This window comes from Sinorhizobium sp. B11, assembly GCA_039725955.1.
Lineage (GTDB): Bacteria > Pseudomonadota > Alphaproteobacteria > Rhizobiales > Rhizobiaceae > Rhizobium.
On record CP091035.1, the window covers coordinates 454,469 to 510,745 of the forward strand.

Sequence of the window (56,277 nt, forward strand, 5' to 3'; positions counted from 1 at the left end):
AGCTGCTAGGCGAGCCGGGACGGATTATTCGAGCAGCGATCAACATACTTTGATACCCGGATCGCGGGCTTTGGCGGGAAGGATACACGCTTCTCATCCGCAAGGTCGACGAAGCGCGCATGTAGACCGTCAAAGCCACCGGGGCCGCGCGCTCGCTGTTTGCGCGGTCGGAGTGGGAAACGCCCGTCAACCGAGATGAGCCCGTCATCGATCATACCAGTCCCCTTGCCGGCGAGTTCGGCAGCGAGCCTAAGCTGGAACCGGTGTTCGACGTCGTGGTGGAACGGCGGCAATGGGATGTCGAGGAGAACGGCTCGCGCTTCGAAGTCGTTGTCGATCAAGGTGAGGTAGTCGCCGACGACCGTCGCTTCCCGATCTACGAGGTTGAGGTCGAGCTCAAAGACGGAAATCCGAGCGACCTTTTCGTCTTCCCGCGAAGGATCGACGCTGTCACGGGCTTCCGGTTCGGCGTGCGCTCGAAGGCTGAGCGAGGCTTCGCGCTCGTCGAAGTTCAGAAAGTGGTCTTTAAATCAGAACCTATCCATCTCGACCCGGACATGAATGCGGCTGCTGCATTCCAGGCGATCGCCGTTTCTTGTGTCCGGCAATTCCGATTGAATGAGGACGTGCTCTTCCAGAAGCGAAACGCGGAGGCGCTGCATAAGGCCCGCGTCGCGCTTCGGCGGCTGCGGTCGGCTTTCTCACTTTTCAAGGAGGTCATCCCGAACGACGAAGCGCTCAGGCTCAAGGAAGACCTGCGATGGATCGCCGCCGCGCTCGACGAGGCGCGAAACGTCGACGTTCTGCTCGCGAAGGCAGAGGATGCCGACCTTGTCGTCAAGCTCAAGTCAGCCAGGGACGTCGTCTACCGGGATGCGATTAAAGCATTGAATTCACCGAGGTCGCGAGCCCTGATGCTTGGCCTGATTGGGTGGCTCTGGCGCGGGGAGTATCTTTCCGGAGACATACCTGGCGCTCGTGATTTTGCAGCGCGCGCGCTCGACAAGCTGCGCAAACGGATAAAGAAGGGCGGGCAGGCACTGGCGAGGATGGACGACGAGCACCGTCACGAGGTTCGCAAGGACGCGAAGAAGTTTCGGTATGCGGCGGAATTCTTCACATCGCTGTTCGACGACAGACGAGGCGCCCGTCGACACAGGAAATTCCTCGCTGCCATGGAACTGCTTCAGGACGATCTCGGCAGCTTGAACGATCTTGCGACCGGCCCGGATGTACTGCAGAAGCACGGTCTATCAGACCCGGCGAAAGATTCGGTCCTTTCCCACGCAGACAAGGAGGCATTGATCCATAGGGCGCAAGCGTCGGTCGATGAGGTACTCGATACGAAGCGATTTTGGAGATAGCACTCGCACGTCAAAAGCGGTGCTTCGTTCTCGTCATCTAGTAAGGTGCCATCACATATATTGGAATTGTCGGCCAGATCATGCCCCTCAAACTCCTCGGCGAAACAGCGCTCGCTGGAGGGCCGATTCTGGCGGCAGATGAAGTGATCTCTTTCGCGGATCCTCGAGAGCGATCTCGCTCTTCAGGGTAGGTGGGCTGGCTACGCCAGCAGATATCGCTCATGGACAATCGAGAAGAAGCAAAGAGAGCCGGTGTCGCGCGAGCCGACGCTGTTCGGTGAACATTTCTGACGCTCAGTTGGCGCCGCATCGGCAGTCAAGGCAAGCGCTTGTGCGTGTCTACCAAACCGGGCCGTAAGCGGTTGATCTGTTCCTCGAACTTGTTCGCATCAAGCGATGCCGCGATGGGCGAGCGCCCAGGGTCTGCGTTACAAGCCGCCATTGTCACTCGTCCTACCGAAAGCCAGGACTATGCCCAAGTCAGGGCTGCACGGATTCGGCGCGACGCCTGATCCTGATCTCGATGCGACGCCGTTCCTTGACGTTTCCGGCCCGTCCGCTGGTGAGCGTGTCGCCGGGAATGACCAGCTGGGCAGCCGACATCGGCAAGACGGTCACGTCCTTCAGCTTCGGATTTGCCTTCAGAATATTTGCAACGGCGATCGCCCGCGCGAGACCGAGCCCGGCGTTGTCGGCTGGCTGAAGCGTCTCGACCGAAAGCGCGCCGTCGATCACTTCGATCGATGCGTCGTCGAGATTGGACATGCTCCTGGAAACGCGCTGTTCGTCCGTGTGTCCGATCACCTCGATCACATCGACCTTGTAGCGCTCAAGATTGTCGGCGATCTGATCGGCGATCGATGTCTCAAGCCTGTCTTCGAATTCCGGTGTCAATGCGGCGCTGCCTGATGTGAAAAAATAGCCGCCGGCTTCCGAGAGGTTGATGATCGGCGGCCACTCATGAGGTTCGATCTGCCCGTGTAAGAGCTGTTCGAGCCGGTCAGGAGCCTGGTCGATCGGGATATTATTCGCCACCAGCACCTTTCCGACCGCCGCGAGCTTGGCAAGATCAGCGGGGCTTGCATCATTCATTTTCAGCCTGTCTATGATCTGTCGGGCAGATACGAGCTCGCGCCATTCGCTCTCGAATTTGACCCGATCGGCTGCCGACATGTTCGCGCCGAGCTTGGATTGTGCTTCGACAAGCTGGGCGGAAAGTTCCTTGTTCTGCTGTTCCAGCTGAGCGAGCCGTTGCTCGGCGTCCATCCGTTGCCTGCGTTCGGCCGTGATCATGGCGGCCGCGACCAGCAGCAGGCAGAAGACCAGCAGAAGCATGGATTCTGCCATCGTCAGCCCCAGAATGAGGCCGCGGTTATAGCCCTTGTGTTCCAGCTTTGGACCTGCGCTTGCCCGTGTCACCATTTGAACAACCGTCGTTTTGGCTCGCCCGGCGCTGGATTGGCCTTCGTCCTTTCAGGAGCCACCGACACCGGTTCTGTATTCACGGTCTTGCCCTCGCCCGCCACTATATCCTCGACAACCTCTGGGATTCTCGCAAGGCTGGACGACGACGAACCGCTCCTGTCACGCTCGAGAGCTTCGGCAATGCGATCAAGTTTGCTGTCGATGCTGCTCAGGGGCCTGAGCGCGTCGTCCACCGTAACAGTCTGCAAGCGCGTCTGCGCCATCACCTCCTCCATCCGCCGCAGATGGGCATCGGTCATGTCCCTGATGGCATCAATCGTGGGGGTCAACTCGAACCGGATGACATCTTCGGGCGGCCTGATCTCCCCAAGACGGGTCCCGACGCCCTCAACCGCAACCCCGAACCGGTCGATGATCGTCGAAAGTCTATCCGTGGTTTCGTTGAGTTTGCGACTTGCTTCCGCGGCTTGATCAGTCACCGAGCGATTGTGATCCCCGATGATCGATGAAAGCCTGGCCGCGGCTTCCTGGATCGGGATGATCGCCTCCTTGGTGATCGATTCGATCACCTTGCGGATTTCCTCGCCGTTTTTTTCCGCCTGACGACCGATCTCCTCGAAGCCCTCCGTCAACATCTGGTTGCTGACCCTGCGGTAGTTGGAGAACTCGCGGGCGGACGTGTCGAGCTCGGTTCGCACCCGCCGCGTCATTTCCGCAAGCTCGTGGCGGGCGCTGCGTTCGATGTCGATTGGGTCGCGGCGCATCTGGTTGAACAGGATGCGGAGTGTGACGCCGGCGATCGTCGATGTGACTGCGATCCCGAAGTTGCGCACGATCGTCTCGATCGACGTCTCGCCAGCAAACAGGTAGAGCGATACGCCAAGGCTCGAGAGGGTGAACAGAAACCCCATGTAATAGAGGTTGTCGCCGGCCTGCTCGTTGTGCAGGCGGAAACCGGCAAGCGCGATCGATGCCAGGAAATAGACCGCCATCAGCACCAGGGGCACGGCGGTCACAACAAGGGTCGACCAAGCCGCGAGCTTCGCCGTCCAGATGAAGATCATTCCCCCGATCGTCACCACTGCAAACAGCACAACTGGCGCCCAATCGCGAAATGCGGTTCTTCCTTTCTCATTCGACGCCATCACTCCAGTCCCTCCAGACGGGTGAAACCTGCGAACTCTCCGTTGTTCTTCTCCACCCAGGATTTCCAGAATGCCGCCAGGTCCTCCATCTTGAACTTTTGGCCCGGCCGCTGGAACGCCAGGATCCTGACCTGCACCCCATCCAACGAGGTCCTGAATTTCTCGCGCGCAGCACTGCTGTCGAATTTGGCGATCGAAACGCCGTCGCGATAGCTGGAAAACGCCGCAGTATGTTCGACCATGTCCGAGGCAATGTACAAGGTTTTCGGAATGCCAGCAGGCAAAGGCTGGAAGGCTTCGAGGTTGATGCGCTGAATGCCGGCCATGATCGGCGAAAACTCGCCTGAAGCGCCAGACCCGAGTTTTCCCGCGATATCGTCGAGCGGCTTCTGGAAACCTTTCTCCCAGCGCTGCTGCACGAGCTTCGGATTGCTGGTCCACTCGTTGGCGAGATCACCGCTGCCCGGATTGCAGCCGTGGAAGGTCCTTTGAAGCTCGCCTTCCTTTTCGGTCAGCGCATAGACGTCGATCGCACCGTTGACGGGGACGCCAGACACAAGCCGCTGGAACTGGTTCTTCAAATCGAGGGACGTGGTGCCGGAGATTGGATCCGTGACATCGAGAAGGATGGCGGTCTCGCTCTTAGGACCCGTCGTCGGGCAGAGCGAGGCCTTGTCGAGCGAGACGGTGGACATCGCCTGATACTTCAGCCACCCAAAAGCGCCGATCATGGCCAGTGCCACTGCCGACAATGCAATCGTCGCCACCACAGCACCCGTCGAAAAGCCGCCTTTCCTTGAACGACTGTTACGCCGCCTTTTCCGCGCCAACGCCCGCCTCCGGGAATAGATTGTCCAGTCTGTGATACTGCTCGACGGCGACCTCGAAGGCAGAGCCGATTTTCCTGATCTGATCGCTGAGTTCGGCCTGGGCGACCTGGACGCGTTCCGACAGAACGCGATCGTCCCATTCCCCGCTGATTTTGAGGACCGGTACAATCCGCTCCAGCGTGTAGGCGCTCGTGAAGTACGAAGGCTCCGGTTCGCTTCTCGCGGCCCGGTTCGCCTCACGATAAGCCGTCAAAACTGCATTCGCCGTGCGCTCGAGATGACCCTGGTACTCGGCAAACAGACCGGCAGTGCGGGTTCGGTGGGCGATGATCGCGGCCGACTCCTGCCGGCGCGTGCTCAGGTCCCTGACGATCTCCTCGATCTTGTCGTTGTGGTCGTCGCGAATTTCACGAAGGTTGTCGATCAGATCAAGCTTTCCGGAAATGTAGTTTCGCCGCGCCTCGTTCAGCCGACGTTGGACGCCAGCAAAACCCGGATACGGGTCTGTGAGCATGCAGCCGTCAATGAACGCCAAGATCGAGAAAAAAATGCCGATCGCAAACAGCATCCAGGAATTCAATTCGCTCAAACCAAGCGGGTTCTCGCGGATCCGGCGGATGACTTCGGTCCCGGCCCCGTCGAGGATAGTGGCCGATACTTCGCGATAATGGGCGAGCGCAATATTCACGGCAAGCGCAACGACAATATAGCCGACCAGCCCGAACAATCCGCCGAGCTTCATGAGCCAGGACCGGTGCACAAGATTGCGAACGCAGAAGAAAGCGAATAGCAGCGCAGCGCCAATGTTGAGGACGGCAAAGACGACCGCCTCGGTTATGCCGCCGATGATGCCCTGTTCGCTGCCCTTGGCCAGAAAGTTGCCGTTCATGACGATCTCGATGAGGACGAGAACGATGAGCAGCGCGATCTTGACGCTCGTTGCGCCCGCACTCGGGACCTTTGCCGCGCGATCCAGCCGATGCTGCCTCTTGAAAGACGTCATTTCGTCCTCGGCAATCTTGAGATCGCGGCGCAAACCGTGGAGTTCGTCGACGCCGCTGGCGATCTCGGCCTTGAAATCCGAAAGGCTGGAGGCGTTTGCCTGCCGGATCAGCCCGAACTGTCCCTCGAAATCAAGATTGCGCAACCGCCCGTCGAAGGTCTGGAACTGATCCTCAAGCAGTTGATAGGCGGACGCTTTTTCCTGCTCGATGCGACCGACGATCCGCTGTTCGACCTCATCGAGGAACTGGGCCGATGATGCCGGTCGATTGGCCCTGCCGTTCTCGTCTCCCTTTTCGCGCACCTCCAGGGTCTGGGTAAGCTTGTCCGTATCGAGTGACGGGAAAATCTCGGTCGATGCCCGGAAGTCGTGGCTGGATTCGCGAACGCTGGTCCAGAGCTTGTTCAGTGCGTCAAACGGCAATGCATCCTCGTCGGAAACATGATTGCGAAAATCCTAACATGCAATGCGTAGCGTAGTGGTTGTGATCGGTCCAGCAGCAGCATCCGCTTAGAGGGTTTAATTGCGGACCACGGTTAATCTGTGTCGTGTCGGCTACCCTGTCGGTTTATTTCCCTCGAATCTCACGGCGCCATCGGATGGCGCCCGCGAAGCGACCATCTACAACAGAGTCCGCCCGGGCTCGACCTGACGTGCAACGGTGGGAATGTCCACGCAGCAGATATTTCCACAGTCGAGCGTGTTTGGACCCCGATTATCCCGTGCCAACTCCTTCAGCGTGTCCGATTTCCGCTGGATGGCTTAGCATGCTCTTTGCTTTTAATTCCGCCGTGGCGGGATGATAAAGGCCTGATCGGGCCTCAAGGAGATGGTGGATAATCGCTGCCGCTCGTCCCCAAACAAACAACGCTCGGCCTAGTCCTGCCACCTGCGCAGATCCGTCTGGTCGTGATAGCCCATACGGTCGGGCGTGGTGATAAATTCCATCGTCGTGCCCCATGGCATGCGGCAGTAGCAGACCTTGTTTCCAGGACCTTTTTCGGTTGCGTAGGGTATAGCGCGCGGCGCGGTAAGAGAGGTGCCTCCAGCTTTTTCAAAGCGTTCTACCGACGCGTCGATGTCGTCGGTGTAGACACCGAAGTGAGTAATCCCAAAGTCGCTCGCTCGAACCGGCTTGGCTTGTGCGGGGCCATGCATTTCAAAGAGCTCGATGTCAGGTCCGGTACCGATCTTGACCATCGCCTGTGCGCGGACGACCGTTCCGGGGAAAGCACCGGTGGCCCGTTCGAAGTCGGGTCCCTGACGCGGCGCATCCTGCGGCCCGAAGGACTGGTAGATCACCTGACCGCCGAAAGCTTCCACCAAGAACGATTTTGCTGCTTCGATGTCGGGCACTGTGATGCCAATATGATTGACGCCGCGAATGACAGGTGCGGTCATGACAGTTTCCTTCTTATTTAATCGATCGAATGCGGTAGGTGCGGGCGCAACTTACGCGCAGTGTCGCGATCCGCCCCGCGACGGGGCGGCCGCAGAGTTTCAACTGGCCTTGAGGAAATCGATGAGAGCGGCCGCCACCTCTGCCGGTCGCTCGTCCGCCACATAGTGGCTGCACCGCTCAATCGAGCCGCCCGTCACATTGCTGGCGAACTCCTTCAGCATCGGGACCATATGCGCACCGAAGCGCTGATCCCCGCCGAGACCTAGTACTGGTATCTCGAGCGGTCGCTTCTTGTACTCCAGCGCGGCCGCATGATCGCCGGCGAGGGTACGATACCATTCCATGCCGGCGCGCGTGCGGCCAGGAAGTGCCATCGCTTTCGCGTAGATCTCGATGTCCGCCGGGTTGAAGGTGCTGTGATCGTAGAACCGCTCAGCCATGAAGGTCGAAACATAGTCATATTCACGGCCATGGATCAGGCGCTCGGGTAGATCCCGGTTCATATGGAAGCTGAAGTGCCAGAGCCTTGCGATCGTCGCCTCCCATTGCGTCCAGCCGGGAAGCGGAACGTCGAGCACGGCCAGGTGGGTGACAGCCTCCCGATAGATGGCGGCCTGCGTTAACGCCACCATTCCGCCAATGTCATGACCGCACACGGCATAGCGTTCATGCCCAAGGGCAAGCATGACCTCATGCGCGTCGCGCGCCATCGTCGCTTTGTCATAGCCGTCAAGTGGGCAGTCGGAAAAACCCGCGCCCCGCAGATCCATGGCTACCACGCTCAAATGCTCGGCCAGCAGCGGCATCACATGGTGCCATTCCCACCAGGTTTCCGGCCAACCGTGCAGGAGAAGGATCGGCGGGCCTGAGCCCCCAGTGGCGGCGTTGATCTTGATCCCATTCGCCGGCACCAGTTGCTGGGTAAACCCCTTCAGAGTTGCGATCATGGTCACTTTCCAGTCGATGTTGACGTTAACAAAGCTCGCGGCCAGCGTTCAGGGCTGGTCGAAATCGGTGGCGATCGTGATGTCGCGCCATGCGTCGATATCGCTGCGGAAGGAAGCCAGCTTTCGCTCAGCGATCGAATGCGCGATCTGGCCGAGCGGCAGATGAAGCGGGGCGTCATCGGCGTCGACTGCCTGCAGGATCACCGAAATCGCCTTGTCGGGATCGCCCGCCTGATTGCCGTTGTTGGTTGCGCGATAATGCCTACGCGAGCTCGCGGCGTATTGCGGCATCTCATTGGCCGCCATCGTGATCGAACGGCCAAGGAAATCGGTGCGAAACGGCCCGGGCTCGACGATCAGCACGCGGATGCCGAACGGCTTCAGCTCACCGGCGAGCGCTTCGGAAATCCCTTCTACGGCGAACTTGGCGGCATTGTAATATCCGGCACCGCCGCTGCCCGCGATGCCTGCGCCGGACGACATGGTGACAATCGTTCCGCCTGAACTTCGCAGGACGGGCAGAGCGGCTCTCGTGGTTTCAATCAGACCAAAGACGTTCACCTCAAACATCGGCCGATATTCTTCGGGCGTGCCTTCCTCGATCGCGCCGAACAGTCCGTAACCGGCATTGTTCACGAGCACGTCGAAGCCGCCGAAAATCTCGACCGCCTTTGCGGCCGCGGCCTCGGCTGCCGCCGCATCCGTCACGTCGAGCGGCAAGGTGATCATGCGGCCGTCGAAAGGCTCAGCCATTTCTTCGATCGTTTTAACATTGCGGGCCGTGGCGATGACCTGATCGCCGCGCTGTGCTGCAGCGAGCGCGAGCCGCCGGCCGAAGCCGCTCGAGCAGCCTGTTATGAGCCAAGTTCTCATTATTTTGTCTCCGAGTTTAAGTTCACACGACATCCAAGGCGCGTTTCTGCAGAAGGCGCGCCTTTACGATGACAAAAATCTAGGTGTTTAGATTTGTTCTTTAAGTGACAGAATTGTATTCTCGGCGTTCAGTTTTGTTAGGGGGCCCATGATGGAATGGAGTGACGTCAGAATCTTTCTTGCAATTGCGCGATCCGGCACGCTTGGCGGTGCCGCGCGTTCTCTTCAAACGAGCCATCCGACCGTCGGAAGGCGACTGCGCGCACTTGAGCAGGCGATCGGGCACACGCTCTTCCAGCGGACCGCCGACGGTCTCGTTCTGACCGAGGAGGGCCACGGGATCATGGCGCTGGCGGAGCAGATGGAAGAGGGCGCGCTGGGCATGGAGCGCCGGCTTGCGGGGCTGGAGCAGAATCTCAAAGGCAGTCTGCGCATTTCATCAGCGGACTGGTTCGGGGCCTACGTGCTGCCTCCCATCCTGGCGGATTTTTCCAACGCCTATCCCAATATCGACGTCGAGATCCTGACGGGCACGCGCCTGTTCAATCTCGCCCAGCGAGAGGCCGACGTCGCCTTTCGCATCGTTCCGTTCAACACTGCCGATGTCGTCCAGCGGCGGCTCTTCACGCTCCAATACGGCGTCTACATCGCCGAGGATTCGCCTGCTCCCAAATGTGGCGACGGAACCGGTTTCCGGCTGATTACGCATGATACATCGACCGGTCAGTTCCCCGATCGATTGGCTCATCGAGAGTTTCCCCAATGCGAGACCGATCCTGCGATCGAACAACCGCAACGTCCAGGGGCGCATGTGTCGGCAAGGTGTCGGGATCGCCGTGTTGCCTCGCGTAGTCGGAGATCAGATCGCCGGTATCCGCAGACTGGAACTGCCGAAGTCGCCGCCGGCGCGAGATATCTGGATGGGATATCACCGGGACCTGAGACGTCTTCAGCGCCTTCGCGCGTTCATCTCGACCGTGTCTGCCCATCTCGTAAATGCAGGAGCATGATATGCGATCAAGCCGAGCATCCGCTAGCCTCGACCCCGATCGTATTCTCCTTGCGCGCGCTCAAGCTCGGGACCGTAGATCATGGACCACGCATAGAGCGCTTCGAACGGTTGCTGAAGGGAGCGGCCGAGCGAGGTGATGGTATATTCGACGCCAACCGGCGTCGTTGTTGTCAGCACTTCACGGTGGATGAGCCCATTGCGCTCCAGCCGTTTCAACGCGTCGGCGAGGGCTTTATGCGTAATCCCGTCAAGGCGACGCATAATCTCGTTGAAGCGTGACGGTTTGGTGCACAATACAGTCAGGATCAAGACAGACCACTTGTTAGCGATCTGCTCAAGCACCGGCCGAGCCTTCTCAACGTCCAACAATGCCTCGGCCGAGACCGCCTTGTGACCAGGACACGAGCAGGCTTTGACGAGCGGACCTTTGTTTGTTGTGGGCATCGGTATACACCTCGATATCTGCTTTACATATAGTGCGTAATTGACCGTAGGTATAGAGAATATATCCTAACGCCATCAGTCTTGATGGAGTTAACATGAACAGACTAGCGAACAAGATTTCCCTCGTTATAGGCGGTGTTGGTGGCATTGGCGGAGCCATTTCTCAGAGGTTCGCCGGCGAAGGAGCGCACGTCTACGCGACTAGCCGCAAGGGAGCGGAGAGCCAACCTGAGTCAGCCGGCATGGGCAGCATCCGAGTGGTTCGGGCAGATGTCGGCGACAGCGCCGATCTTCAGCGTGTCTTCGAGCGCGTCCGGTCGGAACATGGCCGCATTGACGTCCTCGTCATCAATGCCGGCATATCCGAATACGCGCCTCTTGAAGATATTTCCGAGGATCATTTCGATCGGACATTCGGCCTGAACGTGCGAGCTCTCGTATTTGCAGCACAGGGCGCCGTCGACATCATGCAGCCGGGCGGAAGGATTGTGCTGATTGGCTCCATCGCGGGCGGTATCGGCACCAAAGGCTATGGCGTCTACGGTGCGACCAAAGCCGCCGTCCGTTCGTTCGCACGCACATGGGCCAACGAACTTGCTCCCAAAGGCATACGTGTAAACGTTGTCAGCCCTGGACCGACGGATACTGCGATGATGGCGGCCGCCTCACTGGAAATTCGAGATGCACTGTCCAAGATGATCCCTCTTGGGCGTATGGGCAGACCTGATGAGGTGGCAGCCGCTGCCCTCTTCCTCGCAAGCGACGAGAGCAGTTTTATCACGGGTGCAGAAATAGCCGTGGATGGGGGCATGGCTCAGGTCTGACACCTGCCTTCGACAAGCGCCGGAGACGGCACCCAAGCAGATGTTTGCTTTTTCTGATCAAGACAGCATTGGCGAGGCAGGCAACCTTCCAGCAGGACCTGCCGCAAAAGGCCGAGGGGGACAGGCTTCGACCGCCCCTTCGCCAGCTCGAACGTGAACTACCTTCATGCAGTTCAGATCCGGGCGCCGCCCGTGGCATCGATCATCTGGCCCGTAGGCAAGCGCAGCCGCCCGGCCGATGCCGCGCGAACTTCTAGCGTGCCTTGTCCGTGTTGCCTGGAAGTTGCAATCGATGGGCAGTATCGCGCTACCTTGACTACGAAATGTATGAACCATCCAGCACCGCGGCTGGCCACTACCGAAATCCATCTGACTTCGATCTCTCGTGCGCCCATTCACGCGGCCTTACGCGGGGCTGCCGATTATAGGCGGTTGTATGTTGTTCCGTGAGAGCTGCGCCAGCACTTCAGTACTGAGCGTGCCTCTTGTCCCTGGGTGGCGAAGGCGACCTTCATCGGCATAGGAATAGGTCTGTTCTTCAGCGGGACCGAACGTCATGAAGACCGCAACGCGATCCTGTGTAAAAGCGATGCGGCGGAGGATCGCGCGGCTCAGGGTGAAAGCCTTTTGCGCATCCAGATGAAGTGGGGGAGCGACCAGCTCGCAAATCCTTCGCAGGCTTCGGTCAACAAATGTCGGCATCTGGCCGGCGTGCTCGATGCGCACGTCGAATATGATTGCATCACCCGCTTTGACACCGAGCCCTCTTGCCGGAAGGCTATCGACCACGCCTTTCAAGTGAGATCGCGGGCGAACCTTCAACGTTGCCGGCGAATCGTCCCCCTGGTCTTGCAGGTAGAACGCAATCTTGTAGACCCTGAACGTGTCGTCGGCAAAGATACTGCCATCCTTGCAGCGAGGATGGTGCGGGACATCGTTGTGCCATGACGACGTCGTGTTGATCATCAGGTCGCACTCGCCGGTAAGAACGACTTCGAGAGGATCGGTAATTTCCTTCAATCGAGCAAGGATGACGTCAGATGTCAAAAACCGCGCGACTTCCTCTGTCGTGTACATGGCGTGCAGCTGAAACTTGCCGCCATACAAATAGCGGCCGTTAGCCTTGAGCGATCGCCTGACGACCGGCCGCAAACTTTTCGCCTGCTGCGGGGTCAATAATCCTCTTATGATCGCAAAGCCATTGGATCGCAGTTCCTGTTGCAGCTGAGTGGTCACCGAGATATCTTTAGTGACATTTGCAAGTCGTGGCACTTCGCGGATTAAAGGTTCCATGTCAGCCTCCTGACGCCCTCGAGGCACCCCAGCCCTTACGAACTATCACCCATAGTTGAGCACTTAACAAACTACCCCTTGGAAGGGTGGCATCATCATAAGGTTCAGTCCATCACCGAAAGTGGTAGATGCTTCGTCTGCGCGCTTCCACCGCTGGAGAGTGTTGTGGCTGTCGACCAAAATTCGTTCGCAGCGAGTTTGCCCGTTCGAGCGACCGGCCAGAAGAAGCCTGTAGGATTTCAGCATTACGACGCCGTCCAGGGTGGACCGACGCCCCGGTGGCTGCAGGCATAATTTGCTTATACGGTAATTTAACTTTTGGTTGATGCATCCGAAAGATGCACCGGCCGAAGTATTTTTAGTCCAAAATTGGTACGGAACAAATTACTGGGAAAACGGTTTTTACGCCGCACTGTCAGACGGATGCTTCTAGCAGGCCTTGAGGGATGTGCGATGGACCGTGTACTTGTTGCCTTCATTCGACACCGGGTGATCGGCAACGCAAATGTCGACCTGGGGGAGCTTTTGGACGCTGCCGACCGATTTTTCAACGGCAAGCTTGAGCCGCGTGAATTTTTCAGTGCCCTCAATCAGGTTTCACGCGACCGCCGTATTCGGCGCCGAAACCGGGTCACCGCCAACGACGAGCACAATGGCTACAGCTGATAGAAGTCTGAGTTCTCCCGCAGCTCGTCGGGCCGGCACTCCTGCGTGGGGCCTCACGTTGGCCTTAAACGCGTTGACGGTTGCGGAACAGGATTCATCGGATGTACGCCGCATGCCGAAGCACATAAGCATACTTGGAGCGTTTCGTAGATCAAAAGGCGGCAGTCCGCGCAGGCGAGCAATGCTGCCGTAATCGAGGATGGAAAGACAGCGAACGCCAGCTCCCCTTGACTACTACCCCGACCATGTCATAGTGAGTATCAGAACTCGCTGTTTGAGCGTATACTCTATTCATCGGCCTCATTAGCTCATGGTAGTGGTCGCTTGGGAGTGCGCTTTGCTTCTGCCGTTATGCCGCAGGAGCATAGAAATGTTGCTACCCGTCATATCACTCTCAGATTCCGAAATTGAAGTGGTTACGAGTGCTGTCCGCGAATGGTGCCGCACGCGCCACTGCGGCATCGACAGCATTGAGGGTCGCAGGGCTCTCAGTATTGCAATCGATCTTGCTCAGTCCAAATACGATGAGGCGTCGCTTGTCTCAGAGTTGCTGCAACGACTGACGCCGCCAGATGACGCGCCGGGACAACTTCCACAATCGCGCGTCGGGTGACCCGAAGTCCGCACGGCTTCTTTTCTTACTCGTGTCGCCGCCACAAGCCGGGCGTTTTCCCGGCCGCCGCAGGCCAGTGCGACGGTCTTCGCCTCAATGCTCTGTAGCACTCCGTGGTGCCACAGGCGCGCCTTTCGGGCGCGCGGCTGGTTTCAACGTCGAGGTCCAGTCTGACAACGGTGACATTGGGCACGATATGCAGGTTGGGAAGCACTTGATCTCGGCCTGGTGCAGCCTGGAGATACGGGGCTGCTGTGCCCAGGTCTCGATCGAGGGCTCTAATGCCCCGGCACTTTCGGCTTGTCGAGCGCCGGAAGGTCGGCGCAGTGGAAGACGCGAGCAGGGCCGTAGAAGGAGGCGATCTCGCGGTGGTCCGATCGAATTGGCGATCACGTCACTGCGGAACAGTGGAGCGGCGCGGTAGCTATCGATCATCGTGAACGCTGCCTGATACGTTCAGCCGCGTGTACTAGAAACCTTGATTGATCTCGACTCGCGCCAGGATGAGCGAATGCCGACTATCATTGGCGCTTCGCAACGCAAGTGTCCCATGCGCGGCACACGGGGCACCTCAGACTGAAGTCCCAAGATCGGAACTGCTCGAGCTCGGTTCGCGTTATCATTTCCCGGGGAACCAAGGAGGTTTTTCATGAGCGACAACGCAATGTCCAAGGGGTTTTCAAAGTTCGCATCCGCCATTGCAAACCTTTCCGGGAAGCCGGCGACCTTCGTGCTCGCCGTTGTTCTTGTCCTGGCGTGGGCAGTCTCCGGCCCCTTCTTCGACTATTCCGAGACCTGGCAGCTCGTCATTAACACGAGCACGACGATCGTTACCTTCCTCATGGTCTTTGTTCTTCAGAACTCGCAGAACCGCGATGGCAAGGCTCTTCAGGCAAAACTGGACGAGTTGATCCTGACATCGCAGGCACAGAACAAGTTCGTCGGCATCGAGAAGCTGGAGGAACAAGAGCTTCGGGAAATGAGCCGAAAGCTGGCGCAAAAGGCCGAGTGTGTCGAGGAGGTCGCCGAGGACAAAGCCGAGGAACGGGATCGCAATCCTACTTAGGGCGCCCCGCCTCGGTGCTACAGACGGCGGTTGGGTCGCCGCCGACCGTGACGAGAAGCCTTGCATCTAAAGCGCGCAAACAAAATTCCTAGCCCTCCTACGGTGCCTCCCGCCAACGCGCCCGACGCTGCGTTCAGTCCGTAGAGCTGAAGGGTGAACATGCCTTCCAGCACGAGGATGGCGCATGCGGCAGCGACTGCGACTGCGACTTCCCTGATCATGGATACCTCCGGCGACGACGTTCAAACCGTTGTACGATGCTGCGGTTCCACTAGTTCGCGATCGGCCAACACTAATTAACCGTCATCTAATGTCACGACGTCGGAGGTCGCTGCTCTCGAAATGCGCGGCCGCTCCATATCGCCGCGCGAACCGTCCGAACCCGATTACGTTGTCTGGTTCTCGGCCAACCTTTCCAACTCTTCGGCCTCGAGCCGCTCGATGCCGATCATGTGGTTTCCAGCCTCACTCGACCGGATGAGTTCGTCGACCTTCACCTGGAGCGCCGCCATGTCCCGATTTTGGCTATGCTGCATGATTAGGAGAAGGAAGAGCGTCACGAGCGTGCCGAACATTGCCGACAAAAGATGCCACTCCTTTGGCAGACCGAGAGCAAAACCGACGGCGCACCAGACGACGACGAGAGCGGCGGCTCCTGCAAGGACGAGAGAATGCCCCGCCAGCCAAACGACGGTTTCCGACAGGTTGAGGAACGCGGCTCGGATCTTCATCCGCTAGAAATGGTTTCAAGAGGCGTGGGTTCCGTCGCTCGGCATAAGAACTCTGCCGCACCCGCCCCCCAATTTGATCGGTGTGCCGTATGGATCACCGATATAGCCGCTGGCAAGCGCCGCGGGTACCGCTTCCGTGGCCCATGGTAAAAGACATGACCGCGACGAACGTCAGATATACTCCAAGCACCCCTTGGACGTTCTACTAGTTGGGTAAACATCGTCATACTGCTAGCTTATCAGCCTCCAGGAGAAGGCAAGCATCGTTCGCCCAGAAGTTTTGTTCGTCGCGGAATTACGGCGTCAGAGGGGTTAAGTCCGGCAGTTAGAAACGATCTATTTCGGTTGGCGTTACGGCAACTTCGCGAGCTCGTCCTTGGGTCACTAATACGTTCGTGAAACACCTGCCTCGCGATCTGGATGCGAGTACGCCATCCCGTCAACCGCTGGCATGTCCAATGCCTGCTTTTACACTCGCAATCCCAATGGGCAGTTTCACCTCTCCCTCGGAGACAACGACTTCGATAATGGCTTGTTCGTCTGGCATGGGTGATCTCCGCAAGGTTGAAAAGACGGCGCTGCCAGTGGCTGGCTCGGCAAAGGTGCTCTTGAAGCAATATGCGTTCACACCATCTTGCGCAGAAATGTTTGGATGGCCCTAAGGTTCCTTATTCTCCCAAAGGAAGCATGCGCCAGATAGCGCGGCGGAGCAGCCGACTCTCCTGCTCTACTCGACGGCGCCCAGATCTTGGAACGACTGCCGTTGCTCCATGGACATCCCGGCGTCGGCGATAACACGAAATGCCTTGCCCTGGGACCTTAGCTCCTTTGCCGTCTTTACGGCATCAGGATAGAGGAGTTTCGGCTCATTGTCCGTATCGCGCCCATCCGGATCGAGCGAGCTCAAAGCGATGACCTGGAACCTCGGCAGCACGGCATCTTCATTGTGATCCACGGCGGTCTATCCCTCGTTTCCGTCGGAAACAAAATTGTCGGGCATAGTCTCGCGCACCGTGCGCAGCGCTCTCGCCTTTTCAAGCCAGTTCTTGTTCAAAACGTCCTCGATTGCGAAAACGACATCGTCGGCGCTCCAATCGGCGTCCTCGAGTGCGCGGATGAGCGCGGTGAGTTTCTCGGTGATCACGCCAACCAGCTCGTCATCATCTGAGTGCCTTGATTGCCTCATCGAAACCTCCCTCGCTTCATTTTCCGGTGACGCGGATCGCGCCCGCATCCCCCAGGCTGCGCTGAACCGCCGGGATTTTGTCGGGTGGGATGTCGATGGACACCTCGATGTCACCTTCGAGAGCGGCGTCATGGCGGACGCCACCGGGATGCGATGCATCGCCGCCCGACGCCATGGAACCGGCACTGTTGCGCTCTCCGTTTGGCTGTATGAAAATGTCCGGTCGGGAAATACCATGCTGCTGAACCAGATGTTCGACTGCAATGTCCGCCGCCTCACGGGTCTCAAACGTTGCCGTGATCGTTGTCGTACTGTCGTGCGCCATCTTCACTCTCCGTTCATGACCTTGCTAACAGCAACCCCGAACCGACGTCGAAGTTCCACCTGTGCCGTCGATTCAAACGCCGACTTTGCGGGCTTTCGTTATGATGCCGTTGATCTGCTCAGCGAGCAGACACCGTCCAGATGCGACGATCGGAAGAGCCCGCCAGGGGCTGGGCTTACCGCTGACATTGGCCGAAGTGAGCACAGGTTGCGGCAAAACGATACACTCGGCGTGCTGGAGGATTTCCACTGATCGCCAGGAATGGTCGGCTACTTCCCCACCTATACGATCGGCAACATCATGTCCTTGCAGTTCTTCGCCGCTGCCCGCAAGAAGAGGGCAATCGAGTTGATGTTCCGGAGCTTGAAGAGCCCGAAGATCTCGTGCGCAGTTCCGCGTTCCCACCTTACCTTTCGAATAAAGGAAACAACCAATGGCAACGACACGCCGCCGACCAATCAATCCGATGGACGCCGCCGAAGCGCTGTTCAAGCCGGCCAAGAAGACACCTGCGGCCGCCGCCGAGCGTCGTACAGTTCCTGTCGCGACAGCGACCATTTCGGTCCGGATCGACGGCGATGTGCTGGCCTTCATTCAGGAGGACGGCCCGGGCTGGCAGGATCGCATCAACGCAACGCTTCGCAAGGCGATGGATGCTTCGCGCTAACTCCACCGTGAGGCAGAAGCGGCTATAATCTCAGCCCCAAAGTTTTCGTGCGTGAGAGCGATCGCTTCAGCTCCATCTGCTGCGTCAGCTTGGCCAGATGGCTCCGGTCTGCCAGGCGCACCACGTCGCGGATACGATCGATATCACCACTTTGTGGCTGGCCTACCCTCTTCAACTGAACTGCCAGATCCGAGGGGTCGGCGCGTCCGAAGCGTTTCTGCATTGCGCCTGCGGTATTCCTCGCTTCGTCAAGCGCCTGACGACCTTCCGGTGAGGCAAGCAACTCCGCGGTGGCCTTATCCTTGTCAGTGCGGGAAGCTGTATCAAGCCTTCGAAGCAGTTCCTCGGATCGACCGCTTAACCCTGGCACTGCAATCACATCCTGCTTGTCGCGCTTCCAGCGTTCGGAATTCGTTTCAGCCTCAAGACGGCGTTGCCAGGTCTTACCGGATTGCTCGACATGGCAGGCCAGTCCCTTGATGAGACCGAGGGCTTGCCGGCGTTCCGAATTGTCGCCGAACATGCCTGTCTTACCGACGAGCGGACCGAACGCTCCAGGCGAAGACCGGAGCTGTTTGCCGAGTTCAGCAGGATCCGCATTCCGATCGAGGATGCTTCTGCGCACTCCGTCCATAGCATTTTCTGGGTTCGCATATATCCGTGCGGCCAACGACTTTGTCGTTTCCCATTCGCGCTCGAAAGCCGGTAGCGCATTTGACCGCGCAATGTCCCCCACGCTCGTCTCATATCTCGAGATGGCCGGAATGAGAACTGGACGAGCGCCACGATGATCACCGCTGTCGAGACGGTCGCCAGCAGCCCGATCGCGATTGACCTTGGGTACCATTCGACGCGCCGTGCCGTCAGCATTCACCACGCGATCTGTTGGGCGCCGTAGCGGTGCCTCTCCATAGTCTTGCCGTCCCTTGCCCGCGTCCTGATGACTTTCCATCCCCCGCCGTACCTGGAGATCATTGCAGTAGTCGAGCGTCGTTTCCTTGACGCCTGATCGGCTCAAGATCTCGCCGAGCGATCGCGTGGTCTTGAACTCATCAAGCCCCGCATAAAGCTGCACGGCGTCGCGATGACGCGTCATTGCGACGTAGGTCAGATGCCGATCCATCGTCACCGACGCCAGCACGAAACTCCGATCGACCGTTGCACCCTGCGTCTTATGGATCGTCGTCGCATAACCGTGGTCAAAGGCTTGGTAACTATTCACCGGTATCGTCACCTGGCGCTGTCCGTCTGATGTCTGCGCCTTGCCGTCGAGCCGAACCTGTATTGCGTCTGGCGCGACGGTGACGACCTCCCCCAACATGCCGTTCTTGACGCCGAGATCGCGATCGTTTTCCAGGAAAACGATGCGGTCGCCACGCGCAAAGAACCGCTTCCCGACGGAAGTCTGATAGCCAAGTTCATGGCCGCGGTCTTCCGATCCGCCGATGCCCTTTGCGAGTTCACCGCGCTCCTGCAGCGCGGCACGAATGTCGGCATTGATCGCGGCGACATCCCGGCGCCTATGCGCCATCGCAATGCGCGTGCCATCGGGATTGGCCGAACGATCGGCGACGTAATCGCCGACGATCGACCTCAGCAATTCATCCCGGTTGGGCCTCAACTGAACGCTACCATGCGCCTCATAGGCAGCGAGCCCTTCTGCCGTTCGATGCGAGGCAAAGTGGATCGACGCCTGTTTTTGCCAAGCGGCTTTCTGGCGTCGGACTTCCGACAGCTGCGCGTGACCGACAGCCTCGGTAATTGCCCGGAACGGGGCGCCGGCCCCGATCGCTTGCAGTTGCTCGTGATCGCCGACGAGAACGAGCTTTGCGCCGGACCGATTGACCTCCTCGACGAAGCGCGCCAGCTGCCGGCTTCCCACCATTCCCGCCTCGTCGATGACGAAGACATCGCGGGCAGTGAGGCGACTGCGATCGGCCTGCCAGGAATATTCCCAAGACGCCAAGGTGCGGCTCGATATCCCCGACGATTCCTCGAGGCTCTCTGCTGCCTTGCCGGCGAGCGCCGCACCATGAATGCGATAGCCTTGCGCCTCCCAGGCCTGTCGAGCTGCTGCCAGCATCGTGCTCTTGCCGGCACCCGCCAGACCAACCACGGCAGCGATTTGGCCTGGTCCCGTGACATGCTCGATGGCACTGCGCTGTTCAGCCGACAAACCCTGCCCCGGCGATCCGCTCGCCGCCTGGATCGACCTGTCCTGTTTGGCGATCGCCGCATTCACATGCCGCAATGCCACGGCATGCGTTTGGCGCCCGTTCATCGCCAGAGCCGACTTTGCCATCGCACTTTCGATGGCCACGATCTCGACCGTCGAATAGCGTGCCTCGCCATCACGGCCGCGAACGCCGGCATTGTCTGGTCTGAGTTCGACGAGCGCCTTTGATGCCATGACCGCGGCAAAGGCGTTCTGGAACGTCTGCGGATCGTCGTTGACATAGCGATGCAGCGTCCGGGCGATATCGTATTTGTTGAAGACGCTCTTCTCGTTGGTCAGCAGCCGCAAGATATCTTCGGGACGATTGCGGATGGCCTCGGCATTGCGGTCGGCCGATTGTGAAGACAGACGCGCCCGCGAGACGTCGCCTCCCTGCCGCTCGATCTGGGTCGCATGTACACCGACATGTTCGGTCGGCTCGATCGTGATCCCGGCCTCCAGATGCGAGCGATGGTCGATGCGGATATCGAGACCGGCGATCGCAAGATGCCGGTTTGCAAGTTGCTCCCAGGTTTGCCGGATATCCTTCAGCTGCAACTGCGATGGCATTTGGTGATTGGCAAGCAGCCACCTGTTTTCCCGCTCGAGCAGGGTCTTGTCGCCGAGGCCGGATTCCGTCACCTGCCGCGTCGTCATCATCAGATGCGCATGGACGTTGCGGTTATCGCCGCCCTCGCCCGGCCGATGGATCGCAAAATCGACGGCCGTACCATAACGATGGGCAAGACCCGCGGCGAAGGCCCGTGTCAGCGCCAGACGTTGCCCGGAACTCAGTTCGTGAGGAAGGGCGACCTCGAATTCCCGGGCGACACGGGCATCGCTGCGCTTCTCCGCGCGCTCGGCGGCATTCCACAGCGCCGACCGCTTCTTCGCCCAATCGGCGTCGACGCCATCCGGCAGGACGATCTCGGCGTGCTCGACACCTTGGCGGTTGGAGAAGTCATGCACCAATCCATTCCGCTCGTTCTTAAGGCGCACGGCGGCGCGATAGGCGGCAGACGCAACCGCGCTGCGGCCGCCGCTGCGAGCGATCGGCTTCATGCTCACATGATAGATCGCCATCGCCCTCCTCCTTTTTTCGGGCCGCCCGTCCCGCGCCTTGAGTTGCCCCGCAACTCGTAAGTGCGCCCTTGTGCCTTCCTCGTCTTCGCTCCTCAGGCCTTGGTGGGAGCATGCCGCACGCGCTTAATGCCGTCCTAGGCCGATCGCCCCGACGCTACTACTCGCAGATCTGCGAGTAGCCGAACTGCCACCCACCGTTGCATCATCCAGACATGCGATCGTGGGCGGCCATCATCCGGATACCCGTTCGGGCCATCGCTCGAAACATCAACAGAAAGAGGATATCCGTGGCTCGCAAAACGATCGGGGAACGACTGGCGCAGCTCGAGGCCCAGCGAAAGACGTTGCAGATCCGACTTTCCAAGCAGGAGCGCGCCATCGACACGCGCCGCAAGGTGTTGATCGGGGCGCTGGTCCTCTATCGGCTGGAGAACAATCGCGACATTCAGATTGGTGGAGGACTGGCCGGCTGGCTGAGAGCCGAACTGCCAAAATTCCTGACTCGCGACGGGGATCGTAACCTGTTCGACGACCTCCTGAAGCCTGTGGCGAAGGAGACCGTCGTCGGCAACAGCGGGACCAGCAGCGACGGAATGAGCGATGACAGGAGTGTCCCATGATCCTCTATACCGGCGTGATCAAGATCGCCCTCGCCAACATGATGCGCATGGCCGCTCGCGACCCGCTCTGGGCCATTGTCGCGCTGATCACCTTTCCAGTGCGCTCTGCCAGGTCGTTCGTGATGGGAGCGACCGGCTATTTCATCGTCATCTTCACCGTCGCTTTCGGCAGCGACTATGTCCTGCGCGTGATGCTTGGGGTCGGCAAAGGCGATATCCTCTGGCATATCGGCAACTGGACCTTCCTGCTCTTTGCCGTCCTGCTGCTGATCCGCCTGCTGACGAGCCCGCTGATTGCCCATTTCGCTACCGCCGGTGATGCCGACACGCATGGGACGGCGCGTTTCGCTTCCGCCAGGGATATCGCACCGCTGACAAGGTGCGACCATGGGCTGCTGATCGGCCGCGCTCCTGGCAGCGGGCGGCCCATCCGCTATGACGGGCCGGCGCATCTTCTGACCATGGCGCCGACGCGCAGCGGCAAGGGTGTCGGCACGATCATCCCGAACCTTCTGACCGCGGATCGTTCGATCATCTGCGTCGATCCGAAGGGTGAGAATGCGAAAGTCGCCAGGGACGCGCGCCAGAGCTTCGGGCCAGTCCATTGTCTCGATCCCTTCGCCGTGACCGGCCAGCCGTCTGCCGCCTTCAATCCAATGGACGGACTTGATCCTGACGGCTTCGATATAGCCGAAGACATCTCGACGCTTGCCGATGCGCTGGTGTACGACGAACCGGGCCTGTCAGGCGACGCGCATTGGAACGAGGAAGCCAAGGCACTGATTGCGGGCCTGCTGCTCTATGTGCTGGCAAGCCAGCCGGAGGAGCGGCGCACGCTGACGACGCTCAGGTACATGCTGACGCTTTCGCCTGACGCCTTCCGTGGCCTGCTCGATGCGATGCAGGCCAGTGACGCGGTCAACGGACTTGTTGCGCGGGCCGCCAATCGGCATCTCGGCAAGTCGGACCGCGAGGCGAGCGGTGTTCTGTCGGCGGCTCAGCGCCACACGCATTTCCTCGACAGCCCGCGCATGGCCGAGGTTCTCGCACGATCGGATTTCCGCTTCGGTGACCTCAGGGCAAACAGGGCAACCGTCTTCCTCGTGCTGCCGCCGGACAGGCTCGCCGCCTATTCGCGTTGGCTGCGTCTGCTCGTCGCCCAAAGCCTGACTGACATGGCACGCACGGCACCGTCGCTGCCGTCACCCTCGCCTCCTGTTCTTTATCTTCTCGACGAATTCGCAAGCCTCGGTCATCTCGCCCCGATCGAACGGGCCATGGGACTGATGGCAGGCTACGGCGTACAGCTCTGGCCGATCGTCCAGGACATCCATCAGCTGCGCGCCACCTATGGCCAGCGTGCCGGTACGTTCTTCTCCAATGCGGGCGTGCTGCAGGTCTTTGGCGTCAACGATCATGACAGTGCTCGACTGGTGTCGGATCTGCTCGGCCAGGAAACCGTGGTGTTCAACACGGCGGCACGCGCGCTCGACTCGGAAAAGAGCGGTCTGTCATTCGCAGAACAGCATGTCGGTCGTCCTTTGCTGACACCGGACGAGGTCCGCAACCTGCCGACTGGCGCCGAACTCCTATTCATTGCAGGCCGGCAGCCGATCATGGCCACCAAGCTGCGTTACTATGCCGATCCCGAGTTCGCGGATTTGTTCTCAAGACCGGAAGATTGAGTTGCTGACATCAGCAACGTGAATCGGTCAGGCCGGATCGATTCACAAATGTCGTTGGACGTCGCGAACGCTCATCTGCGATTCTGCCGGCATGAGCACGCAACCCTATCATCTCTATGCAGAACGCATCGACCCGTCGAAGAACATGGCGCGCTACTATGCGCTGTCGATCGAGCCGACGCTGTTCGGCGAGACATCATTGGTCCGCAGCTGGGGACGGATCGGCAGTCGCGGTCAGCGGCTGGTGCACCTCTTCAGGACCGAGCCGGAAGCAGTCGAGCTTTTCCTCGAAATTCTGCGCGTCAAGCGTGGTCGAGGGTATGAAGCAAGAACGTTCTGATTGGCTTCAGGTCGGGCGGCGTCTACCTGCATATCTCGAGTTTGGATTTTTCGAACGAGCTGACGCAGAAACGAAAAAAGCCTGCCGCGGGAGGAGGTGCGGCAGGCTTTCGAAAAGAACCGAACAGCGACTGGGAGGAGGAGTGCCGCTGTTCCTCCAGACAGCCTGGGAGGAGGAGAGGCCGGTCTGGAACTCGAAGCGTTGCGGAAGGAGGTGCATCGCTTCGATGTGTTTATCTGTATCGCCGACCACTGACAATTTCTATTGCTTATGCTGCACTGCACCTATGCGAAATTTGCAGCTAAGCGTTACTATCGCGCCCACCACGGAGGCACTTATATCCGTGCGCTTGATACAGGAATTCAGCGATTAGACCGGAACCGCGGCGCCCAGGAATGCATGCCCACCTGATCCAGGCAGCGGCACCTCGTCGAGGTGCCCATGCTGACAGCACATGAGACCGCCTTCTCAACCAGAAAATGCCTGTTTTAAAGGCAGATTTATCAAGTCTAGTGGAGGAAATTGTACGTACCAACAACTCCCGAGATGCGATAGTCGGCAGATGGCGCAGAGGGCTACCGATCGCGCCAATTGATGGCCCGACCAGTGCGATGTAAGACGTCAATGCAGTTCGAAGGATGCCGGCGCATTCCTGACCAGCATTGCCTGTGACACTTTTGCAAAGAGCATGTCGAATTGTGCCATCAGATTCGCGAACTGCTCATCGGCAAGACCGATGATCTCGACGAAACCTATTGATGTACTGACTACGATCCGGTCAAGCTGGTGCTTGTTGGGGAAAAGGCCGCACACAGCGTCGCAGTCAGCAAGCAGTTCCAGAGCTTCAACGATGTCTCTCAGGAGACGACGACGAGCATGGGCCGATATCTGGTGCGGCATGTGCCGAGCCCGTCGGATCTGAGAAACGACTACGAATGACATCAGGTTCTCCATGAGCATCTCTAAGACACCTCAATCCATCCGACTGCCTGAAAGGCACGCACCAGCATCGACACGGCGATGATAACGATAAAGAGGCCGGCTGCGCGATTTGCCAGTGTTAGATGTCGAAGGCTGAGGTGACGCCTCAGCAACGAGACTGCCGTGGTGAGCGCAAACCACCATGCCATCGAACCTGCAAAGACGCCGATGACAAGGAGTTCGGTGGTCATTGAAACGCCGCCAGCGACAGCTGTCAGGGCGGCGGCACACAGAGCAGGCGTCAACGGATTGAGGAGCCCGAACCCCAGCGCATCACAATAGTTCCGGGCGAGACTGGCCGGCTTTCGGACGACCGATGCGAGATGCAAATCACGGCTCCAGATCCTCCAGGCGAAATAAGCCAGAACCAGCCCCGAGGCGAATGTCAGCAATGCCGCGGCCTTCGGATCCTCAAAAGATTCGAACCCTGCCGCCACGACCAGCGTGCTATAGGCCAGGTGGACCGTGGCGACGCCGAGCCCCGTCGCCACGCCCGCCCTCATGCCATCGGCGAGTGTCCGTTCAACGAGATACAAGCTGGTGGGACCAAAGGGAATCGCGATCGAGAGGCCCGCCCCTGCTCCCGCCAAAACAGACGTCGCAATTCCACTCATAGGTTCCCCCACCGATGGCACTGGTGATGAAACCTGCCCGGAGGAGGATTTATTCGCGACAAGCGCGAATTTTTTTTGCTTTTTTTAGCGAGCGGGAAGTTGCGCCTTGTAAAGGTTCACAAAGGCGGACAGATCCCCGGCGTTCACGTCGGAAACGGCCCAGTAGGTGAGGCCTCCTCCGCTCCACCTGACGACATTGGTGCCATCGACGGCGTTGTCTTGATCCTCGTCGGCCGCCCCTTCCGTCGCCGTCACACTGATTGTGTGCCTGTTGCGCTTGTAGACCATGACAGGGACGGGTTTCCCGCCGATCACGTCGACCCGCCCGCCGATCAGCGGAAACCCCTGCGTCGAAAAATCCGGAGCGACCGGCGCGATCGTCGTGCGCCCATTGAACCAGGGCTTGACGACATGGCCGTCCGAGGACGCAATGTCATAGGGTTCAGGAGCGATCAGACCGCGCAGATGCGCTGCGACAATTTGCTGTTCCACAATTCCAAGCGTTGCCTTATCGTGGGAACGGTAGACTGCGTAACCGCCGCCAGCAGCTCCACCAAGCAGGCCGATCACAAGCGATGCGGCAAGGGCCCACGAGGACCAGCGGTGGGCTCGCCGGCTTTCACTTTCCTGTTCGACCAACTCACCAGGGCCCATGACCGAAGCCAGTATTGCACCGCGCGAGCGCTCGGGAAGGCCGTCATCCGGCAGGTCTTGCGTCAGCTTTGTTGATAGCACCTTCAGACGCCTCGCATAGGCTGCAAGCTCTGGCTCTTTCGCGAGACGCTGTTCCATGAGCAGGCTCTCACCGGGTGATAGCTCACCGTCGTGATAGGCATTCAAAAGCAGGATCGTCTCATTGTCGATGGTCAAGGATGGCCCTCCTTGACGAGCGATAGCAGAGACTGCCGCGCCTTGGCGAGCCGCGACATGACGGTTCCGATCGGCAGGTTACTCACGATTGCGATGTCGCGATAGCTCAGGCCGTGATACTCCCTGAGCACGAGGGTCTCTCGCAGGTGTATCGGCAATGCCTCCACCGCGCGCGCAAGACTTGCGGCCTGGTGCTTGGCAATAAGTGCGTCTTCAGGCGTCTCGACGGCGGCCGCCGTCGCGTGGCCGCTTTCCATTTCAAGCACAGCGTCGTCGGAAAGATCCTCAATCGAGATCACGCGGCCGGGCCGGTGCCGCTCCAGCCATGTGTAAGCGGCATTGCGCACGATCGTCAAAAACCAGGATCGGACATTTCCCTCGGTGAAACGTTCGATCGATCGGTAGGCACGCAGACATGCCTCCTGCATGACATCCTCGGCGTCAGTCGCGCTTCCGGTCAGCCAACGCGCCAGCCGGTAGCCTTCATCCATCCGCGGCAAGACGAGTTGCGCAAAGCGGGCCTTGGCGGCGGCAGTCATCGGCGCCCATTGCGGATAGGAAGGAGCATAAAGGACGGCGCCCTGTCATTGGAAAGTATCTTGGTCGGAGAGACACATAGGGCTTGCGATGGTTAGCGCAAGGATAAGACTGCTTTTTCTCACCAACATCGACTATAAACAGCTTATATGTCAGACGAAATGCTCGATATATCTCCTGTTACCTTGTTTGTGAGAATACGTATTTTATCGCTCACAGTACGACCTCGGCAACACTTGCGTCCTTTGCTTGGCAATCCATATCCGAAACGCAGCCTCTTACCGGCATACTCATTTCTTAGCCGGCTGCCCTTCACATCGGGAATGTTGCGCGCCTCGTCGTATCCCGGGTGATGCCGATGAGGAGTATCTGGGTCATGGTACCCCAGTCGGGATGACCCGGCACCTTCCACATCGTGTCACCTGTGACATTGCCGGCATTCATCATCCCCGCCGCGACCAGGATCCAGATGCGGCCGGCTACCTCGTCGGCATCCGTCCTGTCGCTCCAGAGGTTAATGAAAGTACGACGTTTCCGCCCTTTTCGGCATTCTCCTGCGCGCCCCAAGTGCAACAGCAGGGAACTCTTGTTGGTCGGGCATTCCATTTTCGAAGCGATCTGGTTAGAAGGATCTGTGTCTCGACCCGGCGGCGGGCCAACGAGATGCAGGCGGTCGGAGCGAGGCCGACCGCCTGCTTCGTAAAGCGTCAGGCAGAGGATGTCTGGGCAGCACCCAGGCGTTTTATGCTCTGGCACGATCATTCGGCCGATGAGCGAATTTCGGAAGCGCGCCCTCGTCACGCTGGCGACAAGCGGCTCGCTGCGGGCGGGAAGTCAAAACGATTTAAGCTGGCCGGCGGACCTTCCCTTGAACCATTTGTTCCAGTTGACACCGCGCCCGCGATCGCGCGGGTCGAACCATTCTCCTCCGTATCGGGCCATGAAGGTCTCGGCGCCGACCCTGGTCGCAAAACAGTGAACATCGTAGTGGCGGTCTTCGAAGAAGACATTGTGGCTGCGAGGGCATCTCATCAATCGAGCGCAGAATGCCGCCTGCTGCGCGGCCTGTTCTCCGAGAGACAGTTCGGCCGGCAACGCAACCTGGAACGGCTATCCTCGATCGATTTCTGCAGGGCTTAACGCGCCTTTTCGCCTGGGCGTCATTAGCAATCACCCTTCAGCTCTGGCGGGCGGATTGACTCCTAGCCAAAATAGAACAAAATAGGAACACTTCTTCTTGAGGATGTAACATGGGTGACATCGACCGTTCCTCGACCCTTCAACCAGCCGCGCCCATTGCGCGAAAGTGCCATTGCGGCGACTGGGCCGGGTTCGGCTACGCCAAGGGCGAGCGTCAAGATTGGTGGTGTTGGAAGCACTATCCCTACAAGACGTCAGCGCGTCTCGAAGCCGCCGAAATCGCCGACATGCTGGCCGACAGGGTCGCCTAAAAGCTTGTTGCGCCGAGCAGTCATTGCAACAAAAGCCGATGCGAGCGCACGGCGCGGCATCGCCAGGATCATTCGAGACGACAACAAGATATCTCTGGACACTCGATCGCGCCGGCCGGCCTGCGCCAGCGGTTCTATCCGGCCGGCGATCTCACTGTTTTGCTCACTGCAGAAGAGCTGCCCGGCGCCAGCTAGCCCACTGGCTGGTCATGGCCCTTCTGATGGAAATGGATGAACCGGGCACCGCATTGCTCGTCTTGCCCCGCGGTTGAACACTCCAGGCAAAGAGGAACGAACGCCGGTCGTCAGTGGACCAGCCTCATTCCTCGATCCTGTAGACCGCGGCATTATCCTGGACCTCCCGCAGGCCCTTGTAAGAAGCGTGTCTCAGCTTGCCGTCGTCGGTCCAGGCTCGGTATTCGATTTCCGAAATCAATGTCGGCTGAAGCCAGACGATATCCTTGCTGCGCCCGTCATGGACGACGCTCGGCTTCTTGGTCGCAAGCTTGTCCATCAGTTTCCGAAGTTCGACGGCGACCTTGTAGGAAAAGCCGGTTCCAACCGAGCCGACATAGTGCAGCTGGCTGCCCTTCCAGGCTGCGAGCAGCAGGCTGCCGACACCACCGCGGGCAGAAGCGGATTTTTCGTAGCCGACGATAAAGAAGCTTTCGCTCTGGATGCATTTGACCTTCAGCCAGTCGCCGGATCTGTGCGAGCGATAAGGGCTGTCGGGATCCTTGAAGATGACGCCTTCAAGGCCGTGCTCGCAGGCAGCCGCAAAGATCGCCTGCGGCTCGCCCTCAAGCTCCTCCGAAAAGCGGATCGCACCCGCACGCTCTCCGATGAGATCAGCAAGCAGATGCCGGCGGCTCGACAGTTCCATGGTCCTGAGGTCGTGGCCGTCGAGATAAAGAAGATCGAAGGCAAAGAAGATTGCGCTGGACGACGGGAGCTTGCCGCCCCGCCCGCCGAGCGATCGCTGCAGGGCACCGAAATCGGAGCGTCCCTCCTCGTCGAGCACGACAGCTTCACCATCGAGAATGGCGCTGGAAAGGCCAAGCTCTTGCGCCTCGGCCGCAATCGCCGGAAACCGCGCAGTCCAGTCATGGCCGCCACGTGACAGGACCCTGATCCCCTTCGGCTCGATATGGATTGCCAGCCTGTAGCCATCGAACTTCAGTTCGGCGATGGTGCGCGGATTTTCCGGTGGCTTGTCCTTCAAGAGAGCAAGCGCCGGCTCGACGCGATCGGGCATCGGATCCAAAAGCAGGTTCTGCTGTGCGGGATCGCGTTTTCTGCGAACGGCGCCTTTGAGCGGCCGTTCATCGGCAAGAAGGGGTTTGCTGCGGGGACGGTCGATCATGTGTGGATTACATCAGCAACATCTAAAGAAGAGGTTGTCGAGAGGGTTCATGGTGGTATCGTTCTGTCGTCACCTTACCGGGTGCGCTGCCCCTCTGTGATGACCTCGAACTGCCCCGCGTTCTGCGGGGCTTTTGTTATCGCTCATCGCTTTGTCTGATTCCTTCCATATCGTCCGGCAGGACATGCATGCTCGAAGCATGGGCAGCCTCGACGAGGGCCTGGCGGGCGATTTCCGGATCGAGAAAGAGCTGCATCGCGTCCATCGAAGTGGCCAGCGCATGATGGAACCGCGCCGGGTCGTTTTCGAGATGCGGCCATTTCTCGCTGAGGAGAAACGCTGCGAGATCTCGACCCTGTGGGCCTGGCGATCTTTCGACATGCAGCGGTCGGATCGGCGTGGATAAGGAAAGTGTTTCCATGACGCAGTACTCCTGGTGTCTCGACAGAGTCACATGGGAAGCGATTCGCGCGAGTCGAGCCGCCGGGTGCAGAATCGTTTGGGCACGGACGCGCGCTCCCTGCACAGCGTTGATCCATGATGATCGAGACGGAAGTTCCGCAGTCCGGATCACGGCTCGGAGACCTGGTGAGGAAAACGGCGCTCACGCGCCGTCTCCCGAAGCCTGCCAGACCGGAATGCCAAGGCGCCGGGCCTTGTCGGTAAGATTGTCGGTGATGCCGTTGCCCGGGAAGACGATCAATCCTGCCGGCATGACGGACAGCATCTCGTCGTTGCGGCGGAAGGGTGCCGCCTTGGCATGTTTGCTCCAGTTCGGCTTGAAGGTGATCTGCGTGACCTTGCGGGCTTGCGCCCAGCAGGCGGCAATGCGTTCTGCCCCTTTCGGCGCGCCACCGTGCAACAGGACCATGTCGGCATATTTGGCGTGGGCCTGGTCGAGCTTTTTCCAAATGCGGTCATGGTCGTTGCAGTCCATGCCGCCGGCAAAGCCGATCTTCGTGCCCGCGGGGATCATGACCTCGGTCTCGGCGTGTCGACGTGCGGACAGGAAGTCCATCGAGTCGATCATCGCCGCTGTCATGTTGGCATGGTTGACCTTCGAGCCCGTGCGTGGCCGCCAGGCAGAACCGGTCTGAGCCTCGAAGAGGTCTGCGCTGTGGTCGCGCATGAACTCGAATGTGTTGCGCCGTTCGAGAAGGGTGACGCCCTCGGCGATCAGCCGTTCCAGTTCGACGCTTTGAACCTCCGATCCGTCCTGCTCGCGTTGACCTGTGCGCTGCGCCTCCTCGTTGCGATCGAGTTCCCGCTGGATGCGATCGGCGCCGCGATGGAAGAGGTTGACGGTCGACCAGAGCAGGTCTTCGAGATCGGGTTCCAGCCTTGTGTCTGCGAGCATATCGGACAAGGCATCGAAGATGGTCGTCAGCGATGCTTGGACGATAGGCTCTTCGGGCAAGGGCCGGGGGTCGGGTTCGTCCTGGAAAGGCCGATAGCCATGGACCTGCATTTCGTAGATGAAGCGATCGGTCGGCGAGGACGCGTGGTGCGGTTCTGCGGTATCGTGGATCAAGGTTGAGCGGGTCATTCCGGATCTCCATGGTTTGAGCCGCGCCTCTCGCGGCCTGACGGCGATCCCTTCCCATGCCGGTCGCGGCCGGAACCGCAGCGCGAAGTGCTGCGGCCCAGCGGCAGCGCCGGGCGGTTGAGGGCCGGTTTCTTGCTGCGCGAGGAGCGCGGGAACCGCGCGGGGAAGAAACCGGACCGATCCGTTGAAGGCTGCGACCGGCATGGTACGGGTCGCCTCCCGACAGGCCCGCAGGCGCGGCCCCACTTATGGCGATCCGTCAACCGCGCGCTCAACGGCCTCACCGCAGAAACGTTCGCGTCTCAACGCCGGGCGCCGCTATCGCGAAAGAAAGGCGGCCGCATCGTCCCGGACGAGCTGACGGCGCAGGTTCGCCACTAGACGGGAAGATCCAAGCCGACGCAGGTCCTCGTTGAAATCGCCAAGCTCGAGCGTGAGCACCAATGGCAGCACGCCGAGAGCGGTGGTGGCCCGGCCCAATCCCTCGACACCGTGGCGTCCGGCCGCATCGGCGTCGGCAGCGATATAGAGGCGCTTGCATGTCGCAGGCAGCAGGAAGGCTGCGAGATGATGGGCCGAAAGCGCTGCCACCATCGCCATGCCGGGAAGTATTTCCGAAAGAGAGAGCACGGTCTCGATGCCCTCGCCCACGACCAGGACCGGGCTATGCGATCCCGGCGAAATGATGAAACGCACGCCATTGCCGATCAGGCGACCGAGTGCCCGGCGCGGTTCGTCGATCCGGGCCTTGCCGTTTCCATCGGGATCAAGCCATGTCCGGTGCACACCGGTCAGCCTGCCTTCGACATCGGTGATCGCAGCGATCAGCGCTGGCAGACGCGTCATTTCGCCGGTCGTAAGATCTCGGTAGTAACAGGAGGGGTGGAAGCGAAGGGCGCGATGGCGTGCGGCGCTCTCGATGCCGCGGCTCTGCAGGTAGCGCTCCGCCAAGGTGCCGGCGATCGGCACGGCACTGGCAAACAGCAGCCCTGCCCGCGCCGCGGTCGATCGGCTGTCGAGTGCATTGGCGTCCCGCCATTCTGCCGCCATGGGTTCCAGCCGCGGCAGGTTGAGGAACAGCCGTGCCTCGTCTGCAACATCGGCAAAGGCAATCAGGCCGCAGGTCTGGCGGATGAGGTCGAGCAGATCGCCATATTGGCCGGTCGCCGCATCGCTCCAGCGGCCGGCGCGCGGACCGGTCAGCCGCACAAAGAGCGACCGACCCAAATTGTTGCCCGTATCGCCGACGATCCAGTAATTGCCGGATCGCCGGCCGGCCGACAGATAATGACGGCAGACCGCCTCGGCATGACGCGCGAGGCGGTCTGCCAGGTCGGAGGCCGTACCTGTCATTGGCTGGCACTTTCGAGCAGCTTCTTCGCCTTGCCCTCAAGATCAAGACGGATGTCCTGGTTGGTCCGCGTGCGCGCCAGCGCGGTTATGCCCTGCACGAAATCGAAGATCGACTCCGGCGGACGGCCCTCCTCCGACAGCACCATGTCGATCACCTTGCCGGTCTCGCTTTTGGAGAAACCGCGGCGGCGCAGGAAGGCCTCGCGGTCGTCGTCATGGCGGGCAACGATCGTCTCGCGTGCCGCCTTGATGCCGGCAACGAAGGGGGCGGGCGACGAATTGGCGAAAGTCGCCAATGCGGGTGCCGCCTCATGGGCGAAACGTTCGCCGGCGAATTTCGAGTGGCGGATGGTGATTTCCTCGAACTGCTCCGTGCCCCAGAGATTGCGGTTGGCACAGACCGCCCTCAGATAAAACGAGGCGATGCCGAGCGTCTTGGAGCCGACCTCGGAATTCCAGGCATAAAAGCCTCGGAAATAGAGATCGGGCTCGCCGTTCGGAAGACGCCCTGCCTCGATCGGATGGGTATCGTCGACGAGGAAGAGGAAGACGTCGCGGTCGCTGGCATAAAGCGTTGTCGTATCCTTGGTGATATCGACGAAGGGATTGTGGATCATGGTCGTCCAGTCGAGCTGACCCGGCACCTTCCACATCGTGTCGCCGGTGCCATTGCCGGCGATCTTCATCACGGCTGCGACCAGTTCATGGTCCCAGATGCGGCCATAGTCGGGACCGGTGACGGCGCGAAGCTCGAGCCGCCCGTCGTCCATCTCCAGCGTCTTCACCAGTTCGGCGCGATGGGACAGCAGTCCGTGCTGAAGATTGATGGCGGCAAGCGGCGCCGGCAGCTGGCGCATATAGGTCGCGGGCGCGCCGACCAGGCTGCAGAGCTGGCCGTAGCTCCAATGGGTCGGCGCGATCGGTTGAGCATCACGTTGACCCCGGCATGCGTTCTCGCCGGGCACGATCAGTTCGAGCCGTTCGGCATTGTCGCGCGTGGCTTCGACGCGAATGGCGCTGGTCTCGATGGTGCGGGCATGCGCCCGATCGGCCCGCGATCGCACGGTGTCGTAGAGTGCACTGAGCGACAGGAAGCGCTCGTCGTCGGGGCGCGAGAACCATTCGGACGAGACGCGGCCGATGCGCTCGCCGCGCGAAATATCGACCTTGAAGCCGGAAGACGAGACGGGACTGTTGATACTGGAATTGGTCATGACAGATCTCCTGAAACGAAAAGGCCGGCGCTGTGGCCGGCTCGGGGTGAAGGAATGGGGATGGCAGGTTTGAGCGAACAGGCCCGGCACCACGTGGAACCGGGCCGTCCTGGCGCGGAGGCCGCTATTCGGCGGCGATCGGATGGATGGCGTCGGTCTCTGCGGGCTCAGCGATATCGGGATCCTCGTCGATACCGTCGAACTCGTCTGTCCCTTGAACCTCATCGATCGGCACCGGTTCTTCGATCGTTTCCGAGCCGATGCTATCCCTGTCGGTATCGTTCCCGCCCTCGATCAGGTCCGGATCGTCAGCCTCGATAGCCGGCAGGCGCAGAGGCTCCGGCAACCAACCGCTGCCCGCCAACAGCCGCTCGGCCTCGCGGGCCATGTCGGGCTTCTTCAGATGGGCGATCAATGCAGCGACCTGCTCGCCTTTCGCCTCGCAGACGGCTTGCAGGATATGGGCCTTGGTGACGCGGCCGAGATAGGCCTCGACCGTCGGCGTCCAGCCGGCCTCGATCATGTCGAAGCCGATGGCGCGGGCGATCTCGTCGGCATTGGCTATGGCGCGCGAGCGCCTGTTCCAGGGTTCGATTACGGCATTGAGCGATAGCGAAGCGCAATGAGCAAACAGCGCCTGCCGGCTGCGGTCGTCGAGACCGATGAGGAAGGCGAAGAGCGCGGCCGGATCTCTCGGCAGGTCGTACCCCCAGGCTTCCTGCCGCTCGGCAATTTCCCGGGCGGCGACCAAGTCGCCCAATCCCGATGTCTCGCTCAACCGGGCGCTTTGGACCGTGATCTCCAGGCACGTGTCTGCGCCCCGCAGATAAAAGGTCTTCAGCACGAAGGCATGGAGGACGGCGACGAAGGCGACCTCGGGATCCCTGGCGAGCGCGTTGCGCAGCGCGACGGTCCTGGCGGCGGTCAGGTCAAGGACCAGACGATCGGCAAGCGGCTTCAGCGTCTCCTCCCCGTCATCGATCTGGGCCTCGTTTGCTGCCTCGGCCTCTACCTCCGATACAACCCCGTCGGCCGGCTGCATCCGCTCGGACACGACGATGCTGTCCTGGTCGTCGCTGACGCAGCTCATCATCTCCACCTGCGGTTCGTCTTCGGGCCTGACATAGCCGCGTTCGATCCGGAGCCTGCCGTCCGCCTCGAGCGAGACGAAGACACCGCCGCGGGCACGCTCGTCGGGATCAAAGACGAAGGGACGGTCGTTCAGACGGTCGAGCTCCGCACCGAGCGTTTCGAGCCTCTGCTCGTTCTCTTCGCAATACTGGCTGGCGGAGGCATATTCTGCATCGAGCCGATCGTAATCGGCGCGAAGAACATCGTGACGGGCAAGATCCTCCTCGCTCCATTCGGCCTGGTGACCGTAGACCCTGCGAAGGCCCGACGTGTGGCCATAGGGAAAGTCGAAGGCCACCTCGACCCATTTCCAGCCTTCTTCCGCCTGTAGGGCCGCCGCATCGCTCTTCAATTTCTCCAGTACGAGCTGATCGAGCAGCGCCGGATCCTGCAGCCATCCGCCCCTGTCCTCGTCGAAGAGATCGCGCAAGACGACACCGCCGGCCGCCTCATAGGCATCGATACCGACATAGACGGAGCGCCGGTCGGCCGCCCGGACCGCCGTCTCGGTCAGCAAGCGCCTGATGTAATAGGGCTCCCGGCTGTGCGAGCGGGCAATCGCCTCGAACACCTGTTCCTGACGGGCATGGTCCTTGCTGATCGAAAAGGCCATCAGCTGCTCGAGCGTCATGGCATCTTCGCCGTAGAGATCAAGAAGTTTTGGCGAGACGGACGCCAGGCGCAGGCGTTGCCGAACGGTGGCGACCGGGATGAAAAAACTCGCGGCGATCTCTTCTTCGTCCTTGCCCTGCCCGCGCAGGGTCTCGAAGGCGCGGAACTGGTCGAGCGGATGCAGGCTCTCGCGATGGACGTTCTCGGCAAGCGAATCTTCTGCCTCCGCCGTCTCGCCCCTGCTGATGACGCAGGGAATGCCCGCCGTCTCCAACAGACGCCTCGAGGACACCAGCAGTGCCAGCGCCCGGTAGCGACGCCCGCCGGCCGGGATGCGATACATGCCGGTCTCCTTGCCATCGTCGTCGAGCTCGGGACGGACGCTGAGGCTGGTCAACAGACCGCGCCGCGCAATGTCTTCGGCAAGCTCCTCGATCGACACACCCGCCTTGACCTTACGGGCGTTTTCCTGGCTGAGCACCAGCTTGTTGAAGGGAATGTCGCAGGCGATCGCAAGCGTGATCTTCTCAGTCTTTCCACTCTTCTCGATCTTCCCAGACTTCTCAATCTTCTGAGCCATGTCGGTTCTCCATGACGAACCGGGCGGAACCTCTCTCCAACCCTTCCAATCCGTCACAAAGCTCCGTCCCTCCTCTTCCTCTCTGCCGCCCACCACGGCTGATCTTCGCCTCCGGCGGCGAAACATTCTCCTCCGCTGACAGGGCACGGTCGACGCACGGTCGGCGGTCAGGCTTCGCATAAGGGAATAGCGATCCCTCAGAACCAGGGGCGATCCGACAGGATCGGCCAGCAACAGGACGCACAGGGTGGCTTCGGCATAGCGGCGCGCGGACAATGGCGCGACAGAAACGGCGCTGATCAAGGGAGAGGTTGATTGCCCGGTCACATCAGGTCAATTGAAAACATGGACGGGATCCGCCTGTCTCGCCCACGGTGATGGAACCTTGGAAAGTCTTAACTGTTCATGAGCATTAGCTAACACGACGAGACAGAGCCAGAACTGGAGCAGCCAATGCAGCAAGTCTTCCAGCGCTACGCCACCCCATCATTACAGGCCTCTTCCTCGTTTCATTGATTTCGGGCATCGCCTTGTTCTTTCATGTCGGGCCTGGCGCACCGCACTGGGGCGCTTCGGCGAGACTTCCGATGTCGCTGCGGTGGTCGCTTTCCTAGCCTCGGACGAAGGTCGATGGGTTACAGCGCAGGTCATAGAGACCAGCGGCGGCTACAAGCTGTAGCAAGATCGACGTTCTGGTAGGTGTCGACGTCAATCAACGGAAACGGCGACCACCTGTCTAGCCAGCAAGCACATGCTGACTTAGGATTCGGGCGAATTAAGCACATCGATCATAGTTGCCACGTCAGGCATTTTCATCTCCATTGGTGAATAGCGAGATATCCCAAAGGGCTTTCTGGACCAAGCGGGCGGAGGGCAGCTCGGTAGCACTCCGCCTCCGCTATCGCTTCGTCTAGCGACGCGGAGTAATTCATGCCGACGCGCCTGGCGCCCGCTCCGAGGGCGCGAGAAGCGCTCAACCCTCATGTGCCCGGCCACGCCAGCGATCGCGCCCTTTCGCACCACCTCACGGGCCGGTGCGAATACGGCATGGATTTTCGCACCAAATGGTGCTAATTGTAACGCCTTTGCGTTCGGAGGTCTGAGCATGCGATCTACCATCAATCTTGACGACACCCTCTTGGAGAGGGCACGATCCCTCACCGGAACAAAGGAAACTGCTGCGCTCGTGCGCCAGGCACTGGAGACACTAGTACGCGTCGAGTCTGGAAAGCGCCTTCTCGCGCTGGGCGGTACCATGCCTGACGCAGAGGCTGCTCCACGGCGCCGGAGCGAAGCTGCCAAGTGATACTCGTAGACACCTCGATCTGGATTGATCACTTCCGCCACAATGAGGCAGAGCTACGCAAAATCATCGAAGACGACCGCCTACTGTGCCACCCTGTCGTGATCGGAGAGTTGGCGCTCGGCAGTCTTCGCAACCGCGACGCCGTGATGGCGTTTCTAGCCGCGCAGCGCGAAGCACTCATTGCATCGCACGACGAGGTCATGACGATGATTGCTCGGCACGCAATCTTCAGCATGGGGATCGGCTATACGGATGCGCTTTTGCTGGCTTCCGTGTTGCTTGATCGGCGATCAACCTTGTGGACCAGAGACAGGCGCCTAGCAGCGGCGGCTCAAAAGGCGGGCGCTTCACTTCATGTACCAACGAACACACCGAACTAGCTGTTTCGTGGCGTCGAGCCCTGTCAAGATTGATCGCTTTGACTGGTCTCGAACGTCGGTTCACCTTGCTTCCGACGCAAGTTCGCCAGTCAAAGCGGCATGTCTGTTGCTCCAATATTTGCGAGAACGCTCCTCGCTTCCCATCGACGAGGCACGCGGAGCAGAGGCCGTCAGGCTCCTTGCTGCCGAAGGGATCGACGTACGGTCTTTTGATCGACGTGACGGACGACGCCTCTGTTGCGCGGGCGGCGGCTCGCGTCCAGAGCGAGGATGGCAAGCTCGACATTCTGATCAACAATGCCGGCATTCCCGGCGCGATGGTCCCGCCCTCCCAGCAGTCGGTCGACGACGTACGCCACATCTACCAGACCAACGTCTTCGGACCCGTTCGCGTCACGCAGGCTTTCCTGGCTCTCCTGAGGAGTGCGGGCAGCGCAAACATAGTCATGGTCAGCAGCGGGCTTGGATCGCTCGCATGGCTTTCCGATCCAGACAATCAGTTCTGCGGCGTCAATTTCCTCGGATATAACAGCTCTAAGTCCGCGCTAAATGCCGTCACCGTGGCTTTTGCGAAGGACCTGGCCGGTTCAGGCATTACTGTCAATGCGGCGGACCCCGGCTATACGGCCACCGACTTCAACGGGCATTCCAGCTACCGGACGGTTGAGGAGGCGGCTAGCGGGATCGTGTGGCTGGCGACACTGGATGAACACGAAAAGACGGGAGGTTTTTATTTCGACGGAGAAATCGTCCCGTTGTGAATGGACGCTAGCCAAAACAGGCGCGCTCAAGATGACCTGTTTGAACCGATACGAACCTACGACGTCTAGATCCACCTGTCGCTATCGCACCCAGGGGTCAATCACTTTCAATCCAGCGGCCTCGAACGGGCTTGTGTCGCGAGTTGCGACCGCTAGGCCGTTGGCTGCTGCTGTGGCAGCAATGTAGCCGTCAGCCGTGCCAATCGGTTTCCCAGATACTCGGGCACGAGCCATCAGTTCTGAGTAGAATTGTGAAGTCACCAGATTGAATGGCAAGATACGCTCGGAAAAGTGCAGCAGCACTTCACCCTCAAGACGATCACGAAGGATAGTTTGATGTTTTCCCGACGGCATAGCCGCGATCCCGAAGCGAAGTTCAGCGATCGTTATTGCCGAAAGGAACAGCGTCTCGATGGTTTGGGCATCCAACCACGCGACCACTGTCTCGTTGGGAGCCGGCTTCCATGGTTCCGATATTACATTGGTGTCCAGCAAGATCATTCGAAGGTCATCGGCTCAGCAGGCATCTTGTCGCGACTTTTCTGCAAGGCTTCAACGTCACGGTTGGAAAGCTCAGCGTCACGACCGATAGCCGCCAGCAACGAGCCGAGCTTTACGCGTTCTGCGGGACGAACGGCCGCCTCGAGGATGTCACGGATCTCGGCTTCAGTACTGCGACCGTGATGAGCCGCTCGCACCCGCAAGGCACGATGTGTTTCCTCAGAAAGATTTCGGATAGTAACCGCCGGCACTGATATCATTCCTACAGAAACGATGACTTTGATATCAAAGTACGCAGAATGAAGCAAACTTTCAAGTGGCTTTGAAAAGACGCCTGCAGCACATGGGGGTCAAAACTCTCGCTTTCGCGGGATGCGAACCAGCCGCCCCGATTTTAGGCAGTTAATGGAATCGAACCGCCGTTCAGCGGGCAAGGTTCTAGTTTACAATGACTTCCGATTTATAAGAACGGAGGGTGTTTGAGACCGATGTTTCTGTATTTGATTGAATGCGCTAGCGTCTGCCACGCCTACGCACCGGCTACTTCTAAATTCCGGGCACCGAAACCTGCCTGAAGATAAACGGTTACAGGCTCGGAATCAGACATCGAGCGAGTATGATTTCGGCCGCTATTTAAGCAAGGTGTCGTTTTCTTAAATAAGGAAGAAGCTAAGTTAAGCCCTCTTAAATAAGCGCCCCTCAGTTCCACGCTTTAATGTGGACCGAACCGCCGGCCAAGCGCACGATCTGTTAGCTTGTCGCCAGAAATTCTGGCCATTCCTGTGCGCCATGAAGTACGCGAAGAAAGGCGCGCACAGGTCATTGATGCGCTTTTAAGGTCTTGAAGGGATGAGGACGCGCGGCCCTCGTTTAATGTCGGGACCTTCTGCCAAAAATTCATCGAATTAGAGGCGAGATGGAATGCATTCAACCGAAACTTTGACGAGTTCCGCCTAAGGGTTCACCGCGTTATTGAGATCATGCAACCCGACCATCAGCATCATAGGGTCGGAGGGAGAAGGCAGGAAGCCGACGGCCTCATAGAAGGCTCGTGCGTCATCTGAAATCGCATGAACGAGCATACCTCGGATGCCGAGGACTTCAGCGGCATTGAGCAGGCGCAGGCCCGCGTCGCGGACCAATGCCCTGCCGATACCACGCCCCTGGCAGAATTGATCAATTGCGAGGCGACCAAGCACGGCGACCGGAATTGGATCAGGCATATTGCGCCGAAACCGGTCAGGCGCTTCCGGCTGCTTCACGGCGCCGGAGGCGAGTGCGTAATAGGCGATGACGCGGCTCTCGTCGCACACGACGAAGGTCCGCGATGCCCCGCTTGCTTGATTAGAACGAGCGCGGCGACGCAGCCAGTCGTCCAGTTCGGCGACGCCGGAATTGAATTCAGTCAGCTCATGATGTTCGGCCAGGGGTGCTGGTGCGCTGAGGGTCACGCCTCATCCCACGGTGCTCTGGTCGACATTGTGCGTGCTAAACGTTCATTGGGCTGCGTGGGTGCATCGAGCCGGGCAAGGTATTCAGCGTAGATTTCGGGGCTCACCGTGAAGATACTGCGGTCGAGCAGCACTTCCTCGGCTCGGCGCTCGGACGCTTCCAACATGAAATCCGTTCGCGTCTTGCCAAGCAACTCAGCGGCGCGATCGATCAAGTTGCGGGTCGCAGGCTTGATGCGCATATTCAACGGCACGCTTGCGTCCGAGCTTTTGCTCGTGTGTGAGGTCGGCATGGCAAACTCCAGTTTGCATCTATATAGCGTAACGACAATATCTTTACGAGGTCCGTAAAGCCATTGTCGTTACACACGTGCGCATTCCTACTTCGCGGCATTTGGCTCATCTGAGCTTCAGACGATCATCGCCGCTCGTCGTAAGCATTTCACGTTGTCTTTAGGCTATCGCGCACATAGGTCTCGCGAACATTGATTGGTTTGGCAAAGACGGACATGGGCCAACTTCACCGTTGTAGTCACGCCATTCATCAGAAATCTCGTTCAGTCGACCTAGTAGGCTTCGCCTGCTCGAAAGGTGCCATCGCAGGTGGCGCTCAGAAATGATATTAATTCGAGTGAGGTTGAACCTACTGAAACTGCGAACACACCGCCGGATTTCTTGAAAAACCGCTGGACACACTCGAGCATAGAATCGCATTGCGGAAAAACTTCCGCCTGCTGCTTCCGAATAGGGTTGAATTCGCCTTAAGCCCCCCGCTCTTGCGTAGTACGATTGCCGCATATTGGGCTGCAAATGCGGGACAGACCTTGGCAAGCCGTTGCCAGTCGGCCCCTTCACCGGTTCCAACGATGTCGCTGGTCGCATCCGGACACTTTGCGTTGTGGCTCTTCTTTATTTTACAGGTGAGATTGCCTTGGAAAACAGGGAGCATGCAGTCGCGCTTCTTGCTGGTGTAGAGATCAAACAGCTTCTTTAATTCGGGACTGGCTTTGTTGACGCCCCGGGACGTCTGGAAGAGGCCTGCCTCCGCCGGCTGGTAGCGTTCAACCGATCTATTCTGAAGTCTTTTCCGCCGTTGAACTATTCGGGTTCGCATCGCCCGGCTCGTTTCCCTCGGACTTGAAGGTCGTCATGAAACGGAGCGTCGCGAACGTGACGATCGAGAGGACGATTGCCGTTTCATATGCCCCGAGCCCGACCGCCGCTCCGATCGCACCCGTCGCCCACAGGCTTGCCGCCGTTGCGGTGCCTCGAATGCTTGCCTTGCCGACGAGAATCGCTCCGCCGCCGATGAAGCCGACGCCGTTGATTAGGCCCTCGACGATCCGAGCTGTCGCCTCCGCGTTGTCGCGGGTGACAGTTTCGGCCGCTTGGATGAAGCCGCAAGCCGCGATCGCGACCAGAGGGAACGTCCGGAGACCGGCACTACGTTCGTTGCGTTCGCGATCCCAAGCGATGGGAAGCGCGAGCAGATATGCGAAGAGAAGTGCCGCGAGATGGGGAAGAAACTGAACGTCGAATTGATACGCCGCCAACCAATTTGCCATTCCTGCGTCCTCCCCATGATGTCGTTGCAGGGAAATGGAGCACGCGCGACCTCTTGCAAGACAGCCAGATTAGCAGGACGTCTTCAAGGTCATTTGAAGGGCACCTCGGCGACGGTACGTCGCTGTTTCCGGCCCTTTGGTCTGCGACATACTGGATCGCTTCAACAAGCTCGAGATCGAGGACTGGCTTTTGATTGCCCCCCCAGTGCGCCGGGCACGTCACCGTGTAGTGCTCGACGCACGATCTTCAGTTCGTCAGGTGTCATCAACGGTCCAACTCCGGCAGATCGTTCGCCGCGCGTCACTTCATTCTCAAGTGTCTGGCGGGCAAACTAGCCGTCCCTCGCCCGCCTCCATTTCACGAGATAGCCGAAGCCCGGCGCAACTAGGATTCCGCCGATCACCCATTCGATCAGGGTCAGCGAACTTTCGTCGGGATCGTGCCCGGTCAGATAGAGAAAGACGAAGAACGCGGCGACGCCCGCGATTATCATAGCCAGTGTGACAAGCAGACCTTTGCGAGAATCCTGCATAAGTTTCCTCTTCCGGACACCGATTTCGCGGAACTAGCTAGTGGAGTCCCACGTCCTGGCAAGCCCTAGAGAACATGCGACTGAGAACGGGCCGCTCAACTAGAGGCTCCAAGCCGTCAAGTATCGACATAGCGATGGATGCAATCATTGAATGTTGTTCCCGTGGCGATCATCGATGATCATCCGTTGTTCCGGTAGGCATTTCAATCTTTTCTGCCTGTTCGAGGTAGCTTTGTTCGGCGATTTTATCGCTAGCGGCCCTGGCGAGGTTGGCAAGGTTGTAAAGCGTATTGCTATCACTTGGCCGATGCCTCAGAGCGGCACGATAAAGGTTTTCGGCAGCAGAGAAATCACCGTTCTGAACCGCACCGGGTTTGCCGGAGGCTCTAACTTCTGAGAAAGTGCAGTCGATATGAGCAAGACAACGAACAAGGTTTCACCCCCTTTGGAATGGGTCGACTGGTTCAACAACCGTGGCCTTCTGGAGCCATCGGCAACACACCGCCAGCAGAAGCCGAAGAACGATACTACGCCATGCTGGACGCACCGGCCGTGGCCGCATAACTTAAACGAAATGGCCTCCGGCAAACCCGGTGCGGTTCACGGCAACTCCAATGATAACACGGGAGATATCGGTCGTCGGTTGCGAACAGGACAATCCCGAGCGGACTCCGGTAGCTGATTTCAGTCTTGCCAAGGATCGATGACGATCACGCCGGTATCATCAAAATCCTGAATATTGCGTGTGACGACAGTTAGACCGTGAACCAGCGCGGTGGCGGCGATCAATGCATCGACCTCGTTGCGGCGGTCTGAAATATGCAAGTGGGCACAGCGCGTCGCTATCGCGTCATCGATCGGCAGAACTCGCTCGGCGAATGCAGGGTGAAGACGGCTGTCCATCCATGTTCTCAAGCGGGAACCCTGGGAGGCGTCGCGACGCTGGATGCCTAATATCCCGCGCTCGATTTCCAAGACAGTAATCGCTGAAATGAACAAATCGTCAGAATTTTGCGCACCAACCCACTTCGTCACATTGGCATCTGCTTTACCATCCCCAACTTTGCGCAGCTCGGAGACGACGTTCGTATCCAGCAGGTATTTCAAGATAAATCGACCTCGCGAGATACAATCCTTGCTCTCGGTGGATCCAATTCGATCATCGACAAACCAAGCATTGAAAGAGCCTCGACGAGATTTGGGTGCTTGCCGGTTAGTCGCTCGAAGTCGCTATATGTCATCAGCACATGCGACGGTTTGCCGCGATCTGTAATGACCACGGGCCCTTTTTGGGCGGCCTTCTTGGCCCTACTGACGTCATGGTTCAATTCTCGGCCAGACAAACGGGTGACGCTCATCGAATGTCTCCTTGTAGGTACATGCCTACATATAGAATGGCGATGACTGTGGAAGCAATAGCCAAGATAAAGTGCTCGTTGTCATGCCGGCCGATCATCGATGGAGTGGGCGACGCGATCGGCATCGATGTTCCGAAAGCATATCGGCTCCTTCAAGCGCCTTAGTGGATGGAGGGATCTGCCGGCATAGGTCGCGGATCAGGTAGTCAGTCGCCATTGGCATTAGGCCGGTGCGTCCGGAGACGAGATGGCGAGACGGCGGCAGAACCGGAGGGGCGGCGATGGACCCACGTTGAAGGACATTCGAGACGCCCTGATTTTACGAGAGTGTACGAGATCGGCTGATGCAGACCGGACGGATCTTTACCCGATGGTTTCGGCCTCCCACGATTTTGCGCGGGCGCACAGACCCATCGTCAGCGGGTAGATCAAGAACGGCTACTCCGCCGAGTTCGCGGAGAAGACGTTTTCGCAGCTCAACGACTAACCCCAGCACAGAGCTTGAACGTCGAAGCAATGGGATCCGAAACCGAAAATTTCAAGCCGTTGGCAAATGGGCCGCCTTCACCAATTCGGCCTTACGCTTTGCCGTTTCCAATCCGAGCTCGATAAACGCCCGCGCATGCTTGGCAAGCGCTGCGTTGTCCTCCCAAAGATTTCTCCAGATCGCCGTCTTCAACGAGAGATCCTTATCGACGATTGTTGTCGAGAAGGATTCGAAGGTCACGTAGTCGTCCCATCCGATGGCGATCAGGGCGTCGAAAATCGAGGCAAAGTCGATATTGCCCGTCCCAAGATAGCCACGGTGGCTTTCACCGATGTGGACATAGCCGATTTTGTCTGCGGCGTTTCGGATTGCCAAGCCGACATCCGCCTCTTCAATGTTCATATGGAAAGTATCAAGGTGAAGGAACACGTTCGAGGCGCCGGTATCCTTGATGTAAGCGAGGCCCTGCGCTGCCGTATTGAGCACGTTGCTTTCGAAGCGGTTGACGATCTCGAGGTTGAGAGTGACGCCAGCCGCTTTTGCACGATCGGCGACCTTCGAAAGCGTACTGACGCTCTTATCCCATCCTTTACGGGATAGGGCGTGTTCCTGCTTTCCATGAGACGAACTCAGAATGCCTGCAAGCTTTGTGCCGCCGAGATCGCGGACCAGCGCGACCGCGCGATCGAGGATCGCTTCGCCGTTCGCGACCACCGATCCATCCTCGCTGGAAATATCGCCTTCCGTCGGCAGCCCCATACTTACCGCGACATCCAGGCCAAGCTGTCGAATACGAGACGCCAGCCAATTTACGTCGACCTGGTTGGGGTCCAGGTACGAGAACTCGACGAGCTTGAAACCGAGTTCGTGGGATCGCTCGAGGGTTCTCTCCAGTTCGTCTTTGGTAGATCCTGCGCTCCAGACAAACGAGTGGACACCGATTTTGGACATGAAACGTATTCCTGGTTGATTTCGGGTCGCAGCCCGCCATGCTCGAAAGCTTGGCGGGCTACTCGGGAGGAGACCTTAGCGAGCTGCGGTCCAGCCCTTGTAGTCCTTGACGTTGTCAGCCGTGATCAGCTTCGGGTCGAGGAGTACAGTGTTTTCCGCCGGCTTCTTGCCGTTGAGGACGTCGACAGCCATCTTAAGTGCGTCGCCGGCCATCACATAGGGGTCCTGCGAAGCGGAGGCCTTGATCATCGAGTTGCCGCTGGCTAGCGACTTTTCGATATCCGGGGCACCGTCGACTGCGGTGATGAAGAACTCGCTGCGGTTCAGCTGCTTGGCGGCAAGCTCGGCACCGATGCCCGTCGGGTCGTTGATCGCGAAGACGGCGTCGATTTTGTCGAACCGCGTCAGAAGACCCTGCATGACCGACAAACCGCCGTCGCGCGAACCCTGACCGTTCTGATCGTCGGAGAGGATCTTGATGTCAGGGCTCTTCGTCAGGACGTTCTTGCAACCCTGGACACGGTCAAGGATCGAGGACGATGCGGGGCCGTTGATAATGACGACGCCGCCTTTGCCCTTGAGCTGATCGACAATGTACTGGCAGGCCTCTTCGCCGGCCTTGATGTTGTTCGTCATGACCGTGACGTCAGCACCCGGTGCGGAGACGTCGAAGGCAGCGACGATTACGCCAGCCGCCTGCGCCTTCTTGACGGCGGGGGCGATCGCCTTGGCGTCGACCGCGTTCAGCATGATGATGTCAACGCCAGCTGCGATGAAGCTGTCGATCTGCGAAACCTGCTTGTTGAGGTCGTAGTCGGCCGAAACCGAGGTGACCTGAACGTTCGGATTGATTTCCTTGGCGCGGTCCTCGATGCCCTTGATGGTAGCCACGAAGAACGGATTGCCAAGCAGGCCGACGGAAATGCCGATCTTCTGAAGGTCCTTGGCAGCTGCCGGCATTGCGATGGCTGCGGCCAGTGCGGTCGCTGCGAGCAGTTTCGAAATCATGCGCATATTCTTCCTCCTTATGGCGCTTCCTGCGCCCCGTTATCCGGCAACCCCGGTTCCTCCAGCCACACGTCAGGTGCGGCTAAGCCCTTTGAGCCTGTAGCGGTCGAGCGCTACGGCCACGATGATGACAAGCCCTTTGATGATGTACTGCCAGATGTCGGAGACACCGACGAGGATGAGACCGTTCGACAGCACGGCGATGATGAGAGCCCCGATCAGCGTCCCCCAGATCGATCCCACGCCTCCCACGAAGCTGGTTCCACCGAGAATGACGGCGGCGATCGCATCGAGTTCATAGGATTGGCCGAGTTGAAGGCCGTTCGCCGCATACAGGCGTGCTGCGGACATGGCACCGCCAAGCCCCGAAAGCAGGCCGGACATCGAATAGACAAACAGCAGCACAAGCGGGACTTTGATACCTGTCAGGCGCGCGGCCTCCACGTTTCCGCCGACAGCATAGATCCAGGTGCCCAACACGGTGCGCTTGAGGATGAACCATGAGATCAGGATCGTCGCCAGTGCGATGATGGCAAGCCATGGCACGCCGAAGAAGCTGCCGTTTCCGATGAAGTCGAATGGCAGATCCGGATTGAATACCGTGGTGTCGTTACCGAGCAGTCGGGCAATACCGCGCATCGCGGTCAGCGACCCGAGGGTTACGATGAAGGGCGGGAGCTTGAGTGCCGAAATGATCGTTCCGTTGACGAAGCCGCAAGCGAGACCTACCCCGATGGCAGCCGGAATTCCCAGCATCCCGACGTCGGGCCAAAGAGACACGATGACACCGACCATCGCCGACGCGGCGAGGATCGAACCGACCGAGAGATCGATACCGCCGGTCAGAATAACGAACGTCATACCGGCGGCCAGAACCGTGTTGATCGAGGCCTGCTGCATGACGATCGACAGATTGTTCACGCTGAGAAAGCGACCACTTAGCAAATGGAACCCGATCGCCAGGATCACGAGCACCGGAAGCATGCCGAGCGCCGTTAGAGTCGATCTGAATTTCGCCTTTGCGGCGTTGCCCTGGTCCGTGGATGTCGCGGTCATATTCTTATCCCGTCGTCTTTGATTTCCGACCTCAAGCGACTTTCGACGCCGATCCGGTGGAGAACGCCATGATGGCTTCCTGGCTTATTGGTTGGTCCGGCGTCGCCAGGACCTCGCCCGCTATGCGGCCTTCGCGCATCACGAGGACGCGGTCTGCGATTCCGATGATCTCGGGCAGATCGCTTGAGATCACGACGATCGCGATCCCCGTTTGCGCAAGCTCGTCGATAATCCGGTAGATTTCGGACTTCGCACCAACATCGACGCCGCGTGTCGGTTCGTCGAAGATGATGACCCGAGGCTTGGTTTCGAGCAGGCGCGCGATCAGCGCCTTTTGCTGGTTGCCGCCGGACAGAGCTCCGACATTGATGCCGTCGCTTGACGTGCGAATGGACAACGACTTGATGGCCCTTGCCGCACGTTCCTTCGCCGCGGCGAAGTTCAGAATGCCGCCTTTGCCGGCATCCTTGCCGATCACACCGATGTTGATGTTCTCGTTGATCGTCATATCCAGGAAGAGGCCGAGGCCTTTCCGGTCTTCCGTCAGGTATGCGATCCCGGCGTCCATCGCATCGCGCGGGCTGCCAATGACAATGTCCTTGCTGTCGAGCAGAACCCGTCCGGATGTTTTCGGATCGGCACCGAAGATGAGCCGTGCAAGTTCTGTCCGTCCGGACCCGACTAGCCCGGCTATGCCGAGCACTTCGCCTGCCCTTGCGTCGAAGGAGCATCCGTGAACCCGACGGCCATCTCCGATGTCATGCACGGAGAGCACCGTTTCAGCGGCGCTTTGCGGTGCTCGGTGTTCCTTCTTGTAGAAAGAGGAAAGATCGCGACCTACCATCATCGAAACCAGTTTTTCGGCGGACAGATCGGACCGATCGAGGGTACCCACATAAGCGCTATCGCGGAGAACGCTGACCCGATCTGCGAGGGCATAGATCTCCTCCATCCGATGGCTGATGTAGATAATGGCAATACCCTGCGCCTTGAGCCCCGCGATCACCTCAAAGAGCCGCTCCGTCTCTCTGGACGTGAGCGAAGTCGTCGGCTCGTCCATGACGATGATCTTGGCGTTCGTGGTCAGGGCCCGCGCGATTTCCACCATCTGGCGTTCACCCAGCGAGAGCGACGCTACGAGCTGCGAGGGGCCGAAGGAAATGCCAAGCTGTTTGAGGATCGGCTCGGCCCGTGTGCGCGCAGCTGCCTTATCCAGGACGCCATACCTGGCAGGTTCGGCGGCAAGGAACATGTTTTGTGCGACGGTCAGATTGGGCGCGAGCGAGAGCTCCTGATAAATGACGGAAACGCCATTCGCCTTCGCCTTTATCGGGTCTCCCGCAACGATGGGCTTTCCGTCGACGAGAATGGTGCCGCCCGGGTCAGCGGTGTACGCGCCGGAGAGCACCTTCATTAGCGTCGATTTGCCAGCACCGTTCTCGCCCATCAACGCGTGGACTTCACCGGGATAGACGGTAAGCGACACGTTTGTAAGCGCTTTAGTGCTCGCGAATGTTTTGCTGATATTGCGCATCTCCAGAACGGGTGCGCGGTTGTCGCCTGCCGTGTTCATGCCTGTAACTCTTTCCTCGGGCGTACGAGTTCCGGTTCGCCGTTGTCGATCAACGCCCGCCATGCATCGCGGTATGCTACGAGGCCGAAAACCTGCAACGAAGCCGTCTCATTCGTTTCATTCGCAAAGGGCTTCTCACCCAAAGTGTCGAAAACCAACGCGGCGGCTCCAAACGCACTGCCTTCGGCGGTCGCGCTGGTGAATATCGGCTGCGAAGGGCGCAACTGAGCAAGAAGCTCAGCGAACAGTCCCGTCTTAACGAGCCCGCCATCGATGACGATCGCGTTCTCGGACTGGATGAGATCCAATGAAAGATTGGTCATCAGAACGACATACAGAAGTGCAACAGCGGCCCTCTCCTCGCCGTTCGCCTCAGGCCCCACAAAGCGGCTTTCGAACCCCTGCATCGGGCCGCCGGGCGCAAAAGAGGGCAATGCGAATACCCGCTTCGCGATCACTCTCGAGACTGCCTCAAGGCTGATGGGCTTGTTCCAGCCGTCACTTGCGATGTCATATTCCCGGCCGCCCATGAACCGTATGGTCGGAGCCGGCTTCCCGTCGACGGTGACGTTTGCGAGCATGTCACGGTGTTCATCCAGCGCTTCCAGGGGGCATGCCGAATTGAAAATCACGACCCATGTGCCAGTCGACACGAGCGTAAAGTCCTGGAACCCGAGCGTTCGGTAGTAATAGAGCGCGGAATTACTGTCGTGGACACCATTGTGGACAACGACCGGAACCGCGTGTTCAGGCCCGATCTCCCAATTGCCCAAAGCAGCACCCGCCCGTTCGAACGCTGGCATCTTTTCGCGCCAGTCTCGGCTGTCAACCAGACTGCTGAAATCATCACGCAGCGGTGCCCAAAGGTGAGAGTGGCAGCCGATGTAGGAAACCTCAGACACTTTCCGGCCGGAAAATTTCCATGACCAAAACTGCGGGTATGAAAGGATGGCGTCGGCGCGGCTTACCGCCTCTGGCTTGATAGCATCCAGCCAGAGGATGTGCCGTCCGTAATTGAAACCCAATGGGAGCTTCGGCGAATAGGTCTCGCTGAAGGCTGGCACCAAAATGTCGATGCTGTCCGCAACCGACTGAGGCGGGTCCTGTTCGTAATCGAGTACGGGATGCACCAACTCTTCATCCTGAACGAGTGCAAAGGTGCACCCGTGTCCCGAGAACATGACGTGGCCAACGGAATGCTCTTCAGTGGCCTGTTTCAAGGCTGACGTCATCCAAGCGAAGAGCGCGACGTCATCAAGAACACGCAAGCCATCGTATTCGATCCAACTGGGCTTTGTCCTGGCCTCCGAAAGCAGGGAACCGTCTGAACCGAAGACGAAAAGCTTCGAATTCGTCTTACCGAGATCGAAAACTGCGACCACGTTCGATGGCACCATCATTGGCCTCCTACCGTAGCGATCAGTATCGTAATACCGGCATCCTCGAGCATCTTCGCTCCGGGATCCGAAAGACCGTCGTCAATCACGATCGTCCCGATGCGAGACAGCGGAAGAACGACGTTGCGCGGCTGGATTGAGAGCTTCCGGCTGTCCGCCAACAGGACAATCTCGTCCGCGCAGTTGCTCAGTTCGCCAATAGCTTTGGTCAACAAGGGATGGGATTCGAGAAGTCCCTCGGAACTGATGCCTTGCGTTCCCAGGAAGAACCGCGACGCGAAGAAGTCGGGCGCTCCTGCGGAAGCGTCGTGGATGATGCCGGGCTCCCGATAAAGCACCCCGCCCGCCAACGTCAGATGACAGGTACCGTGCTCACCGACATAGGCCCCCAATGGCATCGAGTTCGTATAAAGGCGAACATTTCGCCGAGCCAGTTGAATGCCGAGCTGATAGCACGTCGACCCCGCATGAACGATCACGGAGTCCCCGTCTCGCACCAGGCCCGCGGCTTTTTCAGCGATGGCACGCTTTGCGTCTACGGCAATATCGCGGTTCTCGTCGTAAGGCCGAGCCGAGAGGCGTGCTGAGGTCGCAGATTCGTTCGCCGAAATGCCGCCATACACCTTGCGTGCTACACCGATCTCATCGAGCTTGTCGATGTCACGGCGGATCGTTGCCGGGGAAACACCGAGCAGCTTCTGCAGATCACGGACGGAGGCGAACGGCTTCTCACGAAGCGTCTCGGTGATCAAACGCTGGCGATCGGAATCATTCAAAGCAAGCCTCCACTGACGCTTCTCCCTCAGCATCGATGATGAACTATAATCACACGTCCTTCCTTACCGCAATACGGACGATGCATATTCTTCATCATTGACGACATTCAATCACGTAAATAGGATTACGCCAAAGTTTGCTCACGGGACTGGTTGGTTCTGAAGCAAGGGTCAGCGCCGCAGGAGGAAGAAGACATGACCGAACCGGACCTGAGGAATACTGATGATTTCCAAGACTTCCTCCGGCTTTCCAGCCGGATCGGAAGCGATATCCTCAAGACACAGGGCGCTGGCGGTAATACGTCGATCAAGAGAGACGGCGTCATGTGGGTGAAGGCATCGGGCACCTGGCTTTCCAAAGCCAATGCTCAAGACATCATGGTTCCGGTAGTTGTGGAACCGTTGGTTGCCGCTCTTCGGGAAGGTGATCCTCGCGCGGAGAAGTCCACCGACTTCGTGGTTTCGAAACTGAACTCCAGCGGACTGCGACCATCGATCGAAACCAGTTTTCACGCAGCTCTCAAAAGTCCGGTGGTTGCGCACTACCACTGCGTAAATGCAATCGCACTTGCCGTCCTGGAAGACCGCGAGGCACTGCTTGCCGCACGCATGAATGGCCTGCCCGACATCAAGTGGGTAACAATACCCTACAGGCGACCAGGCACTCCTCTTGCGAAGGAGATCGATAAGGCTGCCGCGTCAAATCCGGACGTGTTGATCCTCTTCAATCACGGCATTATCGTTTGCGGTGATACCGTCGAGGAAGTGGAAAGTCGCATTGAGCGAATCAGCTCTGCGCTGTCCAGCGAGCCACGCGAAACCAACACACCCGATATCGACGCCCTCTCGGCGATTGCGAAGGGTTCCGGCTTTCACGTTGCTCGAGACGTCGATAGCCACGCGGTCGCGATATCGGAAGCCAATAGGGAGATCGCGCTCGGCGGCTCCCTATACCCGGATCACGTAATATTCCTCGGAACGGAAATTGGTGTCCTTCCCCAAGGGCAAAGCGCGGCGGATTTCGAGGCGGCTCTGCACAATGAGGGCCGTGACGTGTCTAAGATGTTGCTCGTCCCCGGCAAAGGGATACTGCTGTCCAGCACGCTGACGGCGGGCGGGGAAGTAATGGCACGCTGCCTGGCGGAAGTGGTCGGCCGGGTACCGATGAGGAAGAAGGTCGAATATCTGTCACAGGGCGATGAATACGAACTTACCCATTGGGAGGCCGAGCAATATCGCCAAGCGCTCGATAGAGGATCGGTGAGGCAGTCCGCGTGAACAGGCAAGTTGGCCCAGCCGTCGCCCTCGGCATCGATATCGGCACGTCCGGTGCTCGCGCAGCAGCTGTCGACCGCGCCGGAAATGCCGTCGCTTTCGCGGCCGCGCCGTTCAGGTCGCCGGACGAACTGCGACAACCGGCCTCTTGGTGGAACAGGGCCAAGGAAGCAGTCGAAGGGCTCTCGGAAAAAGCGGACCTAGGCTCGATCGAGGGCATAGCCGTCGACGGAACAAGCGGGACCGTACTTTCGCTGGATAGCTCAAATGAGCCGACAGGCTCAGTCTTAATGTACAACGACCCCTGTCCCGATCAGGCGGTTGTCGAACGCATTGCAGACAAGGCTCCGATGGGCAGCGCGGCGGTGGGAGCAAATTCGGGCCTCGCAAGAGCAATACATCTGTCTCATGCGAAAGGTGCCGCCGCCATCGTACACCAAGCTGACTGGATATCGATGAAACTCGGCTGCCCAGCGCGTTTCAGTGACGAAAACAATGCGCTGAAAACAGGCTTTGACCTGGAGATTGAGAGTTGGCCAGATTGGATCGAAGCGGCAGGAATGGATACGACCAAGCTGCCTATCGTACACCGAGCAGGTAAGAGAACCGCTCCGATCGAAGGCTATGTACGCGAACTCGGACTACCGCAGACCGCCTGGTTTCATGCGGGCACGACCGACGGCTGCGCCTCATTTCTCGCGACCGGCGCATCGATTACTGGCGACGCCGTGACAGCGCTCGGCTCCACTATCGTGTTGAAACTAGCATCGGATGCTCCGATCAACGCACCGCAATACGGCATATACTCGCATCGTGTCGGAGGTTTCTGGCTAGTTGGAGGGGCGTCGAACAGCGGCGGAAATGTCGTGCGCGCCCTGATTGGAGATGACCGGCTGGATGACCTCACGCAGATGATTGATCCGGCCCGAAAACTCGGGCTGGACTTCTACCCCCTTCTCCGTCCGGGAGAGCGTTTCCCCATCAACGATCCTCACTATGCTCCGCGACTAACGCCGAGGCCGGCCGACGACAGTGTGTTTTTCCACGCTATTCTCGAAGGGATGACGGAAATCGAAAGGCTGGGTTACCAGCGGTTACACGAACTGGGATCGCCAGCATTGAAAAGCCTCAGAACGGTCGGTGGCGGAGCACGAAACCTGGCCTGGAGCAAAATGAGAGCCCTTGCGATGGGCGTGGAGATGATAGCGGCGAAGTCGATCGAGGCTGCAGTCGGAACAGCTGCGCTTGTGATATCCGAACTGGACAATGCCCATGTCTAAGCCGCAACCCACTGACTTGGCTCAGTTGAAGCACGCCTATGACGTTTTCTTCATCGATCAGTTCGGCGTCCTCAGAGACGATACCGGCCCCTACGAAGGCGCGGCTGATGCTCTGGCAATTCTGGCATCGTCGGGCAAGACAATCGTCATCCTTTCCAACTCCGGAAGAAGTGGCGAGTACAATTCCGAGCGGCTCATCAAGCTCGGCTTTGCAGCGAACAGCTTTGACTTCTTCGTCACCTCGGGGGATGTCGCGTTCGAGATTCTATCGCGGCCGGAAAACGTGATTGCCAAGGGCTCCCGTTGTCTGACGATCTCCAGCGGCGGCGACAGCAACCTCGCGGATCGGCTTGGGCTGCGATCAGTGGAAACCGGATCGGCGGCCGAGATCGTTATCGTCTCAGGTAGCGAAGCCGAACAGATCTCGATGGAACACTACCAAGTCCTGTTACGCCCTGCCGCTCAAAATGGCATCCCGTGCTACTGTACGAACCCTGATATACACAAATTGCACAACGGTGCCCTTGCGCCGGGTGCCGGTAGCATCGCCAAGCTCTACGAGACGATGGGAGGATCAGTTATCTGGCTTGGGAAACCCTATCCCGATATTTATGAGCACGCATTGAGGCTTGCAGGCGTGACAGAGACGCGGCGCGTTGTCTGCATTGGGGACAGCATCGAACACGATATCTTGGGCGCAAAATCAGTCGGCCTGGACTCGGTACTTGTGCGGACAGGGATCTTAGCCGACGCGACCGATGAGCAACTTCAAGAAATCTGCAATATGGTCGGCGCTGATCCAACATACACGATGATACGCTTTGGCGCTTGAACTCAACCTGAAGGTCATATGGGCGTGACTGCCGCGCGACAGCCGGCCGCTTATGCGCGCGGTCGATGATGAAATCTGGCCTTGGGCTTGCGGGTGATGGCCTCGTCGAACCAGACGACCAACTGATTTGTCCGTATGGGGGTGCCTAAAGTCAGGCATACGGACAAACCAGCGGATAGCGGTAAATTAGTACATGTGGCCTCAACTCCAACCCCCAAATATTAGCGGGGTCAGTCTTGCGGGATTCAGGAGTTAACGAGCGCGCGTCTCTGCCCGGGACACGAGAATTTAGGCTTTTCGTTAGCCTCACTTGAATACCAAGCTTGCCTAAGCGCCCCAACCGCATCTCGAGCCTTAGTTGGCACACGGCGTTAAGTTTCTCTTGGTCATTGTTCCCTTAACGACAGATGTGCATTTAAGCTGACGCCTGGGAGCGCGGCCTCAGAGACAATCGAAAAAGTGGCGATCCCGGCTTCGCGCGCGGCTCGGAGAAGAGCCTGGCGCAATCCTTCTGCACTGATTTCGCCGGTTGTTGCGTCAACCTGAGGTAATGAGCGTCCTTCGAGTGTCGGCATTGATCTGACAGCCTCCGAGATGCAAGCACTAAAGCGATCTCAGTAAGAGATCACTTATCGACTCAGCCGCTGCAAAACAGCTGAACCTGCCGTCGCGGAGGTCCTTTACGTTCGCATCAGTCAAGGCTCTATCCTCCGCCGGTCGACGCCAGTCCAATTCCTGCTGCGTAACCATCTCGCTAGCCGGGGCGTTGACGGAAGCCTTCAGGTCACGGGTTGCTTCTCGGACCAGGCCGCCCAGCATGGCCGCAAATGGATCGGTATAGACCCGATGGGCAAATGTTGTTGCTCATGTCGTCGGACATCCTCTGCTTTGCCCTGTCCTTTCAATGCCATTTCGACTGGACGACGCCGGCATGTGAATAATGGAGAGCCGCCCTGACGCCGTTTGGAACATTGGTGTTGCTTGTCGGTTGATCGGTCGGATCGCGCGGCTAGTCTATCAACCCAGACTCTGCTGCCCAGCAGGCGTCGTGTGATCCACTTCCTGTTGGTTCCGATAACTTACCCCCGCTTGGGCGGGCTACCGTGCTTCCTTCTGGGAACCCGGAAGAGATCCGAGTTCCGCGTCTTCCGACATTTCGTCAACACCGGATGGTGACAACCTCATTCTTGCTTCGAAAACCGACATCGCCAACGGCTTTCCCTATACTGACGCCGTTGTCCGACTTGAAGACTGTATGCCGGAAACAACACGATAGAACTCGTCACACGGGCGCCCCACGGCGATTAGGACGCCTTGAGTATCCTGAAGCCCTCGATTTCCTTTACCAGGGGCAAGTGTGACCAGCGGTCGTTATCGTGCATCATGATCAATCGGGACATGTCGCCTGCAATCTCCTCGTTGATGCGATCCATGGTTTCCAACTGCTTCCAGATGCTACCGATACCATTGTTGAGCGGTGCGAAAACGCCGTCGTGATTGTTGCCGGTGAGGTTGAGCTTCGAATATATGCAATCGCCCGCTGCCAGCAATCGTCCGCGGGCGGTTTCAACGATCACGAACTGCTGGCCGAGCGTATGCCCCTCGCCGAGGCGGACATGAATGCCAGGCAGGATGTTGTCCTTGTCACCATCGACCAGCACCAAACGGTGTTCGACGGCCGCGTCGAAAGCCGAGCGCATGTTGTCGGGGTTTATGATAGCCGTTAGAAATCCGTACTGTGGCGGCAAGGCCATCGCTTCGTTCCAGGAGAGCCAT

57 protein-coding genes and 3 pseudogenes (1 of these 60 running past the window's edge) are annotated in these 56,277 nt (G+C 59.0%); 20 read left to right on the forward strand and 40 right to left on the reverse strand.

The window, feature by feature from the left end; genetic code table 11:
* The first annotated feature begins 263 nt into the window (after positions 1-263).
* On the forward strand, positions 264-1,364 hold the full coding sequence (locus LVY75_35380) for a CHAD domain-containing protein (protein ID XAZ26056.1): 1,101 nt from the start codon (positions 264-266) through the stop codon (positions 1,362-1,364).
* Positions 1,365-1,844: 480 nt separating this feature from the next.
* Here the strand turns inward: LVY75_35380 and LVY75_35385 are convergent, their stop codons facing one another.
* The 7 genes from LVY75_35385 to LVY75_35415 form a co-directional block, all read right to left on the reverse strand.
* On the reverse strand, positions 1,845-2,786 hold the full coding sequence (locus LVY75_35385) for an OmpA family protein (protein XAZ26057.1): 942 nt from the start codon (positions 2,784-2,786) through the stop codon (positions 1,845-1,847).
* The gene (locus LVY75_35390; GenBank protein ID XAZ26397.1) at positions 2,780-3,934 is read right to left on the reverse strand and encodes a hypothetical protein; all 1,155 of its coding nucleotides are present in this window, start codon (positions 3,932-3,934) and stop codon (positions 2,780-2,782) included. The genes LVY75_35385 and LVY75_35390 overlap by 7 nt, the downstream gene beginning before the upstream one ends.
* Complete coding sequence (locus LVY75_35395) at positions 3,934-4,764, reverse strand: hypothetical protein (protein ID XAZ26058.1); 831 nt, start codon at positions 4,762-4,764, stop codon at positions 3,934-3,936. Before LVY75_35395 ends, LVY75_35390 begins: the two co-directional genes overlap by 1 nt.
* The gene (locus LVY75_35400; protein ID XAZ26059.1) at positions 4,742-6,190 is read right to left on the reverse strand and encodes a hypothetical protein; all 1,449 of its coding nucleotides are present in this window, start codon (positions 6,188-6,190) and stop codon (positions 4,742-4,744) included. The genes LVY75_35395 and LVY75_35400 overlap by 23 nt, the downstream gene beginning before the upstream one ends.
* Positions 6,191-6,643: 453 nt before the next feature.
* The gene (locus LVY75_35405) at positions 6,644-7,168 is read right to left on the reverse strand and encodes a VOC family protein (protein ID XAZ26060.1); all 525 of its coding nucleotides are present in this window, start codon (positions 7,166-7,168) and stop codon (positions 6,644-6,646) included.
* A 99-nt stretch (positions 7,169-7,267) separates the two neighbouring features.
* Complete coding sequence (locus LVY75_35410; GenBank protein XAZ26061.1) at positions 7,268-8,116, reverse strand: alpha/beta hydrolase; 849 nt, start codon at positions 8,114-8,116, stop codon at positions 7,268-7,270.
* 48 nt (positions 8,117-8,164) lie between these two features.
* The gene (locus LVY75_35415; GenBank protein XAZ26062.1) at positions 8,165-8,989 is read right to left on the reverse strand and encodes an oxidoreductase; all 825 of its coding nucleotides are present in this window, start codon (positions 8,987-8,989) and stop codon (positions 8,165-8,167) included.
* Positions 8,990-9,140: 151 nt separating this feature from the next.
* Between LVY75_35415 and LVY75_35420 the strand changes: the two are divergent.
* A pseudogene (locus tag LVY75_35420) lies at positions 9,141-9,999 on the forward strand (LysR family transcriptional regulator).
* Between the two features lie 23 nt (positions 10,000-10,022).
* On the opposite strand, the gene LVY75_35425 reads toward LVY75_35420, so the two are convergent.
* On the reverse strand, positions 10,023-10,445 hold the full coding sequence (locus LVY75_35425) for a helix-turn-helix transcriptional regulator (protein ID XAZ26063.1): 423 nt from the start codon (positions 10,443-10,445) through the stop codon (positions 10,023-10,025).
* Positions 10,446-10,540: 95 nt separating this feature from the next.
* On the opposite strand from LVY75_35425, the gene LVY75_35430 reads away from it, so the two are divergent.
* The gene (locus LVY75_35430) at positions 10,541-11,269 is read left to right on the forward strand and encodes an SDR family oxidoreductase (protein ID XAZ26064.1); all 729 of its coding nucleotides are present in this window, start codon (positions 10,541-10,543) and stop codon (positions 11,267-11,269) included.
* 405 nt (positions 11,270-11,674) lie between these two features.
* Here LVY75_35430 and LVY75_35435 read toward each other — a convergent pair whose 3' ends face one another.
* Positions 11,675-12,562: a phytanoyl-CoA dioxygenase family protein gene (locus LVY75_35435; GenBank protein XAZ26065.1), complete on the reverse strand. Its 888-nt coding sequence runs from the start codon at positions 12,560-12,562 to the stop codon at positions 11,675-11,677.
* A gap of 453 nt (positions 12,563-13,015) precedes the next feature.
* Between LVY75_35435 and LVY75_35440 the strand changes: the two genes are divergently transcribed.
* From LVY75_35440 to LVY75_35450, 3 genes are all read left to right on the forward strand, one after another.
* Positions 13,016-13,228 (forward strand): hypothetical protein, encoded by a 213-nt coding sequence (locus LVY75_35440; protein ID XAZ26066.1) that lies wholly within the window; start codon positions 13,016-13,018, stop codon positions 13,226-13,228.
* A 370-nt stretch (positions 13,229-13,598) separates the two neighbouring features.
* Positions 13,599-13,841 (forward strand): hypothetical protein, encoded by a 243-nt coding sequence (locus LVY75_35445; protein ID XAZ26067.1) that lies wholly within the window; start codon positions 13,599-13,601, stop codon positions 13,839-13,841.
* Between the two features lie 649 nt (positions 13,842-14,490).
* Positions 14,491-14,907, forward strand: a complete 417-nt coding sequence (locus tag LVY75_35450; GenBank protein XAZ26068.1) for a low affinity iron permease family protein — start codon at positions 14,491-14,493, stop codon at positions 14,905-14,907.
* 386 nt (positions 14,908-15,293) lie between these two features.
* Here LVY75_35450 and LVY75_35455 read toward each other — a convergent pair whose 3' ends face one another.
* The 4 genes from LVY75_35455 to LVY75_35470 form a co-directional block, all read right to left on the reverse strand.
* On the reverse strand, positions 15,294-15,638 hold the full coding sequence (locus tag LVY75_35455) for a low affinity iron permease family protein (GenBank protein ID XAZ26069.1): 345 nt from the start codon (positions 15,636-15,638) through the stop codon (positions 15,294-15,296).
* Positions 15,639-16,365: 727 nt separating this feature from the next.
* Positions 16,366-16,593: a hypothetical protein gene (locus LVY75_35460; GenBank protein ID XAZ26070.1), complete on the reverse strand. Its 228-nt coding sequence runs from the start codon at positions 16,591-16,593 to the stop codon at positions 16,366-16,368.
* Between the two features lie 6 nt (positions 16,594-16,599).
* Complete coding sequence (locus tag LVY75_35465; GenBank protein ID XAZ26071.1) at positions 16,600-16,824, reverse strand: hypothetical protein; 225 nt, start codon at positions 16,822-16,824, stop codon at positions 16,600-16,602.
* A gap of 16 nt (positions 16,825-16,840) precedes the next feature.
* Positions 16,841-17,149 (reverse strand): hypothetical protein, encoded by a 309-nt coding sequence (locus LVY75_35470; protein ID XAZ26072.1) that lies wholly within the window; start codon positions 17,147-17,149, stop codon positions 16,841-16,843.
* Between the two features lie 433 nt (positions 17,150-17,582).
* Between LVY75_35470 and LVY75_35475 the strand changes: the two genes are divergently transcribed.
* On the forward strand, positions 17,583-17,816 hold the full coding sequence (locus LVY75_35475) for a BrnA antitoxin family protein (protein ID XAZ26073.1): 234 nt from the start codon (positions 17,583-17,585) through the stop codon (positions 17,814-17,816).
* A 22-nt stretch (positions 17,817-17,838) separates the two neighbouring features.
* Here LVY75_35475 and traA read toward each other — a convergent pair whose 3' ends face one another.
* Positions 17,839-21,114, reverse strand: coding sequence for a Ti-type conjugative transfer relaxase TraA (traA, locus tag LVY75_35480; protein ID XAZ26074.1), 3,276 nt, complete (start codon positions 21,112-21,114; stop codon positions 17,839-17,841).
* A 287-nt stretch (positions 21,115-21,401) separates the two neighbouring features.
* Here traA and LVY75_35485 point away from each other — a divergent pair, with 287 nt between their 5' ends.
* From LVY75_35485 to LVY75_35495, 3 genes are all read left to right on the forward strand, one after another.
* Entirely contained in the window at positions 21,402-21,734 is a 333-nt protein-coding gene (locus tag LVY75_35485; GenBank protein ID XAZ26075.1) for a mobilization protein, read from the forward strand.
* On the forward strand, positions 21,734-23,419 hold the full coding sequence (locus LVY75_35490; GenBank protein ID XAZ26398.1) for a type IV secretory system conjugative DNA transfer family protein: 1,686 nt from the start codon (positions 21,734-21,736) through the stop codon (positions 23,417-23,419). Before LVY75_35485 ends, LVY75_35490 begins: the two co-directional genes overlap by 1 nt.
* A 91-nt stretch (positions 23,420-23,510) precedes the next feature.
* Entirely contained in the window at positions 23,511-23,759 is a 249-nt protein-coding gene (locus tag LVY75_35495; protein ID XAZ26076.1) for a WGR domain-containing protein, read from the forward strand.
* A 621-nt stretch (positions 23,760-24,380) separates the two neighbouring features.
* Here the strand turns inward: LVY75_35495 and LVY75_35500 are convergent.
* The 5 genes and pseudogenes from LVY75_35500 to LVY75_35520 form a co-directional block, all read right to left on the reverse strand.
* The gene (locus tag LVY75_35500) at positions 24,381-24,713 is read right to left on the reverse strand and encodes a hypothetical protein (protein XAZ26077.1); all 333 of its coding nucleotides are present in this window, start codon (positions 24,711-24,713) and stop codon (positions 24,381-24,383) included.
* A gap of 8 nt (positions 24,714-24,721) precedes the next feature.
* Positions 24,722-25,354: a LysE family transporter gene (locus LVY75_35505; protein XAZ26078.1), complete on the reverse strand. Its 633-nt coding sequence runs from the start codon at positions 25,352-25,354 to the stop codon at positions 24,722-24,724.
* An 84-nt stretch (positions 25,355-25,438) separates the two neighbouring features.
* Entirely contained in the window at positions 25,439-26,224 is a 786-nt protein-coding gene (locus LVY75_35510; protein XAZ26079.1) for an anti-sigma factor, read from the reverse strand.
* Complete coding sequence (locus tag LVY75_35515) at positions 26,221-26,763, reverse strand: sigma-70 family RNA polymerase sigma factor (protein XAZ26080.1); 543 nt, start codon at positions 26,761-26,763, stop codon at positions 26,221-26,223. The genes LVY75_35510 and LVY75_35515 overlap by 4 nt, the downstream gene beginning before the upstream one ends.
* 334 nt (positions 26,764-27,097) lie before the next feature.
* Positions 27,098-27,238: pseudogene (locus LVY75_35520) on the reverse strand (DUF932 domain-containing protein).
* Between the two features lie 186 nt (positions 27,239-27,424).
* Between LVY75_35520 and LVY75_35525 the strand changes: the two are divergent.
* Together LVY75_35525 and LVY75_35530 are read left to right on the forward strand one after the other, a co-directional pair.
* Positions 27,425-27,901: a hypothetical protein gene (locus LVY75_35525; protein ID XAZ26081.1), complete on the forward strand. Its 477-nt coding sequence runs from the start codon at positions 27,425-27,427 to the stop codon at positions 27,899-27,901.
* Positions 27,902-28,011: 110 nt separating this feature from the next.
* Positions 28,012-28,212 (forward strand): hypothetical protein, encoded by a 201-nt coding sequence (locus LVY75_35530; protein ID XAZ26082.1) that lies wholly within the window; start codon positions 28,012-28,014, stop codon positions 28,210-28,212.
* Positions 28,213-28,531: 319 nt separating this feature from the next.
* On the opposite strand, the gene ligD is transcribed toward LVY75_35530, so the two are convergent.
* From ligD to LVY75_35560, 6 genes are all read right to left on the reverse strand, one after another.
* Entirely contained in the window at positions 28,532-29,575 is a 1,044-nt protein-coding gene (gene ligD, locus LVY75_35535; protein ID XAZ26083.1) for a non-homologous end-joining DNA ligase, read from the reverse strand.
* 136 nt (positions 29,576-29,711) lie between these two features.
* Complete coding sequence (locus LVY75_35540) at positions 29,712-29,996, reverse strand: DUF982 domain-containing protein (protein XAZ26084.1); 285 nt, start codon at positions 29,994-29,996, stop codon at positions 29,712-29,714.
* Positions 29,997-30,179: 183 nt separating this feature from the next.
* The gene (locus LVY75_35545) at positions 30,180-31,121 is read right to left on the reverse strand and encodes a DUF2493 domain-containing protein (GenBank protein XAZ26085.1); all 942 of its coding nucleotides are present in this window, start codon (positions 31,119-31,121) and stop codon (positions 30,180-30,182) included.
* Between the two features lie 318 nt (positions 31,122-31,439).
* The gene (locus LVY75_35550; GenBank protein XAZ26086.1) at positions 31,440-32,474 is read right to left on the reverse strand and encodes a toprim domain-containing protein; all 1,035 of its coding nucleotides are present in this window, start codon (positions 32,472-32,474) and stop codon (positions 31,440-31,442) included.
* On the reverse strand, positions 32,471-33,688 hold the full coding sequence (locus tag LVY75_35555) for a DUF932 domain-containing protein (GenBank protein ID XAZ26087.1): 1,218 nt from the start codon (positions 33,686-33,688) through the stop codon (positions 32,471-32,473). The genes LVY75_35550 and LVY75_35555 overlap by 4 nt, the downstream gene beginning before the upstream one ends.
* Before the next feature lie 124 nt (positions 33,689-33,812).
* A complete protein-coding gene (locus LVY75_35560; protein ID XAZ26088.1) occupies positions 33,813-36,011 on the reverse strand; it encodes a ParB/RepB/Spo0J family partition protein in 2,199 nt (732 codons plus the stop codon).
* Between the two features lie 553 nt (positions 36,012-36,564).
* On the opposite strand from LVY75_35560, the pseudogene LVY75_35565 reads away from it, so the two are divergent.
* The 4 genes and pseudogenes from LVY75_35565 (at position 36,565) to LVY75_35580 (ending at position 38,458) form a co-directional block, all read left to right on the forward strand.
* A pseudogene (locus LVY75_35565) lies at positions 36,565-36,690 on the forward strand (SDR family oxidoreductase).
* A gap of 426 nt (positions 36,691-37,116) precedes the next feature.
* The gene (locus LVY75_35570; GenBank protein ID XAZ26089.1) at positions 37,117-37,317 is read left to right on the forward strand and encodes a type II toxin-antitoxin system VapB family antitoxin; all 201 of its coding nucleotides are present in this window, start codon (positions 37,117-37,119) and stop codon (positions 37,315-37,317) included.
* Positions 37,314-37,697, forward strand: coding sequence for a type II toxin-antitoxin system VapC family toxin (locus tag LVY75_35575; GenBank protein XAZ26090.1), 384 nt, complete (start codon positions 37,314-37,316; stop codon positions 37,695-37,697). Before LVY75_35570 ends, LVY75_35575 begins: the two co-directional genes overlap by 4 nt.
* Positions 37,698-37,876: 179 nt before the next feature.
* Positions 37,877-38,458: an SDR family NAD(P)-dependent oxidoreductase gene (locus LVY75_35580; protein XAZ26091.1), complete on the forward strand. Its 582-nt coding sequence runs from the start codon at positions 37,877-37,879 to the stop codon at positions 38,456-38,458.
* A gap of 81 nt (positions 38,459-38,539) precedes the next feature.
* On the opposite strand, the gene LVY75_35585 is transcribed toward LVY75_35580, so the two are convergent.
* The 6 genes from LVY75_35585 to LVY75_35610 form a co-directional block, all read right to left on the reverse strand.
* A complete protein-coding gene (locus tag LVY75_35585) occupies positions 38,540-38,959 on the reverse strand; it encodes a type II toxin-antitoxin system VapC family toxin (GenBank protein XAZ26092.1) in 420 nt (139 codons plus the stop codon).
* The gene (locus tag LVY75_35590; GenBank protein XAZ26399.1) at positions 38,956-39,210 is read right to left on the reverse strand and encodes a plasmid stabilization protein; all 255 of its coding nucleotides are present in this window, start codon (positions 39,208-39,210) and stop codon (positions 38,956-38,958) included. Before LVY75_35590 ends, LVY75_35585 begins: the two co-directional genes overlap by 4 nt.
* 702 nt (positions 39,211-39,912) lie before the next feature.
* Positions 39,913-40,410 (reverse strand): GNAT family N-acetyltransferase, encoded by a 498-nt coding sequence (locus LVY75_35595; protein XAZ26093.1) that lies wholly within the window; start codon positions 40,408-40,410, stop codon positions 39,913-39,915.
* Positions 40,407-40,703, reverse strand: coding sequence for a DUF1778 domain-containing protein (locus tag LVY75_35600; GenBank protein ID XAZ26094.1), 297 nt, complete (start codon positions 40,701-40,703; stop codon positions 40,407-40,409). Before LVY75_35600 ends, LVY75_35595 begins: the two co-directional genes overlap by 4 nt.
* A 777-nt stretch (positions 40,704-41,480) precedes the next feature.
* Positions 41,481-41,975, reverse strand: a complete 495-nt coding sequence (locus LVY75_35605; GenBank protein XAZ26095.1) for an MgtC/SapB family protein — start codon at positions 41,973-41,975, stop codon at positions 41,481-41,483.
* A 332-nt stretch (positions 41,976-42,307) separates the two neighbouring features.
* Positions 42,308-42,508, reverse strand: coding sequence for a hypothetical protein (locus LVY75_35610; protein XAZ26096.1), 201 nt, complete (start codon positions 42,506-42,508; stop codon positions 42,308-42,310).
* A 175-nt stretch (positions 42,509-42,683) separates the two neighbouring features.
* On the opposite strand from LVY75_35610, the gene LVY75_35615 reads away from it, so the two are divergent.
* A complete protein-coding gene (locus tag LVY75_35615) occupies positions 42,684-42,905 on the forward strand; it encodes a hypothetical protein (GenBank protein XAZ26097.1) in 222 nt (73 codons plus the stop codon).
* Positions 42,906-43,192: 287 nt separating this feature from the next.
* Here the strand turns inward: LVY75_35615 and LVY75_35620 are convergent, their stop codons facing one another.
* From LVY75_35620 to LVY75_35655, 8 genes are all read right to left on the reverse strand, one after another.
* Positions 43,193-43,615, reverse strand: a complete 423-nt coding sequence (locus tag LVY75_35620) for a type II toxin-antitoxin system VapC family toxin (GenBank protein XAZ26098.1) — start codon at positions 43,613-43,615, stop codon at positions 43,193-43,195.
* On the reverse strand, positions 43,612-43,866 hold the full coding sequence (locus tag LVY75_35625) for a type II toxin-antitoxin system Phd/YefM family antitoxin (GenBank protein XAZ26099.1): 255 nt from the start codon (positions 43,864-43,866) through the stop codon (positions 43,612-43,614). The genes LVY75_35620 and LVY75_35625 overlap by 4 nt, the downstream gene beginning before the upstream one ends.
* A gap of 538 nt (positions 43,867-44,404) precedes the next feature.
* A complete protein-coding gene (locus LVY75_35630; protein ID XAZ26100.1) occupies positions 44,405-45,304 on the reverse strand; it encodes a sugar phosphate isomerase/epimerase in 900 nt (299 codons plus the stop codon).
* Positions 45,305-45,379: 75 nt separating this feature from the next.
* On the reverse strand, positions 45,380-46,318 hold the full coding sequence (locus tag LVY75_35635; protein ID XAZ26101.1) for an ABC transporter substrate-binding protein: 939 nt from the start codon (positions 46,316-46,318) through the stop codon (positions 45,380-45,382).
* 66 nt (positions 46,319-46,384) lie between these two features.
* Complete coding sequence (locus LVY75_35640) at positions 46,385-47,368, reverse strand: ribose ABC transporter permease (protein ID XAZ26102.1); 984 nt, start codon at positions 47,366-47,368, stop codon at positions 46,385-46,387.
* A 31-nt stretch (positions 47,369-47,399) separates the two neighbouring features.
* Positions 47,400-48,941 carry a sugar ABC transporter ATP-binding protein gene (locus tag LVY75_35645; GenBank protein XAZ26103.1) on the reverse strand — a complete coding sequence of 514 codons (1,542 nt, stop codon included), beginning with the start codon at positions 48,939-48,941 and terminating at the stop codon, positions 47,400-47,402.
* The gene (locus LVY75_35650) at positions 48,938-50,338 is read right to left on the reverse strand and encodes a carbohydrate kinase (protein XAZ26400.1); all 1,401 of its coding nucleotides are present in this window, start codon (positions 50,336-50,338) and stop codon (positions 48,938-48,940) included. The genes LVY75_35645 and LVY75_35650 overlap by 4 nt, the downstream gene beginning before the upstream one ends.
* The gene (locus tag LVY75_35655) at positions 50,338-51,114 is read right to left on the reverse strand and encodes a DeoR/GlpR family DNA-binding transcription regulator (GenBank protein XAZ26104.1); all 777 of its coding nucleotides are present in this window, start codon (positions 51,112-51,114) and stop codon (positions 50,338-50,340) included. The genes LVY75_35650 and LVY75_35655 overlap by 1 nt, the downstream gene beginning before the upstream one ends.
* A gap of 195 nt (positions 51,115-51,309) precedes the next feature.
* Here LVY75_35655 and LVY75_35660 point away from each other — a divergent pair, with 195 nt between their 5' ends.
* From LVY75_35660 to LVY75_35670, 3 genes are read left to right on the forward strand one after another with little or no spacing between them, the layout of a single operon-like run.
* Positions 51,310-52,392, forward strand: a complete 1,083-nt coding sequence (locus tag LVY75_35660) for a class II aldolase/adducin family protein (protein XAZ26105.1) — start codon at positions 51,310-51,312, stop codon at positions 52,390-52,392.
* The gene (locus LVY75_35665; protein XAZ26106.1) at positions 52,389-53,669 is read left to right on the forward strand and encodes an FGGY-family carbohydrate kinase; all 1,281 of its coding nucleotides are present in this window, start codon (positions 52,389-52,391) and stop codon (positions 53,667-53,669) included. Before LVY75_35660 ends, LVY75_35665 begins: the two co-directional genes overlap by 4 nt.
* Entirely contained in the window at positions 53,662-54,501 is an 840-nt protein-coding gene (locus LVY75_35670) for a TIGR01459 family HAD-type hydrolase (GenBank protein ID XAZ26107.1), read from the forward strand. Before LVY75_35665 ends, LVY75_35670 begins: the two co-directional genes overlap by 8 nt.
* Before the next feature lie 1,304 nt (positions 54,502-55,805).
* Here LVY75_35670 and LVY75_35675 read toward each other — a convergent pair.
* Positions 55,806-56,277, reverse strand: partial view of an N-acyl homoserine lactonase family protein gene (locus LVY75_35675; protein XAZ26108.1) — the 3' portion only. The gene runs 359 nt beyond the window's last position; only the last 472 of its 831 coding nucleotides appear in the window; its start codon lies off the right edge, out of view — the gene reads right to left on this strand; it ends in the stop codon at positions 55,806-55,808.

Bases quoted from the DNA above. Each gene is read 5' to 3' on its own strand.
- LVY75_35390 (XAZ26397.1), bottom strand. From the start codon at position 3,934: ATGGCGTCGAATGAGAAAGGAAGAACCGCATTTCGCGATTGGGCGCCA.
- LVY75_35515 (XAZ26080.1), bottom strand. From the start codon at position 26,763: ATGACTGCCGCCGCCAAGGCCCGCTTTGCGCAACTCGTCTTGCCGCGG.
- LVY75_35385 (XAZ26057.1), bottom strand. From the start codon at position 2,786: ATGGTGACACGGGCAAGCGCAGGTCCAAAGCTGGAACACAAGGGCTAT.
- LVY75_35415 (XAZ26062.1), bottom strand. From the start codon at position 8,989: ATGAGAACTTGGCTCATAACAGGCTGCTCGAGCGGCTTCGGCCGGCGG.
- LVY75_35670 (XAZ26107.1), top strand. From the start codon at position 53,662: ATGTCTAAGCCGCAACCCACTGACTTGGCTCAGTTGAAGCACGCCTAT.
- LVY75_35495 (XAZ26076.1), top strand. From the start codon at position 23,511: ATGAGCACGCAACCCTATCATCTCTATGCAGAACGCATCGACCCGTCG.
- LVY75_35440 (XAZ26066.1), top strand. From the start codon at position 13,016: ATGGACCGTGTACTTGTTGCCTTCATTCGACACCGGGTGATCGGCAAC.
- LVY75_35600 (XAZ26094.1), bottom strand. From the start codon at position 40,703: ATGCCGACCTCACACACGAGCAAAAGCTCGGACGCAAGCGTGCCGTTG.
- LVY75_35540 (XAZ26084.1), bottom strand. From the start codon at position 29,996: ATGGAAACACTTTCCTTATCCACGCCGATCCGACCGCTGCATGTCGAA.
- LVY75_35505 (XAZ26078.1), bottom strand. From the start codon at position 25,354: ATGAGTGGAATTGCGACGTCTGTTTTGGCGGGAGCAGGGGCGGGCCTC.
- LVY75_35525 (XAZ26081.1), top strand. From the start codon at position 27,425: ATGCAGGCGGTCGGAGCGAGGCCGACCGCCTGCTTCGTAAAGCGTCAG.
- LVY75_35450 (XAZ26068.1), top strand. From the start codon at position 14,491: ATGAGCGACAACGCAATGTCCAAGGGGTTTTCAAAGTTCGCATCCGCC.
- LVY75_35545 (XAZ26085.1), bottom strand. From the start codon at position 31,121: ATGACCCGCTCAACCTTGATCCACGATACCGCAGAACCGCACCACGCG.
- LVY75_35435 (XAZ26065.1), bottom strand. From the start codon at position 12,562: ATGGAACCTTTAATCCGCGAAGTGCCACGACTTGCAAATGTCACTAAA.
- LVY75_35635 (XAZ26101.1), bottom strand. From the start codon at position 46,318: ATGCGCATGATTTCGAAACTGCTCGCAGCGACCGCACTGGCCGCAGCC.
- LVY75_35550 (XAZ26086.1), bottom strand. From the start codon at position 32,474: ATGACAGGTACGGCCTCCGACCTGGCAGACCGCCTCGCGCGTCATGCC.
- LVY75_35470 (XAZ26072.1), bottom strand. From the start codon at position 17,149: ATGGCGCACGACAGTACGACAACGATCACGGCAACGTTTGAGACCCGT.
- LVY75_35650 (XAZ26400.1), bottom strand. From the start codon at position 50,338: ATGGTGCCATCGAACGTGGTCGCAGTTTTCGATCTCGGTAAGACGAAT.
- LVY75_35560 (XAZ26088.1), bottom strand. From the start codon at position 36,011: ATGGCTCAGAAGATTGAGAAGTCTGGGAAGATCGAGAAGAGTGGAAAG.
- LVY75_35455 (XAZ26069.1), bottom strand. From the start codon at position 15,638: ATGAAGATCCGAGCCGCGTTCCTCAACCTGTCGGAAACCGTCGTTTGG.
- LVY75_35640 (XAZ26102.1), bottom strand. From the start codon at position 47,368: ATGACCGCGACATCCACGGACCAGGGCAACGCCGCAAAGGCGAAATTC.
- LVY75_35570 (XAZ26089.1), top strand. From the start codon at position 37,117: ATGCGATCTACCATCAATCTTGACGACACCCTCTTGGAGAGGGCACGA.
- LVY75_35660 (XAZ26105.1), top strand. From the start codon at position 51,310: ATGACCGAACCGGACCTGAGGAATACTGATGATTTCCAAGACTTCCTC.
- LVY75_35625 (XAZ26099.1), bottom strand. From the start codon at position 43,866: ATGAGCGTCACCCGTTTGTCTGGCCGAGAATTGAACCATGACGTCAGT.
- ligD (XAZ26083.1), bottom strand. From the start codon at position 29,575: ATGATCGACCGTCCCCGCAGCAAACCCCTTCTTGCCGATGAACGGCCG.
- LVY75_35500 (XAZ26077.1), bottom strand. From the start codon at position 24,713: ATGGAGAACCTGATGTCATTCGTAGTCGTTTCTCAGATCCGACGGGCT.
- LVY75_35555 (XAZ26087.1), bottom strand. From the start codon at position 33,688: ATGACCAATTCCAGTATCAACAGTCCCGTCTCGTCTTCCGGCTTCAAG.
- LVY75_35410 (XAZ26061.1), bottom strand. From the start codon at position 8,116: ATGATCGCAACTCTGAAGGGGTTTACCCAGCAACTGGTGCCGGCGAAT.
- LVY75_35530 (XAZ26082.1), top strand. From the start codon at position 28,012: ATGGGTGACATCGACCGTTCCTCGACCCTTCAACCAGCCGCGCCCATT.
- LVY75_35445 (XAZ26067.1), top strand. From the start codon at position 13,599: ATGTTGCTACCCGTCATATCACTCTCAGATTCCGAAATTGAAGTGGTT.
- LVY75_35630 (XAZ26100.1), bottom strand. From the start codon at position 45,304: ATGTCCAAAATCGGTGTCCACTCGTTTGTCTGGAGCGCAGGATCTACC.
- LVY75_35645 (XAZ26103.1), bottom strand. From the start codon at position 48,941: ATGAACACGGCAGGCGACAACCGCGCACCCGTTCTGGAGATGCGCAAT.
- LVY75_35585 (XAZ26092.1), bottom strand. From the start codon at position 38,959: ATGATCTTGCTGGACACCAATGTAATATCGGAACCATGGAAGCCGGCT.
- LVY75_35430 (XAZ26064.1), top strand. From the start codon at position 10,541: ATGAACAGACTAGCGAACAAGATTTCCCTCGTTATAGGCGGTGTTGGT.
- LVY75_35605 (XAZ26095.1), bottom strand. From the start codon at position 41,975: ATGGCAAATTGGTTGGCGGCGTATCAATTCGACGTTCAGTTTCTTCCC.
- traA (XAZ26074.1), bottom strand. From the start codon at position 21,114: ATGGCGATCTATCATGTGAGCATGAAGCCGATCGCTCGCAGCGGCGGC.
- LVY75_35425 (XAZ26063.1), bottom strand. From the start codon at position 10,445: ATGCCCACAACAAACAAAGGTCCGCTCGTCAAAGCCTGCTCGTGTCCT.
- LVY75_35405 (XAZ26060.1), bottom strand. From the start codon at position 7,168: ATGACCGCACCTGTCATTCGCGGCGTCAATCATATTGGCATCACAGTG.
- LVY75_35615 (XAZ26097.1), top strand. From the start codon at position 42,684: ATGATCATCCGTTGTTCCGGTAGGCATTTCAATCTTTTCTGCCTGTTC.
- LVY75_35610 (XAZ26096.1), bottom strand. From the start codon at position 42,508: ATGCAGGATTCTCGCAAAGGTCTGCTTGTCACACTGGCTATGATAATC.
- LVY75_35475 (XAZ26073.1), top strand. From the start codon at position 17,583: ATGGCAACGACACGCCGCCGACCAATCAATCCGATGGACGCCGCCGAA.
- LVY75_35465 (XAZ26071.1), bottom strand. From the start codon at position 16,824: ATGAGGCAATCAAGGCACTCAGATGATGACGAGCTGGTTGGCGTGATC.